Raw genomic sequence first — 57,671 nt, forward strand, 5'->3', positions numbered from 1 at the left:
CGTGCTCCACCTCGGCGTGGTGCGCGGAGCGCCGCACGTGCAGCACCAGACGGCCCTTCGCCGAACGGGAGGGCAGCACCAGGGACAGGCGCCCGACCCGTTCCGGGTCCAACGGGAAGCCGTGCTGGCGGATCTCCACGTCGTGGACCGGGGTCTCCCGGTCGCCGTCGAGCCGCAGCACCTCCCACGTGCGCGCGGCCAGCCGACCGCGCGCGGCGTCCACCACCACCTCACCGCCGTCCGGCTCCAGCTCCACCCGCTTGCCCTCCAGGGTCAGCACCACCCGGTCGGGCGGATCGGTGAACGACAGCACCGCGGCCCCGTCCCCGTCCACGTGCACCCGGCAGGCGGCGGCCGGTTCGGGGCGCGGCGCGGGCACCGACACCGGCGGCGGAGGCAGCTCGTGGCCGGAGAGGTCGGAGAACAGCTCCTCGTGCATCAGCATGACGTTGGCCGGGTCGAAGCGCTCGGATCCGGTCAGCGCGGCGGACGACATTCGCTGGCGCAGCTCGTCGTCGGCCATCAGCTGGGCCAGCCCCTCGGCGATCCCCGGGGCGGACCGGTTGGGCACCAGCAGCCCGTCCTCGCGGTCGCGGATGATCGACGCCGGGCCGTGCGGACAGTCGGTGCTCACCACCGGCAGCCCCGAGCGCATGGCCTCCACGATCGTCATCCCGAACGGCTCCTCACTGGAGGTCACCGCCGCGAACGAACCCTGGGCCCAGGCCTCCTCCACGCGCGGGTGCGCGCCCATCAGCCACACGCGGTCCTGGAGCCCGAGCGAGTCGACCAGCCGGGCCAGCGCCGCACGCCGGTTGCCGCGCCCGTAGATACGCAGCGTCCACTCGGGGAAGTCCTCGCTGACCATGGAGAAGGCCTGCACCAGGAGGTCGTGCCGCTTGCTGGGGGCCAGTCGCCCGGCGGACACGATCGTGCGGCTGTTGTGCCCGTTGGCGGTGAACGCGGGCGCGGGCACCGAGTTCGGGATGGACAGCACCCGCACCCGCGGCATCGGCATCCGCTCCCGGTACGTGCGCGCGTCGGCCTCGGTCACCGTCACGAAGGCGTCCAGGTGGGGATAGGTCTCCTCCATCACCCGGCGCAGCGGCTCGGAGTGCTGGTCGTAGGTCAGGTGCTCCTGTCCTATCTTGACCACCCGGCTCGGAGCGGCCCGGGCGATCACCACGTTCAGCCCCGGACGGGTGCCCACCACCACGTCGGCGTCGGTGGTGGCCAGGTACTCCTCCAGCCGGTCGTCGGTCAGGCGGCTGTGTGTGGGACCGCGCGCGTCCTCCGGCGGGAAGAGCAGCGGCGGTACACCGGCCCGTTCCGATCCCTCGTACAGCGGGCGTCCGTCCGTCCCCGTGCCCCGGTCGCCGTCGTACCCGCGCACGTCCACGAGCGGACGCAGGCGCACCTGCGCGGGTACGGGCAGAACGGGCTCGGCGCGGTGCCGGAACACCGAGACGATCTCGACCTCGTGCCGGGCGGACAGCGCCGCCGCCTGGTTGGCCACGGTGCGCACGGTTCCGCCGATGCCGTACATGTCGTTGATCAGATAGGCGATCTTCACCGAACCCCCGTGTGGTCAGTGCCGACCCGTGCCCCCACGAGACGGCAGCGATGCCCGTCTTCCACACCAGAGCCCCCGCAGAGGCGGCGTGGGAACGTCCAGGGTACGAACGCTCCGCAGAGAGAAATGCCCCTTATGTCTGATAAAACCCTGGTATTTACCCATTTCTGTGGGTGTTTTGCGGAACCTTAACAAGCCGCGAAGACGCCTCGCCCGGCTCCGTGAGCGGCGCTCGTGTAAGGAGGCGCGAGCGCGAGGCGGCGGAAGGCGGGTCGGGAAGGGCGTGGACGGCACCCTCAGTAGGTGCCGGTGTCCTCCCAGTAGGCCCAAGCGGCGCAGGGTGCCCCGTAGGCGTCGTCGATGTGGCTGATCCCCCAGGAGATCTGCGTGGAGGGGCTCTCCCGGAAACCCTCGGGCATGGAGCCGTGCCTGGCCGGGTTGAACCCGGAGATGCCGTGGTCACCGGTCTCGGTGTTGACGAACGTGTGGTCCCAGTGGGAGACGACGCTCCACAGGTTGCTCAGGCACTCCCACTCGTTCCCGGTCCAGCCGCGATCCGCGGCCATGCCCATCGCGAGCGCCTCGTTCTCCAGGGCGTTGGAGTTGCCCTGGCCCCACTCGTACTCCTCGGGTTCCTCCGGCCGGTCGGCGTCCACCCAGGTCTCGTCGCCGCAGCCGGGGCCCTCGACCAGGCACACCATCTGCCGGACCCCGCTGTTGAAGGTCTGGCTGAGTTCGAGCTGGTAGACCGCCACCATGATCGCCGCGGCCAGCACGGTGACCGCCGCCAGCTCGACCAGCGCCGCGCCCCGGTCGTCCCCCGTCCTCCGGGCGGGGCGGAACCGTTGCAGGAACCGTCCGTCCCGGTGCCGCCTCGGCGGCCCGTTGCGCTCACCGGACCGCCCGGGCGGCCCGGTGGGGGAGGGCCGTCGGGTGTCCCCGAGCTCGGGGCGGTGGGGAGTGGGCAACGCCGCCTCCTGGGTGATCTGGGTGGTGGGGGACTTCAGGAGATGGGGATGTCCTCGATGGGATCGAAGTTCGGGATTTCGACCGTCACGGAGTCGATGTCGTCAGGAACCGAGAAGAGAGACCAGTAAGCGATTTTCTCTCCTGGTTTGAGTACATCGATGAGCTCATTGGATTCTTCGCCGGAGCAGAGGCAGTAGCCTTCCCCGTCCATGATGGGTCGGTACCGAGTTCCTTCCTCAGGACTCATGGCTGTCACGCCCGCGAAATTCTGGCCGGAATAAGTGTAAGATCCGTCTCTTAGCCAAGCAAGCGGAACCTGGGATTCTCCGGTGTTCTCGATACTCCATGTCACGGAGAGAAAGACGTCGGCCTCATCCCTTTCGGCCTGGTGGACTTCTGCCACAAGATGGGATGAGAGCGCGTTGCTGCTCTCTGCTGTTCCAAGGGTTTCCAAATTCCCTGTTTGGGGGATTGGTGCTGCTGTACTGACGCCTGTGGACATGAGTAAAGCAGTCGTGGAGGAAACTATCAATATCTTGGTGGACAGAGGTTTTTTCTGCATCATGTATCCGTTACTTTTCGAACGTGACACTGACTCTTCGGTTGCGTTCACGCCCTTCTTCGGTTTCGTTGTCGCCGATTGGGTCAGCTGAGCCGTGGCCTTCGTCCTCGAAGGAGACGTCCTCTCGTGTGACCAGTTCGCTAAGGACGGATTTTACTGACTCTGCGCGGTTCTGAGACAGGGGGATATTTACTGAGTCACTGCCTGTGTTGTCGGCGTAGCCGTCAATATTGACGACCGGGGAGCTTGCATCGTTGATTTCTGTGGCGACCTGTTCGAGGATCTCGTGTGCGTTTGAACTGAGTTCTGCACTGTTGGTTTCGAAGAGAACGTCCGAGGAGAGTATGATGCTCACTTCATCCTCGCTCTCCGTGCGTCCTGTGTTGTCGTCGGTGTTGTCAGAGATCATGGTGAGCGGGATTATTTTTGGCTCTGACAGTCCCGAGTTCTCGACCGTCTCTGGTGATTCAGTGATAGGTATGTCAAGAAGGGGAGGGGTGATGGGTGTGGTGACGGACATCGATGCGACGCCTGAGGGTGGTTCGGGAAAAATGACCCACATGTCAGCGGTGCCGCCGGCAGGAATGTTTTCATTGAGGGCCGAGCAGAAGCATGATCCGTCACTCTGATCAATGCTAATATGCCGTGTCCTGTTCTCTGGGTCCAGGAGAGTTATTCTGTCTGCGGTGTAGGGGTTTTCGGGTCCGCCCAGACTGTCGTCAAAGAAATAGCTTTCTCCTGACTTGTTGGTGACGCCGAAGCGAAGTCTGATTAGCTCGTTCCCCACGCGTTCCAGGGCGTAGACGTCAATCCGGTAATCACTGCCGATAACGGTTGATGAAGTCGTACTGCTTGCGATAATTTCTTGAGGGCTTTTTTCGGTATCGTTCGAAGACGTGGGCGTGGGGTCCGAGGGCGTGTTCGGACTGCTTCGGTCCTCCGATGGAGTTCCTTCGGGGGAGACTACGCAACCAGAGGCAAGGAAAACTGGGGCTATCATTGACGACCCAATGAGAAGTAATTTCGCCCTGTTCGTGTTTTTGGGGGATCTGTGCTCTCTTCTCAATTGCTTTTAGTTTTCCTTGTGATTTCTTTTTCCTTTGACGCCCCCGCAGGGATTTTCTGTTGTTTTCTAGGGAGTTTCGTTGCTGCTGGGGCCGCGAAGAACCTGGTCGACAGCTCCTCGGATTCCGTTGCCTATGCTCTGGTCGAGGTTGAGACTGTAGACCGCGATGGCAATGGCGGCGACAAGCAGGATCACTGCGGCGTACTCGACGATCCCGGCGCCCTTGTCCTTCTCCTTGGAGGTCGGCACGAGGAAGGTGCTCAGCGTCACCCAGAGTTTGGTCAGGCTGTTCACGGGGCTTAACTCCTTGAGGAGGGGGTCTTACGGCACCACATCTTCGCGGCCTGCGAGCAGGTGGGTCCCTGCCCGCGGCCACCGGGGGGAGTACGTGGGCGACGCGTGCTCACGGAGTCCCACTATCCGGCATGAACACCGACGCCATCCCGCCTTCTGACCGGATGTGGCCATCTTCCTTCAGGATGCCCCATGGATCCCGGAACCACACGTTGTCCACAGGGCTGGATGAACGCCCGGGCGGAAGCCGGTGGTCGGGTCGATGCGCGGTCACAGTTCCTCGCCGAGACGGGGTCACGTTTGGTGGTCGGCGGGTCACCATGATGGCACGTGTGCTGCGGGGGCGCCATGGCCGGACGGCGAATACCAGATCACCGTCGGGCTCTCCGGAGCACCGGTGCCGGACGGAACCCGTACTTCCGCGCGAAGGCGCCATAGTGACCGGGCAGGGTGCGGAGAACCAGGGTGCCCATGGGACGCACCGCTTCCTCTCCCCGGGCACGATCACCCGGCCCGCCGCGCCCTCCCCCGGTTTCCGACGGCTTCGGACGGAACCAGGCGCCTTCGGACGGCATCCCCCCAGTCAGGACTCCGTTCCTCGCAGACCCCTCTCCTCCACGAGCCCTCATCCCCGTCCCCACACCCCCCCACAACCCCCGCAACCCCGACCCCCCCGAGACCGAAGACAAGAGGTGGCGTCTTGGACCCCAGCCTGGCCCTTCCCCTGGTGGCAGCTCTGATCGTGGGACTGGTGGTCGGAGGCGTTCCGCTCTCCGCGGTCCTGAGGGGCGCCTCCGCCCTCAGATCGACGCTCCGCCATCCCGCACTCACCCATCAGTCCCCGCCCGACCCGGACGGACTCGAACCGAACGAACTGGCCCTGCTCGCGGGAGGACCGGTCCGCGTCGGGGAGACCGCGGTCATGGACGCCTTCCTGCACGGGCGCATCCGCCAACAGCCCGCCGGCGGGCTCTTCACCCTCGTGGGCCCCTCACGTCCCTACACGCACGAGAAGGACGCCGTTCGCCGGGAGCTGGTGAAGGTCTTCCGCAAACGCGTCGGTGTCAGCGCCCTGGAGATGCTGCGACGTGTCGTCGCGGGCCGGGGCGTGGAGAAGCTGCGCACCGGCCTGGCCGAGTCCGACCTGATCGTCGACTCCCCGCAGCTGCGCCGGGCGCTGCGGCGCCGCGAGAGGGCCCCGAGGACGATCCGGCGGCTGCGCTCCGTCGCGGTCCTGGCCGCCGCCGCGGGCGCGGCCGTGCTCTTCCTGGTGGAGCCGGGCACCGTCGCGCTCGGCCTCCTCGTCGCGGGGCTCAGCGCACTGGCCTCCCTGGTCGCCGCCCAGGTGGTCATGGCGGCGACCGGAGGCCCCACGCTCAGCCCCAACACCCCCATGGGGAACGCGGTGCTGGAGTCGGCCCGCCGGAGGTACGGCGCCTTGGAGACCGGGTCCACCGGGACGGACACCATCGGTACGCACCCCGCCGGCGCGATGGCCCGTGACCACGCGGTCCGGCACACGGCGCTAACGGGCTTTCGTTCGCTGCGCGCGTCCGCCTCCCGCCGACGGGTCGGCGGGGCCCGCTCGGACCAGGAGTCCGCCCAGGTCCAGCAGGACCCGGTCCCCGCCGCCGCCCACGCGGGCGGCGACGGCCCGGGCGGCACCGCGGGCACGGGCGGCGCGGACTCCGGATCCGTCACTCTGGAGAGCCTGTGCCTGTTCGCCGAGCTGTGCCAGGGGACGGGTGGTTCCGACGGCCGTTCGGGCGGCAACGAGGGCTGGGGTGGTGACTTCGGTCACTACGGTGACAGTGGCGACGGCGGATCCGGCGGCAGCGGCTGGGGAGGCGGCGACGGCGGCGGTGGCTGGGGAGGAGGCGGCGACGGCGGATCCGGCGGCAGCGGCTGGGGAGGCGGCGACGGCGGCGGTGGCTGGGGAGGAGGAGGCGACGGCGGTGGTGGCGGTGGCGGGGGCGACTGATCCCCTCCACCCGAACGTCTCGGCCCGCCCCGGAGCCCCACCGCGCTCCGGAGCCAGGCGCCGGGCGGGGTTCTACGCGAACCCCGCCCGGCACTCCCGCACGGGGAAGGCGGCGCCACTGCCTGCCCACAGATTCGGCGCCGCCACCCTTGACCGTCTCCCTGTGCGGGAAGGTGGGGTCAGCCCTGGTCCGGACGCTTGAGGCCGGCCAGTTCCGCCAGCAGCTCGAACGAGCGCAGGCGAGCCTTCTGGTCGTAGATCATCGACGACACCATCAGCTCGTCCACACCCGTGTCAGCGACGAACAGATCGAGCTTGCGACGGACTGTTTCCGGGGAACCCACGAACGAGTAACGAAGCATGTGGTCCAGTCGTTCCTTCTCTCCCGGACGCCATGCGGTGTCCAGGTTCTCCACCGGCGGGCGCAGTCGTCCCCGCGCACCGCGCAGGGTGCCGAGGAATGCCTGCTGCATCGTCGTGAACAGGTGCTGGGCCTCCTCGTCGGTGTCGGCGACGAAGGCGTTCACCCCCGCCATGGCGTACGGCTCCTCCGACTGCTGTGAGGGGCGGAAGGCCTCCCGGTAGGCCTTCAGCGCCTCGTACAGCGCGTCCGGGGCGAAGTGCGAGGCGAACGCGTAGGGCAGGCCGAGCTGTGCGGCCAGCTGGGCGCCGAAGAGGCTGGACCCCAGGATCCACAGCGGCACCCGCAGCCCCTCACCGGGGATGGCGCGTACGGGCTGGCCGGGCTCGGCGGGCTCGAAGTAGGCCTGGAGCTCCTGCACGTCGTTGGGGAACGTCGCCGAGGCGCTGTGGTCGCGGCGCAGCGCCATCATCGTGCGGGGGTCGGTGCCCGGCGCGCGGCCCAGGCCGAGGTCCACCCGTCCCGGGTAGAGCGACTCCAGCGTGCCGAACTGCTCGGCGATCACCAGGGGCGAGTGGTTGGGCAGCATGACACCGCCCGCCCCGATCCGGATGGTCGAGGTCCCCTCGGCGATGAAGCCCAGGGAGACGGAGGTGGCAGCGCTCGCGATGGCCTGCATGTTGTGGTGCTCGGAGAGCCAGAAACGCTTGTAGCCCAGCCGCTCCGCGTGCTGGGCGAGTTCCCTGGCGGAACGCAGCGCGTCACCGGGCGTGGACCCCTCGGCGATGCTGGCGTGGTCGAGCACCGACAGCGCGACGTCGGACATGGTGGCTCTTCCCCCTGTTGCGTGGCGGGTCCGGCTGCGAGGCCGTGACGGGAGGATCCGCTTCCCCGGCCGACCTGCGCGTTCGATATTCGACGAACATCGAATTACGAAGGTACACTTCCGACTGTCCATGAGCCAAATCTCGCCTGGTCCCGGCCGGGCGCCGCATGAGGAGGACCGCCTTGGCTCCCAGGGAGCACGCGCACCCCGCCCTCCACGAGGTGGAACTGGTCACGGTTCTCGCCGCGCTGGCCGAGCCGACCCGGCTGCGGCTCGTGCGGATGCTCGCCGACATGGACGGGGAGCACGCCTGGAAGGACATCGACCTGCCCATCGCCCAGTCGACGCTGAGCCACCACCTGAAGATCCTGCGCAACGCCGGTCTGGTGCAGAACCGCACCGAGGGGACGCGGTGCTTCGTCTCGCTGCGCGACGAGGAACTCGAGGGACGCTTCCCGGGTCTGCTGGAGTCGGTGCTGGCGTGCCGCGACGCCGCGGCCCCGCGTCCCGATGAGGAGAGCGCTTCGGCCCGGTAGCGCCGGAATGATCGGCGGAGCCCGTGCCGTCACCGAGCGCGGAGCGTTGTCCGGTTCCCGTTTCCCGATCGCTTGGTGCCGGTGTGGGTGCCGGTGCCGCTGCCAGAGGAGTGACTCGCGTCCCGGAAGGCTCGTGGGCCGACCCGACACGGGGTACGTCCGGGAATGTACGGTCGGTACAGGTCTACGCAACCATGGGTCGGCGGTCCAGGCAGTGCGCGTTCCCCCGTCCCAGGAGAGTGGAAGGCGCCCCCCATGGCTCCGAACCCGCCAGCCTCCCTTCCGGCGCACGTGCGCCCCCTCACCGCGGGCGATCCCGCCGAGATCAGCGGCCACCGGCTGATCGGCCGCCTCGGCGGCAGCACCATGGGCGTGGTCTACGCCGCCGTGGCCCCGGACGGCGAGGCGGTCGCCCTCAGGGTCGCCCACGCCGAGTGGGTTCCGGCCGCTGACCCCGACCGCAGGATCACGCTCCTGCGCCGGTCCGTCGGGGTGTGCGCCGTGGGCGTCAACGCCAGCGGAACCTTCCACGGGCGGCCGTGGGCCTCGGTCCAGTACCTTCCCGGCCCCGACCTGGCCCGCCGCGTGCACGAGGACGGGCCCCTCCCCGAGCCCGCCCTCCTGGTGCTGGCCGCCGGAACCGCAGAGGCGCTGGCCTCGGTCCACGCCGCGGGCGTACCGCACGGGGACGTCAAACCCGGAAACGTCGTCCTGACCCCGGAAGGCCCCCGGCTCGTGGACCACGGGATCGCCCGCCGGGTGGACGACGCGGACTCCCTGACCACCGCGGGCAGCGTCGGCTGGCTGGCCCCGGAGCGCTACGCGGGCGCGCGGCCCGACACCGCCTCCGACGTCTTCTCCTGGGCCTGCCTGGTGGTGTTCGCCGCGACCGGGCACGCCCCGTTCGGCACGGACGCCGCACCGCCGGAGGCGGCCCGCCGGGCCGGGGAGGAGGCCGTCGACCTCGCCGACGTTCCCGAGGGGCTGCGTCCCCTGCTGGCCCGGGCGCTGTCGACGGACCCCGGGCGGCGCCCCGCGGCGGAGGAGGCCTACCTGGAGTGCCTCCTGTTGGCGGGCGTGGAGGACAGCGCCACCCCCGACGTGTGGGCGGACCGGCTGCGCGCGCTCGTCCGCGCCCACTGGCCGCGCGTGGACGCGGACCGCGGCCAGCCCGCGGAGTGGATCAGCTCCGCCCTGCACATGGCGGAGCGCGAGGCCGAGGCCGCCGAATCGGATGCCTCCCCCCGGTGGAGTCTGCGTGCCCGGAGCCGGGCGGCCGGTGCCGTCAGCGACGGTGGGACCGGCGAGCACGCGACCGGTCGGCGGGCGATCGGCGGAGGGGCGGTCGGCGGGCGCTCGCGTGGGCGCCGCCGCGCGGAAGCCCGGCGCCGGCTTCCCGTTCTGGCGGTCGCCGCCGCCGTGCTCCTGGCCGTGTCCGTCGGCGGCGGCTACCTGCTCCTGAACGCCCTGTCCGCGGAGTCCGGCACCACCACGGCCGACTCCGGCTCCGGGACGGACCCGGCCACCGAGGGGGATCCGCCGGCCGGGCCCCTCAGCGGAACGGAGCTGGTGGCGGCCTCGCTCGACACCCTCCTGGCCGCGGACTCCTTCGAGCTCACCCTGCTCACCCACGCCGGAAACGGGGAGGGCCACGGCCAGCCGCTTCCCGCCGGTACCGGCCCCACCCTCTTCGACCGGGTGCTCTACCAGGCGGGGCCGCCGGAGGCGCTGCGCTGGACCAGTACCGTCAGCGGCGCACGCACCAGCGACCTGCTGATGGTCGACGGCGACCTGCTGCGCGCGGAGAACTCCGCCTGGAACGCGACGCCGACCTGGCACGCGGCCGAGCCGGGGCTGGCGGAGGAGGTGTTCGCGCCCGCTGAGGTGGTCGCACCGCTCGTCCGCGCGGTGGAGGAGGGGACCGTCACCGCGGAGGAGGAGGTGGTCCTCGCCGCGCCCCCGCCCGCCCAGGACGCCTTCGGCCACCTGGGCGGCGAGGCCCCCGACGGCGTGCCCGCGATCCGGGTGGAGGGCACGTTCCCCGCCGGGGGAGGGCCGGGGGAGGCGGACACGGTGTTCGCATTGGTCGCGACCGAGGACGGGGTCCCGTTGAGCTTCGCCACGGAGGGCTCCGGCGGAGGGGTGCTCAACGGGCGACCGGTGTCGGAGGGGGTCCCGGTCTCGTTCCTGGACCCCGCCGCCCCCGAACCGGAGCGGTGGTACACGCGGTACACGTTCGTGGAAATCGGTGGAACCCCCGACCTGGGCGTCCCCGATCCCGGGCAGGTCCGGCCCGCCGCTCCCGCGCCCGACGGCGACTGAGCACGGGAGCCGATCGGGCGGCCTCCCCACACGCCTGTGGCGCTCCTCCCGCCCGGTGGTGTAGGTTCACCCCCGTGTCGCGTGCCACCGACCACAGAGCAGTGGGCCGGTCGGTAGGTATGGAGGCACCTTGACATCCGGGAGCGCACTGTGAGCACACACACCGCGGACCGCGTCTAGCCGTTCCGACGGCGCCGGCCCCAGCCGCGCCCGAACGCGCCCAGACCCCTCGCGACCTCCCCGGAGTCCTCTTCCGGCCCGGCCACGCCCGGGCTCCCTGTCACGTCCGCCCGCCACCCGTGCGCCTGCGCGCCCGGGCCGCCGCGGGTGCCTTCGGGGACGGTCGCGCCCATGACCACCATCCCGAAGGAGACCTGTGACCGAAAACCCGCACGTCCGGACCACCGAGCCCCACGTCAGCGACTTCAACGTCCCCGTCGTGGAGGAGTTCCGCGCCAACGGGGGCCGCGTCGGCGGCGTGTTCGAGGGCGGCGACCTTCTGCTGCTCACCACCGTCGGGGCCCGCTCCGGCCGCGAGCACACCACCCCGCTCGGCTTCGTCCGCGTCGACGGACGCGTACTCGTCCTCGGCTCCGCGGGCGGCTCGGACCGCCACCCGGACTGGTTCCGCAACGTCCTCGCCCACCCCATGGTGCGCGTGGAACTGGGTACCGAGACGTTCGACGCCGTCGCCGTCCCCGCCGAGGGCGCCGAACGCGACCGCCTCTTCGCCGAGTTCGTCCGAACGGACTCCGGATACGCCGACTACCAGGCCGCAACCGCACGGGTCCTGCCGGTGGTCGCCCTGGACCGCGTCCACGCGGACGAACCCGCGGAGGTCGCCAACCTCGCCGACAAGCTCGTGGAGATCCACACCTGGCTGCGCGGCCAGCTCGCGCACGTACGCACCGAGGCCGAGGCCCACCTCGCCGAGCGCACCGCCGGGGCGGACGGGGACGGCCCGCCACCGCTGGGGCTCAGCCTCCAGCTGCGCCAGCACTGCCTGGCCTTCTGCGAGTCCCTGCACTTCCACCACTCCAGTGAGGAGTCCGGCCTCTTCCCGGCACTGGGCCGACAGGCCCCTCACCTGGAGGAGGCGCTGCGGCGGCTGTGGGAGGAGCACCGCACCGTGGACCGCGTCCGCGGTGAGCTGGAGGCGCTCATCTCCGACCTGTCCACGGCCGACCCCGAGCGCTTCCGAGCGGAGCTGGACCGGATGACCCGGGAACTGGAGGCCCACCTGGACTACGAGGAGGCCCAGCTGATCCCGACCCTGGCCGAGATCCCGTTCCCGCCCGCCGGTCCGGCCTAGAGCCCTGCCGCGGCCCCTTCCCCCGGAACGGGGGAAGGGGCCGCCCCCGTCAGCCGCCCAGGATGAGGCCGAGGTTGACCTCGGTGCCCAGGAACATCGACCCCACGATGAGGATGAGCAGGCCCGGAAGCAGGGTCACCGCGGTCACCATCGTCACCCGGGGGTTCATCCGCTGCGCCTTGCGGCGCATGTACTGCGCGTCGGCGCGCCGCATGTCCTGGCTGATGGCGACCAGGGTGTCGCTGAGCGGGGCGCCCAGCTCCTCCGCCTGCTGGATCGCGGTCACGAACTTGCTCAAGGACTCGTTGCGGTTGCGTCGGCGCAGCATCTCGAACGCCTCCCGCCGCGAGGTGCCCAGCTCCATCTGCTGGAGGGCCAGCGCGAACTCGTCGGCGAGCACGCCCGGCATCGACTCCGCGACCCGGGCCACCGCCGCCCGGAACGACATCCCGGCGCTCACCGTCACCGCCAGCACGTCCAGGAAGTCGGGCAGCTGCGACTGCACCTTGTCGCCGCGCTCCTGGCCCTGCACGTACAGGCTCAGGTCGGTCAGCCCCATGAAGGCCAGCACCACCAGCCCGACCAACGGGTTCCCCGAGGCGAACATCAGCAGGCCCAGGGTGCCGTACAGCGCGACCTCGCCGACCTTGCGCCGCAGGTAGCGCTCCAGGGTCAGCCCCTCCGGCCTCCCCGCCGCCTCGATGCGCTCGGCGATGGAGATCAGGCGGCGCTGGCTCAGCGACGCGTGCAGCGATCGGGCGAACGGCCGTCCGATCGCCTCGGTGATCCGGTGCAGCACGAACGTGTCGTCGGACCGGATCCGCGTCGGGCGCGCGGCCGGGTCGGCCACCCGCACCCGGGTCTGCGACATCATCAGGTACAGGCCGTAGCACGCGACCAGCACGACCAGCGCGCTGGCCAGAGCGGCGGTCAGCGGCACCAGCAGGGAGAGGGGGGCGTTCATCGGGGAGCGGTCCTCACAGGTCGAACTTGGTGATGCGGGACACCAGCACGAAGCCGATGGCGAACAGCGCGGCCACCACCAGCAGCACCGCCACCCCCGCCACGGACGTGGTCATGACGCGCATGATGCCCGGCTCGATGGCGTTGATCAGGAACAGGGCGCCCACCGACATGAACCCCAGCGCCCACACGGTGCTCGTGGTCTCGCTGAGGATGGTCTGCACCTCGCGCCGGGTCTCCTTGCGGTTCTCCAGGGTGGTGGAGATGTTGCGCAGCGCCGTGACCAGGGAGCCGCCCGAACGCGAGGCCACCACCAGCGTGGACAGCAGGACCCCCAGTTCACGGGAGGGCATGCGCTCGCGCAGCTCCGCGACGGCCTCCTCGAAGCTGGCGCCCAGCTTCATGGACTCGGCCATGCGGCTCAGCTCCTCGCCCGCGGGTCCGTCCAGCTCGTCGGCGGCCATCGCCACGGCCGTGGGCAGGGCCAGGCCCGCCGAGGTCGCGTTGCCCAGCACCCGGGCCAGGTCCGGCAGCTGGGAGGTGAACTCCTCGCGCCGCTTGGCCTCGGCGCGGTTGAGGTAGGAGAAGAACAGGAACGCCACCCCGGCCGCCGCGAGCAGGCCGAAGAAGGGCGCCAGCACCTGCCAGACCACGACCACCGCCAGCAGCGATCCGCCCAGCAGCGCGAGAACGAACGTGGACAGGCGCACCTCCGCGCCCGACCGGGCGATCCTGCGGTACAGCCGCCCGCCCCACTGGGTGCGGTAGATCGCCGCGTCCAGCCGCGCCATGGGCGTGGACGCCTCGTACTCGGCCTGGTCCAGGGCACTGCGGGCGGCGATCATCCGCCGGTGCTGCGCACTGGCCACGAACTCCCACAGCGCCCACAGCGCCAGGGCCAGCACCGCGGCCAGGCCGCCGAGGATCGCCACGAACTGCCAGGTCACCGGAGCTCCATTCCGATCGGGGGACGCGCCCGCCGGGGCGCGGGGGAGGGCCTCACCAGCCGCTGCGGGGGCGCTCGTCGGTGACCACCCCGAAGGCCGCCGGGATGGCCTCGCCCACGTGGTAGATCCGCCCGGCGATGTGCCGGGGCAGCGGGAAGTGCCGGAACTCGCCCTCCACGGCCCGGTTGGGGCCCATGGGCAGGGCGGAGAACTGCATCACCGGGTCCAGCCGGAACTCCTCGCGCCGCCGTGAGGAGACCACCGCGATCTCGTTGACCCGCCGCGACCCGTCCGGCCACCGGCCCAGGTGGACGATGGCGTCCACCGCGTTGTTGATCTGGTCGCGGATCGCCTCGTAGGGCACGTTGACGTCGCTCAGGGTGGCCAGGGTCTGCAACCGGTGGATGGCGTCGTCGGCCGAGTTGGCGTGCACGGTCACCAGCGACCCGTCGTGGCCGGTGTTCATGGCCTGGAGCATGTCGATGGTCTCCGAGCCGCGCACCTCGCCGACGATGATGCGGTCCGGGCGCATCCGCAGCGCGTTGCGCACCAGGTCGCGGATGGCGATCTCACCCCGGCCCTCGATGTTGGGCGGTCTGGACTCCAGGCGCACCACGTGGTCCTGCATCAGCTGGAGCTCGGCCGAGTCCTCGATGGTGACGATGCGCTCGTCGGAGGGCACGAACGCCGACATCGCGTTGAGGAAGGTCGTCTTTCCGGTACCGGTGCCGCCGGACACCACGATGTTGAAGCGGGCCCGCACCATCGCCGCCAGCAGGATGCCGGTGGGCGAGTCCAGGCTCCCCATCCGCACCAGTTCGTCGATGGGGTAGGGCTTGGGGAAGCGCCGGATGGTCAGCACCGGGCCCGACAGCGACAGGGGCGGGATGATCACGTTGACCCGCTCGCCGGTGGGCAGCCGCGCGTCCACCATCGGGGAGGACTCGTCCACGCGGCGGTTGACCAGCGACACGATGCGGTCGATGGTCTGGTAGAGCTGCTCCTCGCCGTTGAAGGTGGCGTCCACCCGCTGCATCCGGCCGCCGCGTTCGATGAACACGTTGTCGGGGCCGTTCACCATGATCTCGGTGACGGTCTCGTCGGCCAGCAGCGGCTCCAGGACGCCCAGTCCCAGGGCCTCGTCCACGACCCGGCGGATGAGCGCCGAACGCTCCCGGTCGGAGAGCACCGGGCCCTCGCGGGTGAGGATGTGCCCCACGACCTTCTCCAGGCGGACCCGGCGCTGGGCCAGGGTCAGCCTGGTGAGGTCCTCCAGGTTGATCTCCTCCAGCAGGCGCCTGCGCCAGTGCGTGACGCTGCTGCGCTCGGAGCGCCCCTCGACGGCGCGGTCCTCCTCCAGACGGTCCTTCAGACCCATGGCCCCGCTCTCCTTCCCCCGGGGACCGGCGCGACGGGGACACACCCCGTCGCGCGGCGCCCCGACACGACTTCCGCTGCGTTCTCCCCGGGTACCGGGGCGGTGCCCCGGCGCTCACGGCGCACCGCCTCGACCTCACACATCGGGCATCTCCACGCGCCGGGTCAGCGTCAGGTCGAAGCCCGCCGCGGAGAACACGATCGGCAGCGGGTGCGAGACCTCCACGTAGAAGCCCTCGTGCTCGTTGACGCCGCTGGTGACGGTCGCCTCGTCCAGCCACGGCGGCAGCGCCGCGCGGGCGGCGGCCTCCGCGCCCTCCAACCGCTCGGCTCCGGCCACCCGCGCCCCGGCACGGGCCGCGGACTCCAGCCGCTCCACCGCGACGAAGGCCAGGAAGGCCTCGATCGCGATGACCGCGACCAGGAGCAGGATCGGGAAGATCGCGGCGAACTCCAGCAGCGGGCCGCCCCGGTCGCCGTCCCGGCGCGGTCGGCCTCCGAGCAGGAGGCGCCGCGCTCCGCGGCCTCCGGCGCTCCGGCGTTCCCCGGGCGGCGGACGCCGTGGTCTCCGAAGCCCTGCGGGCCGACGGCTCCCCGCCGGTCGGAGCCGCGGGTGCGTGTGTCGAGCGTCCCGGCGGTCCCCGGCCGGCGGACGCCGCCGTTCCCGGCCTTCGGCGCCCTGCTGGGTCCCGGGCAGGGGGTCGTGGTCCTCGACGCTTCGGCGGGTGCGGCCCGGAGCGGTCCGCCCGGCCGGTCGCGCGCTCACGGGGTGACCCCCCGCGGCTCGACCTCGGTGACCACGCGGGCCTCGCCGGTGACGTCCCAGGGCCCCGAGGCCCCGGGCAGGAAGATGGGCATGGCCATGGTCACCCGGGCGTAGCGCGCGCCGTCGCGCTCCACGATCTCCACGGACATCACGTCCGCCCCGTCCCACGGCGGCCGGACGCGCTTGCGGGCCTCCTCGTCCACACGCGCCATGTCGTCGGGGGTCACGGCGGCCTGGCGGGCGGCCTCGGCGGCGCCGTGCGAGGCGTACATGGCGGTGATGCCGAGCAGCAGCACCTGCCACACCAGGGCCAGCGCCAGCATCATGAACGGCACCGCCGCGGCGAACTCCACGATGACCCCGCCGCGGTCGCCGCACCGCCGCCCCCGTCGGAGGCCGGGCTCAGCTCCCGAAGCCACCGCGTCCCCCTCCGCCCCCGTGCGGCCCGGAACCCGGGCGCCCGCCGAAGGGCTGGCCCAGCGGCGGCACGGAGGCCTGCCCGTTGACCGCCGCGCGCGACGGGTTGGCCCCCGACGCGTTGAGGAAGCCGGACACGTCACGGGTGGAGGGTCCGCCGCCGCGTCGCTCGGACAGGGAGGCGAACCCGCCCAGCCCCGCGGGCGGGGTGGCCGAACCCCCGCCTCCGCCGGGCTGCACGGGCGGGTTCAGCAGGTCCAGCTCCGCGGCCAGCCGCGAGAAGGCCCTGCGCAGCCCCTCGTCGGTCACCTTGGTCGGGTCGCCGTTGTTCTCCCCGGGCTCCAGCGCGCGGTAGGCGGCGGGGACCGGTGTGCGCAGCACCCGGGTGCCCAGCAGCTGCTGGAGGAAGTCCGGCTGGATCTCGTTCTTGCGGCTGTGCCGGGTGACCAGCGAGTACACGTCCGTGTGCGAACGCACCTGCAACCGCTCCCACATGCTCATCAGCCGCTGGGCGCCGCGCATCGCGGGCACGTCCGGGGTGACGGTGACGACCGCGCTGTCGGCCAGCTCGACCGCCATGGCGGTGGCCTCGTTCATGGTGGACCCGCAGTCCACCACCACCAGTTCGTAGCGGGACCGGAGCGCGTTCAGCACCCGCCGGGCGGCGCTGGCGCCGACGTCCTCGCCGCGTTCGCCGTGTTCGGGGGCGAGGAGCACGTGCGGACCCCGCGGGTCCACGTACAGGGTCTCCGCGAGCATGCCGGGGGTGATGTTGTCCCCGGCCTCGACCAGGTCGCTGATGGAGCGGCGGTGGCGCAGGTTGAGGAACGCGGGCAGGTCGCCGGTCTGCAGGTCCAGGTCGACCAGGCACACCACCCGCTCGGCGGCGGCCGCGGCCATCGCCAGGTGCACGGCGCACGTGGTGGTGCCCACGCCGCCCTTGGCGCCGCTGATCGCCACGATCCGGCCCCGCACGCCCGACGCGGGCAGGTCCATCGACGCCGACTCCAGGTGGCGGCGCAGCGTGCGCGACCACTCGGCGGCCTTGGTGACCCGGCTCTCCAGCTCGGCGATCCCGCAGTCGTCGGGCATCACCCCGCGCGCACCGGCCTCCATGGCCCCGGTGAACGTGTCGGGGTCCATAGTGGGCGACACCAGCAGGATCGCCACCTGCGGATGGCGGTGGGACAGGTCGCGTACGGCCTCGAACACCGGCGCCGGGCCCAGATCCTGGTGGATGAGGACCACGTCGATCTCCGGGAACTCCCCGGCGGCGTCGATCAGCGCCGTCGTGGTGGCCCTGAAGGCCACCAGGGAAGCGCTGCCCAGCTCCTCGAAACGCGCGGCGAGCACCATCTCCGACTCCGAGGTCGGCATACCCGCCAGGACACGGAAGTTCAACGCTTACCCCCCATGCGGCGCGCGCCGGTCGTCGGCCGCCCCGCCCTCGTCCGGTGTCGTGCTCTCGTCGGCCGTTCCCCCGGCGACGAGGTCGTCGAAGTCCCCGCTGCAGAACTCGGACTCCTCCGGGGTGCCGCCGCCGTCGGCGCTCACCAGGGCCAGCCTGAGCCCGCTGGAGAAGTCCTCGGCGTAGGCGAGCCGGAGCGCCGCCTGCGGGTCCAGGCGGAAGGTCACCGGGACCACCCCGGCGACGCCGCCGCCCTCCTCCTCCTGGGTGCGCAGCTCACCGATGTCGAGGACCTCCACCTCGGTGATGACCCGCACCGCGCACGCCTCGCCGTGGTCGCGCGCCGGGAAGGTGCCGTAGATGTCCACGAACGACCCGCGCCGCACCTTGCCCGCCACGCCGGTCTCGGCGTTGACCATGATGGCGATCTCCCGCTCCCCGGCGGTGAGGGTGGGCTGGGGCTGCACCATGCCCCGCTGGAGGTAGACGCCCGCCCCCAGGTGGGAGGCGGCGACGAGCTGCTGATCGGCCGGGGTCTCCACCTGGGACAGGTCGGTGAGGAAGACCTCCGGGTCGAAGTACATGCTGGGCACCTCGACCCGCTCCACGGACTCCTCGCCGATGGGCTGGTAGGCGTCCACGGCCTCGGTCAGCCGCAGGACGGTCGCGAACTCGCCGAGGCGCTCCTGCTGGCTGTTGAGGTAGGTGAACACGGAGGCGAACACGGCGACGGCGCCGATAGCGGCAACGACCATGAGCAGGACGCCGCGTCGCTGACGGGGGTTCATAGGGGTGGCTTTTCCGTTTCCAGTGTCGTCGCGGGCCGTCCGCTCGCCTCGGGGGCGCGGTGCCGGTCCCTAACGGGAGTAGGTCCGGGGCGCGTCGGGGCGCGGGGCGCGGCCCGCGAACGGCGGACCCTGCGGTCGGTCGGTGGAGGGCGGGGGAGGCGGACCCGGCACGCGCCCCCCTTCCACGGGGGGAGGGGCCTGGCCGGGTCCGGCGGTGCCGCCGGGGGAGGAGGTGTCGGTTCCGCCCGAGGCGCCGGGCGGGCGGGTGGTGCCGCCGGAGAGGGGCCCGGCGGCTCCTGTCGAGGAGCCCGGAACCGCCGGGGGGCCCTGCCCGCCGGAGGGCCGGGGGCCGGACCGGGGAGCGGACTGCTGCGCGGGGGTCCGTGCGGCGGTGGCCGAGCAGAAGGGGCAGGTGCGTGCCGACATGGGCTCGCCGCACCAGGAGCAGGAGGCGGCGCGGATGGAACTGGCGGCGTAGGCCAGGGCCTGCGGGTGGGCGCTCAGCGCCACGAACTCCACGTACTTGGCGGTTCCCCAGTACAGGGGGCCGAGCGGCTGGGCGGGCAGGGTGCGGGTGGCCACGGGCTGGATGGCCTGCGGGAGGTGGTCGTCGAAGACCCCGGTGATGCCGGGGTCGGGGGTGGAGCACAGCAGCTGGACCGGTTGCACGGGCCGGAAGGGGAGCGTGCGGGAGACGTCGGACGCGCGCATGCGTCCCACCCGGTGGGTGGGCGCGCAGTAGGCGAGGAAGGACACGGACGGGGCGTAGGAGCCCATGTGCTGGCGCATCGAGGTCGGGATGGTGGTCAGGCCGGAGACGGTCCTGAGCCAGGCACCCGCCAGCAGGTGCCGGGGCAGTTCGTCGCACAGCGCGGCGACCATCCCCGGCGGCAGGTAGGGGGCGAGGTAGGCGAGCTGGTCGGCGACCAGGGACAGGGCCAGGGGCGACAGGTCGACGCCGATCCCGGCGATGTGGTCGGTACGCATCGCGCCGCGGGCGAAGTTGACCGCGCGCTCGGCGTCCGCGGAGTGCCACGCGGGGTAGAGCGCCACGACCTTGCGGCCCGCCTCGACCTGCTCCCTGGCGAAGGCGACGAACGCTGCGCTGCGCTCGCCGATGCCCTCACCGCGCATCGCGAACCGGTGGGCCCCGGCCTCACCCACATGACCCGTGCTGGGGATGTCCGCCAACAGGGTGACGGTCGTCGCCGACCGAGGTAGGGCTCTGGACACTGGGCAAGCTCCATCGGTTCTGCGCGCTGGGGCGAGATGGCTGAGCGGCCTTGCGAAGGGTGGCACTCGGACGCATCGTAACGAATGTGTGGCTGAGCGCGGGAGGCCTCGCGTTTGTCGCCCCGGAACGCGGGGTGTGCGGTGGTGGAGTGGTCGGGGTGCGGGGGGTCGGCGGGGGTGACACGGGTGGCGCGGACTCCGCGCTGGCCGAAGGGGATCGGATCGTGTCCGTGTGCACCGCCTCTTTCCTGGGCAGACGTGTTTCGTGCTGGCCGCATGTGGCCAACGCGTGGACAGATCGGTATGCGACCGTTTTCGGGTCGTATGGGTTCTGTGTTGGTCCGTGGGGGTTGGGATGCCTCCCGGTGACGTTTGGTGTCTCTCATCCTTTCTTCTCCAAGGATGCCCTTCCTCTCCCTGCCCCACCAGTCCCCTTCGCGGCCTGTGGACAACCCTCTCGGCGCATGGACGCTCCCTCCGGGGGCGAGGAAGGCGGTCGGGGTGTCGCGCCGGTCACGTACGGGATTGGACCCGCCCCACGCGGGAACGAAACAGGAAGGCTTCGCGTCATATCTTGAGAAGCCACGTCCTCACCGAGGAGACCGAACGATGCGCAAGGCAAACCGCGCCGCGGCGGGAGCCGCCGCCTGGCAGGTCGTCCGCAACACCGACAGCGACATGTCCGTCTGGCAGCGGGCCGGAGCCGTCCCGCGGATGATCGGCGCCAAGGTGCGTGGACGCTACCCCGAGCTGAGCAGCGGCAAACTGCTCGGGATGCTCGTGCTGGTGGCCTACATCCTCTCTCCCGTCGACTTCGTCCCCGAACTGTTCGTTCCGCTGCTCGGCCTGGCCGACGACGTCGCCGTCGCCGTGTGGCTGACCACCATGGCGCTCGGCGAGAGCGAGCGCTTCGTGCTCTGGGAGCGCCGGAACCAGGCGCAGCAGGCCTTCCACGAGGCCAACCAGCCGGGCGGACACGACCACGGCATGCGCGGCGGCCCGGAGGGACCGGAACGGGGACACGGCGTCTCCGGCCACGACGGCCACCGCTCCTCCACCGACGGCGCACGCCCCTGAACGGCACCGTCCCGGTCAGCGCCGTCGCTGGCCGGGACCGCCGCCCTCCGTTGACGGCCCCGGATCGCACCCGGACCGCACACGGGCCCCGCGCGCACCGCGCGGGGCCCGTGGCGTCGGATCCGGTCGAACCGCAGGGCGTCGGGGGTCGCACCGCCGAGCGCACGACCGGATCCCGCTTCCGTCACCAGCTGGACTTGGTCACCCCGGGCAGCTCGCCCCGGTGGGCCATCTCCCGGAAGCGGATCCGCGAGAGTCCGAACTTGCGCAGGTGTCCTCGTGGCCGCCCGTCCACGGCGTCGCGGTTGCGCAGCCGGGTGGCGCTGGCGTCGCGGGGCTGCCGGTTCAGCTCGGCCACCGCCGCCGCGCGCTCCCGCTCACCGGTGCGCGGGCTGCGGATGATCCGCTTGAGTTCGGCCCTGCGCTCGGCGTAGCGGGCCACCACGCGCCTGCGCTGCTGGTCGCGGGCGATCTTGCTCTTCTTGGCCATCAGACCCTCCCGCCGCGGGCGCGGATCTGGGCGACCACCCGCTCGATGCCTCGGGCATCGATCACCTTCATGCCCTTGGTGCTCACGCGCAGCTTCACGTAACGCCCCTCACTGGGCAGCCAGTACTTCTTCGTCTGGATGTTGGGGTCGAACCGGCGCTTGGTGCGCCGGTGGGAGTGCGAGACCGAGTTTCCGAAGGCCGGAGCCTTCCCGGTCACCTGACAGACACGGGACACGGCGGTCCCTCCTCTCGTTCGCGGCCCGCGGACTCGCGGACCGTTCGGGCTCCCCGGTGTCCGGGGCCCTCCCGTCATGGCGCCGTCCCTCTACAGGGCGTCGGCGAAGGGGTCGGACCGCAGCGGCTGTCCCGCCTCGTCCTCGGTCATCAGGCACGAGTCCAGCAGGGCCACCAGGCGTCGGGCGTCCAGGTCCACACCCGTGAACGCCAGGTGCTGGCCGCGGTCGCCGAGCACCGGGTCCCAGTCCAGGAGCGCCGAGACCCGGCGGGTCTCGGAGACCATCTCCACCGCGGCCTCGGGCAGCGCGTCCAGCCAGGGGCCGCCGCTCTCCAGCAGCAGGGCGTCGTTGTAGGCGTCCCACACCAGCAGCGTGTCCGGGCGGCTGGCCAGCCAGATCCGGCCCCGGCCGCGCAGGCCCGCGGACACGATCCGCTCCAGCGCCTCGTGCAGCCGCACGGGGTGCAGGGGGCGCCTGCGGCTCCAGGTCACCGTGCTCACCCGCCCGTCCGCGCGGTCGGCGTAGTACGCCCAGGCCGGGTTGAGCCGGTGCGCTGCCGCCTCGGGGTCGAACCGGCCGTGCGTCAGGTCCGCCAGCCCGCCGCCCGCGGGGACGACCACGGCGGCCGGGTTGAGGTGCTCCACCAGGGCGCGGGCCTCGTCGAGGTGGCGGGTTCCGTGCACGGCGACCGCCGTCGGGTACTCGACCTGGTGGGCGAGCACCTCGGCCACCGTGCGCTCGTCCTCCACCGCGATGTCCAGGTCCCGGTCGCTCAGGTCGTCGTGCCCGGACAGGTCCGGCAGCAGGCGGTCGGCGTCCACCGCCGCGATGACCGCGGCCAGCCTCAGCTCCTCCCGGGCCGCGACGACCTCGGCCACCTGCCGGGGTTCGACCCCGTCCCAGGTCTCCACCACGCACAGGGTGTGCTCACCCCGCTCGGCCAGCCGCAGCAGCGTGGGCACGAGGTCCTCGCGCAGCGTGCAGGACGCGCACAGGTGGTCCAGGTCGACACGGCTGTGGTCCACGGCGCCCCAGCGGTCACGGATGACGCGGTGGACGATCCCCTCGGCGATCCCGTCGAGGTCGTGGTGCACGGCCACGGACCCCGGGACCTCCGCCAGCAGGTCGTCCACGCTTCGTCCGCGCGCGTGGCGGTGCAGGCCGCAGACCACGGCCACGCGCATGGGGGTTGTCGGCTCCATCGGGAGACACCCTCCTTTCAAAGAAAACGATAATCATTATCGTATAGCACCCGCGTAGCGCCCGGAGGGGAAGGCCGCTTGCCATAATCACGATGGATGTAGTACTTTGCTTGAAGTGGTTGGAAGCGATCCCCTGGAGGCACCGTGAACATCGATCTCGTCGGTCTGGCCGTGCTCTGCGACGACCCGCGCGCCAGCGCCGCGTGGTTCGCCGAGCACTTCGGCTTCAACGTCAACATCGACCTCGGCTGGTACCTGAACACCCAGCACGAGGACCACCCCAAGCTGTCGATCGACTTCGTGCTGCGCGACCATCCGTCCACGCACGAGGTCCTGCGCTCGGGGAGGGCGGAGTCGCTGGTCGCCTTCCTGGTCCCGGACGTGGACGCCGAGGAGAAGCGGCTGCGGGAGGCGGGGGTGGAGGTGATCATGCCGCTGGTCAGCGAGCCCTGGGGGCAGCGCCGCTTCCAGGTCTCGGGTCCGGAGGGCCTCTACGTCGAGATCCTCCAGATGGTGGCCCCCGACCCGCAGTGGATGAGGGACAACGGCTTCACCGAGGAGTGACGCCGGGGGCGGCCCGGCCGTGCCGGAGGGGGTGCGGGGGCCGCCGCACACGACGCTGGCCGGGACGGAAGGGATTCCGTCCCGGCCAGCGTCGCCTGCTCTCCGGAGGGCCGTGCCCTCCGGCGGGCTCAGAAGTGCTCGGCGAGCGGGCCCAGCACCGGAAGCCACTCCCTGACGTCCACCTCGGAGACGAGACCCTGGACGCGGAAGGGGTCCTTCTCGGTCAGGGCGAGGGCCTCCTCGCGGGAGCCGGCGCGAAAGAGCAGGAGGGCGCCGGGCGCGTCCTCGGCGCCGAAGGGGCCGGAGCAGAGGTTGGCGTCCTGCGCGGCCAGGTACTCGCGGTGCGCGGGGCGGTGCTCGTCGCGCGCCGCCGCGCTGTCGGGGGCGTAGGTGTAGGTGACGGCGAAGATCGCCATGGTTTCCCTCCCAGGGTTGTGGCGGCTGGTGCCGCGATCGCCGTCACTGTGCCACAGGCGCAGGTGGGAGGGTGCGGCCGGGTCGGGCGCCCCTGCCGTCCCGGGGATGTCCTCGGGCTGGTCCGAGGGGCTCGCCGCGGTTCGGGGACGACTCAGGGGCCCTCGGTGACGCGGGACAGGGCGTAGGCCCACACGCCCTGGACGGTGACCGCTCCCAGCCAGACCGCCGCCGCGAGCACGGCCGCGGTCACCGCGCCCGCGAGCGCGTACGTCACCACGGTCACGGTCCGGCGCGTGCTCCGGTGCCCGGCTCCCCGGTAGGTCATCGGCTCTCCTCCGCGTACTCGGGGCGGTCCGGCCCGGTCCGCTCCGGCCGCGCGTGCCGGGGGCCGCGCCCCGCGGGCCGCGGCTCCTGCGACGCCGCGCGATCCCCCGCCGCCTCCGGCGCGCCCGCTCCTCCCGGGTCCCCGGGTCCCTCCCGCGACGCGGCGAGCATCGCGGTGAAAGCGTCGTGCTCCCCGGCCAGCGTCCACCGCAGCAGGACGTTCAGGCTGGGGTCGGCCCGCCCCTCCCGGTCGGTGACGGCCGAGGTCAGGAACACCCGCGCCTCCCCGAAGTCGGCCTCGGCGTCCCGCAGCAGGTTCCCCAACCCCAGGGTCCGCTCCGCCCACACGCGCGGGTCGGTCTCCCCGGGCGCGATGGCCGTGCCCCGCACCAGGTCGCCGCGCGTGACCACCACCGCGAGGCGGGCCTGGCGCAGTCCCCGCCCGCCCCGGCGCCGGGCCAGCATCCGGTACTGGCGCCGGATCTCGTCGCGCACCGCCCCGTAGGCCAGCTCCGGGTCGCGGGTGTGCGACCGTTCCCCGGCCAGCCGGGCCCTCTCCCGCGTGGTCAGCGAACGCCACACCGACTCGATCCCCAACGGGTCCACCGCCAGCACGAACGTCGTCGCCCGGCCCAGGTAGGCCAGCTCCTCGACGGTCGCCGACCGGTTGAACCGCTCGCCCGCCGCGTCGAACAGCTGCATGAGCAGCGTCCTGCCGCTCGCCCCCACCCGCACCGTCAGTCCCCGCACCTCGCGGCCCGGGGGAGTGGGCGCGGTCCGGGACCCGGCCGCGAGCACCCGCTCGCCCTCCCGCAGCCGCCGCACCGTCTCCTCGCCCACCGGCTCCACGTACGCCCCCGGCGCCCGGCGCGCGGCCTGGGCCAGCGCCAGGTTCATGCCGGTCACGAGCCGCGTCTTGCCCGCGCCCGTGCCCCCGAACAGCGGCAGCACGAACTCCCTGGCCTCGCCCGGACGGTGCTCCAGCCCCCGGTCGCAGTGCGGACACCGCGCCTCCAGGTCGGCCGACCCCAGCAGGAGCAGCGTGGGCAGGCGCGCTCCGCACAGGCACTCCCGGCGCCACAGCCCCCGCCCGCCGGGGCGGATGGCGCCGTGCCGCCGACCGCAGCGCGCGCACAGGTAGGCCGGGTAACCCAGCCGCAGGAAGCATCCCGGGCACACCATGCGGATCCGGCGCACCAGCAGCAGTCCCGAGTCCGCGAGCCGCAGCGCTCCGACGGCGGTCCACGCCGCGGCCAGGTAGAGGCCCACCACCAGGGCGTGGACCAGGAACTGCGGCAGCAGGAACACGCTCCAGGGCGCCGCGGCCCCCCAGCTGTGCGCCACCACCGCGCGCAGGTCCCACCAGGCCGGACCGCCGTGGTAGGCCAGGTGCGCGGGGTCGTCGCGGGTGCCGGGCAGCGGCTCGTCCGGGTGGTCGCCCGCCCACAGCACCTCGCGCACGCGGCGCAGGTAGGAGAGCACCAGCACGCACCACCCGACGAGGAGGGCGGCGCCTCCCCCGAGCACCACGGCACTCACCAGTCCCGCGAGCAGCCACCACCGCAGCAGGTAGACGACCACCAGGCCCAGGCCCGCACCGGCGGCGACCAGGAGCGCCACCCCCATCTGCGCGCCGCCGTCGTCGCGCCGCGACCGCGCCGCACGCCCCGCGGCCGCCGTCCGCCTGAGCGCCGACCACCCCGTGAGCGCGCCCCTCCCTCCGGAGGCCGCCCGCCTCGGCGCCGACCGCCCCTCGGACGCCGCCCTCCTCATGACCGCCGCTCGCCCGACCGCGAACCCAGCCCCAGGAACCCGCGCCCGCGCGGTTCTCGCGAACGCTGCGCCCACGCGTCGAAACCGGCCGCCGACTCGCGCGGCAGCTGTCTGCGCATCCTCGCCAGGTGGCGCCGCCTCCACCCGGCCACGGCCGGTGCGAGCACCGACGCGTCCAGGTGCCCGGCCCGCCCGTGCCCGGCCAGGATCCGGTGCCTCGTCGCCCGGTAGACCAGGGCGGCCGTGGCCGTGTCCGGCCGGTCGTCGGCCAGCCGGGCCGACACCGCCTCGCCGTAGGCCTCGAACACCTGCGCCGGGCAGTCCCGCAGGGCCTCGGCCAGCAGCGAGCACTGACACCACCCCAGCAGCACGCGCACCACCAGCCGCCAGGCCACCTCCTCCACCGCCGGATGGGTTCCCCGCACGGCCGCGTACACGGCGGCGAGCCGGTCGTGCGCCCGGTCCTCCCCGGCCGCGCGCAGCGCGACCAGGGACGGGCGGACCTCCGACCACTCCACGACGACCCGTCGGCCGGAATCGGGGAGCCGGGCCCGCAACCAGTGCCGGGACACCTCGTCCACCAGCTCCCGCCACGTCCGCTCCTGGCCCGCCTCGGGGGGCGCCGCCATCGCCTCGGCCACCCAGCCGCCCACCCCCGGCGCCACCAGGACCCCGGGACGCAGCACCCTCAGGACCAGCAGGGCGGCCCGCGGCCCGTGCCCGGGGCCCCACACGTCGGTGAGCAGGTCCTCGTCCAGGTCGTGCGCGGCGAGCCCGGCGGCGCCCGCCGCCCGGCCCTCCCTGCGTACGGACACCAGGTACGACAGCAGCCCCGGAAGGTCGTTGCGGGGGTCGGTGGCCAGCAGCCTCAGTTCGCGCAGCAGGGCGCTGGACCCGTCGCGGTCGTTGGCGAACAGGGCGCCCACCGGCCCGGCCGCCAGGGCCGACAACCTCTCGCGGGGCAGCGCGGCCAGGCGCGAGGCCGCGCCCCGGCGCACCCCGGGGTGGGCGGCGACCAGGGCGCGCGCCTCCGGGGAGGGCAGGTGCGAGGCGGCCAGCAGCGGGGCGAGCACCCCGCCGCCGTACCGCTCCATGCTCTCCTCGGAGGGCAGCAGACCGCTGGCCCGGGCCCAGCGCAGCAGCACCACCGCCCGGTCGGGGGCGAGTTCGCCGCACTCGCCCTCCAGCAGGGCGGTGACCCGTTCCCGCGCCGCGCCGCGCACCGACTCCGTGCGCATCGGCGTCACCGCGGGGGCGCCCCCGCCCGCGGCGATGTCGTCCAGGGAACGGCGCAACATCACGTGTTCGAGCCGCTCGGTGGTCCCGTCCGCGCCGCCCAGCCGGTGCGCCACCCGCTGCAACCCGGCCAGGTCGGCCGGGTCGAGGGCTCCCGACGACGGCTCCGTGAGCAGAGCGGAGCCCCCGGACGCTCCGTCGCGGTTCCTTCCGGACACTCCGCCCCGCCCCCCGCCGGGAGCCGCGTTCCCCTCACCGCCGGGTGCCCCGCCGCGGCTTCCCGCGGGCGTCCCGCCCGTACCGCCGACGAACGCCCGGTCCAGCACGCCGCCGACCGGCCCGCGGGCGGCCCCGCCCGGGGACCGACCGGACCCCGCGCCCACCAGGTTCCGGTCCGGCCCCCGATCGCTGACCTCCATCCCGACGCGGCCCTCCTCCGACGCCGCGGCGTCGGCGTCCAGGATCCGGTGGACCAGCGCAGCCGCGTCCTCGGGGGCGAGCCACTCCACCGCCTCGGACAGCCACTCGCGCACCTCCCGCAGGTCCTCGCGCGCGGAAGCGTCCGCGTCCAGCAGGGACGCCGCGGCCAGCACCGGGAGCCAGTCCGCCAGCGCGCCCTCGCGGCCCGAGGCGTACGGCCGCGCCCTGTGCCACAACACGGCCGCCCGGCGCGTGCCCAGCCGGACCAGGCGGTCGGCCACGGCCCGCGCACGGGGGTCGGGTTCGGGGAGCGCGTCCGGCGGGTCCTCCTCCGGGTCGTACACCGTGAACCTGTCGCGCCACAGCGCGGTGTCGGAGCCGGGCGCGACGCCGACGACCTGCACGAGCGCCTCGTCGGGGTCGCCGCAGTAGGTCGCGAACGACAGCAGCCGCGCCCGACGCGGCGGAAGCAGGTGGCTCAGGGCCGCCACCCAGTGCGCCACGGACGTGCTGTCGGCCACCAGCACCAGCGGGCGGGAGTCGTCCACGGCGTCGTCGGCGGCGAGCAGCAGCCGCGTCACCACCTCCGCCGAACGTCCCCGCACCCACGCGTCGGTGCGCGGGCGGTCCAGCGGGCCGGGGCCCATCTCCGGCTCCGACAGCTCCGGCAGCTCGGACAGGCCGGGATCGCCGACCGGCTCCTCCGCCCAGAAGTCGGCCTCCCACAGCTCCGCGGGCAGCGGGCCGGACTCCTCGGGCCCCGCGGCCACCAGGCTGTGCGCGAAGTAGTTGCCCGGCCTCCCGGACGGGTCGTCGCCGCTGGAGACCACGCGGCTCACCACCGGCACCCCGCCCACGTCGGGGGAGTAGCACAGGTTGACCGGATGCTCGTCGACGCGCTCGCGGGACCGCGGCGGCTCGTACACGGTGAACCTCTCGACCTCCCTGAGCACCCGGGGGTCCACCCCGGGGGTCGCCGCGTTGAACTGGTACCCGGCGTAACCGGACAGGCCGTGCTCGCACGAGGTGTAGTACAGCTGCGCGAAGCCCATCGGCGCACCCCTTCGGTCTGGTCGTCGCGGGGGGTCTGGTTCTGGGTCGGTGGTGGTTCACAGGGGCCCGGACATCCCGGCCCGGCGGGTCCGCCGGGCCGGGCTCAGGACCAGGACGCCTCGCGCGAGGGGATGACCCCGAACTCGCTGAGCATCCACAGGAACGGGTCGGCGACCCGGTAGGGGCGCACCCCGCCGCGCACACGGTTGCCCGCGTCGGGGACGCCGCCCAGGGCCGACACCCCGAAGTAGCGGGCGTTGCGGTAGTGGTTGCGCACGTGGCCGTCCACCCCGCCGCCGTCCCACCGGTGCAGCAGCTGCTGGATCTGGGCGTGCACGTCCTGGCTGTCGGACTCGTCGAAGAACGGCGCGGTGGGCTGCGGCCGGTGCAGCGGTGAGCCCTCGTCCAGCTCGCCGTGCAGCGCGTCGATCTTGGTCAGGCACACCGCCATGGGCACCTGGATCAGCCTGTTGACGGCCCCGGGGCGGCTCATCAGCAGGTCGGTGACGCGTCCCAGCATGTCCAGCGGTCGGCTCCTCGCCCTGTCCGGGGCGGGCGGTCGCCCGCCCGCGGCGGCCAGCTGCCGGGTGCCCTCCATCCGGAGCGGGTCCAGCAGGAGGATGATCCCGTCGGCGCTGTTGAGGTAGCGCAGGTTCGCCTCCACGCTCGCCTCGGAGGTCAGGTCCTCCCCGGCGGTGTCGAAGAACGACAGCAGCGTGTGCTGCGGCCGCCTGCCGCCCAGCCCCCGGCGCTGGGTGGTGAACCGGAACACCAGCGGTTCGCGGGTGACCCCGGTGCGCCGGGTGGCGCCGAGCAGCCGCGCCTCCTCGTAGAGCGGGGTCTCGTAGTCGGCGTGGAACCGGTGCCGGGTCTGGTCGTCCGAACCCCCCACCGACGCGTCGAACCGGGAGCCCACGCGGTTCATCAGCTCGTGGATGAGCACCGTCATGAACACCGTCTTGCCCGCGTCGCGCGCCCCGACCAGGGCGATCATCCGGCTGCGGATCCGTCCGAAGTTCACGGGGAGCTGGGCGTGGCAGGTGGCGCACACCTGTCTGCCGGTGGTCGACGCGCACTCCGGGCACACCGCCCGGGCGCTGCGCCCGTCGGCCTCGAAGACCGGCGGCAGCCGTTCGCGCCGCCCCAGCTGGGCGCGGATCGCGGCGTCCTCCACCGGCGCGCACACCCGCCCGTCCGGTCCCGGGCGCCCCGTGCACCGGAAGCGGATGCGGCGCTCGGCGAACCGCGAGTAGCAGTAGGGGCACACCAGGAGGCGGCCCTCGACGGGGATCAGCGAGCGCACGGCGTCCAGGCTCCTCAGCACCTCAACTCCCTCACCGGGGGCTGGCGCAGCCGCACCCCCGTCCCGTCGTCGTCCGCCGGGAAGCACATCAGCCAGCCCTGGCCGGTGCCCCGCGGAGGCCGTACGCGCACCGAGACCCACTCGCCCGCCGACAGGTACTGGGCGGGCAGGACCGCCAGCACAGTCCCCTGGTCGGCGGTGTGCGGCTGGACCGGGCCGTCGGCGTACACCACGACCACCTCGGGCATGGTGCAGTCCTCCTCCGCGACCAGGTGCACCACCCGGTCCCGGCGCAGCAGGCCCGCCGGCTCCACGCGGTAGTCGAGCACCGCCCGGCCGGGAACGGTGACGGTCGCCGCGGAGCTCACCGCCTCCCCGCCCTCGAAGGGGACGACGGCGCGCACGTCCACCCGCACCGACTCGGGGCCCATGAGCGTCTCGAAGCCCCCGTCGGAGGAGTACTGGCGGCGGGTGCAGCGCAGCTGGCCGCCGGTCCAGGTCTCCGTGCCGCGCTCCTCGGGGCGCCAGGAGATGATCGCCGCACAGGCGTCCTCGGGCCAGGTCCACCCGAGCCGGACCGAGGTGTCGAACCGTTCCGCGCGCAGCCCCTCCACGGGCGGGGCCGCGGTCACCCGCACGGAGACGCCCACGACCGCCTGGTCGCCCGCCACCGTCACCGCCAAGACGTGGTTGGTGCCCGAGTCCAGGGTGAAGGCCACCCGCTCCCGTTCCTCCCGAGGGGCCTGTGCCTGGTGCGCGCCCTGCTCCTCGGCCGCGCTCATGCGGTTCCCGGGTACCGCCGTGGCGGCCGACCCGCGGTTCCACGGGGCCGCTCCGGCCGCTGGCGTCCCGGGAACCTCCTGAGTACCAGCGTGTGCGGTTGACCTGCGGTTCCCGGCTGTTCCGGGGGTTCCCGGCACACCGGTGGGCGCTGGCGTTCCAGGGGCGTTGTGCGTGACGCCGGTGGTCGCCGCCGGCCCGGGGTTTCCGGTTGTCCCTGTTCCGAGGCTCCCCGGTGTGCTGGTGACCGTTTCCGCGTCAGGAGACCCCGCGGTGTCGGGAGGCGCTGACATCCCGCGGTTCCCCACTGCCTCGGGAGCCCCGGCCTTCGCATGTCCTCCGTGCGTGCCGCCGGGCGTGTCCGGACCTTCCGCCACCCGGTCGCCGGGAGCCCCCGGACTCTCCGGTCTCCCGGGTCCGGAGTGCGCGGCCGTACCGCCGTGCCCGGCCCCGTGGGACGCCGCGTCCGTGAGCAGGCCCGCGGCGGCGCGGCCCTCGGCGCGGTCGTGGAGGGCGACGCCCTGCTGGGGCACCGCCGGTCCGCCCCCCGGCCGGTCGCCCGCGGCCGCGCGGTGCGACGGCGGGTTCGCCGTGCGGGTCCCGTCGTCATGGAGGTCGGCGCCGGTCCGCCCCGCGGAGCCGAACACGCGGGCGCCCTCGCCCTCCCCGCCCGCGGGCGGGGAGGGCAGCACCACGCGCGGCAGGTCGGCGCCGTCGGCCGCGGGCGCCGCCTGGGCGTTCACGGAGCGCCCGCGTCCGTCGCGGGCGTCCTCCCCGGTGCGCGCGGGAGCGCCGAGGGTACCGTCCCCCACCCCGGCGGCCGCCGGTGCCGGGGACTCCGCGGCGGGGGAGAGCCTGGCGTGCCTTCCGACACTGCGGATGCGCTCACCGGGCCCCCCGGCGGGGTCGGGAGCACGGTCCCCCGCAGTGCCTCCGGGCGCCTCGGAACCGCTGGAGGGCGCGTGCGGGGTGCGAGTGTCCTGGCCGGGAACGGTCCGGGTCCGCCCCGAGGTCCGCTCACCGGGGGCCAGGATCCGGACTCCCTCTCCCTCCTCGTCCGCGAAGCCTCCGCGCCGGGCGTCCGTGCCGTGGTCGGCGCCCCGGTTCCGGGCGGGGCCCCTCTCGCCCGGACCCAGGACGCGGACGCCCTCGGCCTCCCCGTGCCCGTCCTCCTCGAAGGGCACTGCGCTCGGGTGGTCCGTTGCGTGGAACGCCCCCTCAGGGGAGCGGGTCCCGCCCTCCTCGGAGGGCACTGTGCTCGGGTGGTCCGTTGCGTGGAACTCCCCCTCAGGGGAGGGCGCCCCGGTCTCTTCGAAAGGCGTGGTGCGCGGGTGGCCCGTGTCGCGGAACGCGCCCTCACGGGGGCGGGCCCTGCCCTCCTCGGGCGCCGCGGCGCCGGTGCGCGGCGCGTGCGGGGTGCGGGCGTTCTGGACGGGGGCGGTGCGGGTGTGGCCCGTGCTTCTCTCCCCGGGCCCGAGCACGCGCACGCCCTCCCTCTCCTCGCCGGGCGTCCCCCCGCGCGCGGGGTCCGCGTGGCCGTTCGCCGACCCCGGGGGCGGCCCCGAGGCGCGGCCCGCGCCTGCGCGAACACCCGTTCCGCTTCTCCTGTCGGTCCCCCTGCCCTCGGGGGACCCCTCGTCGTCGGCCACCGGGGTCTGGGCCACCTCACGGCCGTAGGACTCCAGGTCGTCGGGGCCCAGCACCGTGCCCAGGGGCCACTCGGGCGGCTCCTCCCCGACCCGCAGCACGACCCTCCCCCGGGAGGGCCGTGTCCACGAGGCCCGGAAGTCCGCGCCGCCGTCCGGCACCACGGACAGGTCCCGCACCGCTTCCGGGCACGGGCCCGGGCTGGCCCGGCGCACGAGCCCCGCCGACCCCCGCGCGTGCCCGTTCGAGGTCACGTAGACCGCGCGGATCCGGTAGTGGTACTCCACGTCCATCTCGACGTCGGTGTCGCAGAACCCCGACCCGTCCGTCTCCACGCGCACGCCGTCGCCCGCGCCGCGCGGCGGCGCCCCCACACCGCGCAGCACCTCCACGCGCACCGCCTCCGCCGGGGCCTGCCAGGAGCCGGACACCGACCGCTCCCCGGCGCGCACCCGCAGCGAGGAGACCTCCGGCGCGATCATCACCGGCGCGGACGACGCCTCCTCGGACACCCCGAGGCCGTCGCGCACCGCCACCACCGCGTAGCGCGCCTCCGCTCCCACGGGTGCTCCGGTGTCGGTGACCTCGTTTCCCGACGACTCGCCCACCAGAGCCTCGCGGGCGCTCCCGTCCCGCCCGGTGCGCCGCGTCACCCGGTAGGTGACCGACTCATCCGGAGCGGGGCCGGGCTGCCAGGAGACCACCACGTTCCGGCCGTCGACCCGGGCCTCCACACCGCGCGGCGGCGGCGTCGCCACCTCGCCGAGCCGGGCGGCGAGCGCCTCGTCGTCGGCCGCGGCGTCCGCCGCCGCGGCCAGGGCCCGGGCGGCCTCCTCCCGGTCGCCCGCGCGCAGCGCCCGCTCCGCCTGCGCGGTCAACTCCTCCACCTGCTGCATCCGCGCGCGCAGGCGCTCGTGCAGGTCGTGGTCCTCGGGCAGGTCCTCGGCGGCCTCCTGCGCCTGGCGCAGCCGGTTGTCCGCGAGCAGGTCGTGCACGTCGCGCTCCGCCCGGGCGGGCGCGTCGGCGCCGGAGGCGGACCGCCGCACGGCCGCGGACAGCAGCAGCGCCTCCTCCTCGGCCAGCCCCCGGCCGACCCAGTGCCGGGCCAGCCCGGACTCGTTCAGGGCCTCCGGGCGCTCCCGCAGGTCGCCGACGATCTCCCCCAGCACGAGGGCGTCGGCCCGGTCGCCCTCGGCGCGCAGGATCTCCAGCACGTTCTCGGCCGCCGCCCTGCCCTCGGACTCCGGTTCCAGCCGTACGCGCTGGACCGCCTCGTCGAGGGCGGCCTTGTCCAGGGCGGTGCCGTCGTGGAGCCGGAAGCCGTCCAGCACGGTGAACCCCTCGGCCAGGCGCTGCTCCCCGAAGACCTCCATGGCGGAGAAGGGCACGCCCCGGACGCGCAGGTGCCCGCGCAGGGCGCGCAGGGTGTCCTCGGACGGGGCGTCGTCCAGTTCGGGGAGCCGGTCCACGACGCGCACGTCGTGTTCGAGCAGGACGCGCTCGGCGTCGGCCTCGGTGACGCCCACCGGCGCGATCATCGACCGGAGGGTGTCGCGGTCCAGGAGGGAGGTGGTCAGACCCCCGGCGATCTCGGACCACGCGCTCAGGACCCGTTGGGCCTCGTCGGCGCGGACCTGCCGGAAGTGGGCGTGCGTGAGCGCGCCCTCGCCCTCCAGCCGCTCGTGCTCGGCGATGAGGTCGTCCAGCACCTCCCTCAGGGAGCGGCGGCTGCTCCGGAGCGCGCGCCAGTGGGCGCACACCTCGTTGACGTGCTCGGTGAACGCGGCCGGATCGGCGCACAACCGCAGCTCCAGGCGGGGTTCGACACCGTAGCGCGTGAACAGGTCCGCGGGCAGCCCGTGGGCGCGCGCGGCCACCAGCACCTCGTCCTCGTAGCGTGTGCGTTCCTGTGCGTCCCAGGGCATCGTGCGATCCCGCTCCCCTCGTGTGGTCGTGGTCGTACGGTCCGGTGAGGGGGGTGGGCGGCGGGCCCCGGAGGCGGTGCCGGTCAGTTCACGCGGCTCCTCTGGGGCCGGAGGCGGTGATCGCTACCGCCGCGCCGGTCCCGGTCGCTTCGTGTCCCTGCATCGGCTCCGCCTTTCACGGCCGGGGATTTCCCGTGTTCTCCCTGTGCGGCCGTTTCGGGTCACGAGCATACCCCTCATGCGGGCGTTGACGGGGAGAACACGGGCCTTTTGGTTTCGCGCGTGTCCGTGGGTGTTTTCCGTGCGCGCAGAACCGGTTCGAACTGCGCATACTGCAACATCAGCCAAGAAAAACACCCCTTTTCTCTTTTCATGAGAAAAGGGGTGTTTCATGCGGGGAAAGGCGCCATCGCGGGATATCCCGCGCCGCTTCGCGCTTTTCCCGCGCTGCCCGCGCGGGGCGCGCTCAGGACTCCAGCGCCTCGTCCATTCTCGCGGCCAGGTCATCGGTGAGCAGGTCGATGTAGGTGCTGGTGATGTGCCCGGAGTCGCGGTAGACCATCACGTTGCCGATCACCGCCGGGCACCCGCCGTCCACGCAGAACCGGTCGGTGAGGTCGACCCAGTGCACGTCGCCCCCGGACTCGCGGGCCGCGATCTCCTGCGGGTCGGCGTCCTGGAGCGCGTCCCGCTCGGACCGCTCGCACGGTGAGGGGTCCTCCAGGTTGGCCGCCACGCACTCCACCACGTCCCGGCGGGCGCGCGGGGTGTCGCGCAGCGCCACGACCTCGCCGCTGACCCGTGCCACCTCCTCCCACAGGCGGCCCATGCCCTCGGCCACCACGACCAGGTCCTCCTCCGGGGTGGTCTCCTCGGCCGGGTCGCTCGCGGTGGAGGAGCTGGTGAACACCAGGTCCGGCCGCAGCTCCTCCAGCTCGCCGATCACCGCGCGGTTCCAGTCGCTGCACGCCGTGTACGGGCCGCCGTCGGGGCCCTTCATCACCGTGTCGGTGAAGGCGCACGAGGACTTGGTGTACAGGTGCAGCCGCCAGCCCCGCTCCTCGGCCATCCCCTCCAGCGCGGTGACCCACTGGGCGCTGTGCGAGTCCCCGAGCACGGCCACGTCCCGGGTGGCGTCCTCGGGGCCGTACACGCACGGGTCGGAGGGGTCGGTCTCGGAGTGCGAGGCCTGGCAGTCGTCGTCGTACAGCGTGGGCACGTCGTCCTCCGCGTTGACGGGGGAGGGGTAGAGCGGCCCCGCGTCGGCGGTCTGGCCGAGGGCGGCGGGACCGGTGTGCACCGCCGGGTCGAAGGTCACCGACCGCTCCTGGTCGGCCCGCACGTACACCGCGCCGCTCACCGCGGCCACCGTCACCACGCCCGCCGTGGCCACGGCCAGGGCGGAGCGGCCGCGGCGGACCAGGCCGCGGTCGCGCACGGGGTCCTCCACCCACACCTTGGTCGCCCACGCCAGCAGCACGGACGCGGCCGCGACCGCCAGGGTCTCCACCGCGCCCAGGCTCTCCTGCCCGAGCAGCACCAGCGAGAAGACGATCAGCGGCCAGTGCCACAGGTACAGCGAGTACGACACGTCGCCGATCCACCGGGCGGGCGCGGTGCCCAGCAGCCGGGACGCCGACAGCCTCACGGGGGAGTCCTCGGCGGCGATCACCGCCGCGCTGCCCAGGACCGGCAGGACCGCCGCCCAGCCGGGGAAGGGCGTGGCGTCGTCGTAGGCCACCGCGGAACCGACGATGGCGGCCAGGCCGAGCCAGCCCAGGGGCGCGCGCCAGCGCTGGGGCAGGCCGCCGTGCGCCAGTCCGATCGCGAGCAGGCCGCCGACGGCCAGCTCCCAGGCGCGGGTCGTCGGCAGGAAGTACGCCGAGGCCGCCTCCCGCGAGGTCAGCAGCACCGAGCAGGCCAGGGACAGCACCAGCACCGCGCCCAGCAGGACGGTGAGGGTCCCGGCGGAGGCCCGCCAGCGTCGCCGGGCCAGGGACCACACCACGAACAGGAGCGGCCACACCAGGTAGAACTGCTCCTCCACCGACAGCGACCAGAAGTGCTGGACGGGGCTGGGCGGGTCGTCCGCGGCCAGGTAGTCCACCGCCTGCTGGGCCAGGTAGAGGTTCTCCACGTAGGCGGCCGACGCCACCAGCTGCCAGGCGGTGTCCACCAGGCGGGTGACGGGCAGCAGGAAGAGCGCGACCGCGCCGGTGACCAGGAGCACGGTCGTCGCGGCGGGCAGGAGGCGCCGGATGCGGCGCACGTAGAAGCCGCCGATCGACACCTTGCCGTGCTCGGTGGCCTCGCGGTACAGCAGCGACGTGATGAGGAAGCCGGAGATCACGAAGAACACGTCGACGCCGACGTAACCGCCCGGTAGCAGGGCGGGGTTGAGGTGGTAGACGAGGACCAGGAGGACGGCGACGGCGCGCAGGCCCTGGACCTCGGGCCGGAAACGGCGTCCGGTCCGGGCGGGTGCTGAGAACATGGGCTGGCTCCGAGAGCGGGCTCGGCGACGAGGGTGGGTCCGGGGGGTGAGTCGCGGGGGATGATCGCATTCTGTGCCGTTTCGAGGACCCGAGGCGACCCCGGAGCCGACACGGTGGCAGGTGTTCGTCCAACAGGGGTGCGGGGGACACGTTCCCTTGGTCGGGTGTTCGCCTGGCGCGTCGGCGGGGCGGTGGTTTTCCGGGGGCTCGCGGGGCCGTGGCCTCCGGCGCTGTGAGCGCCTCGTAGGCGTGCCGGGAGGTGGCTCGGGAGGGCGGGGCTCACACGGGGTGTCGTGGCTCGTGGTCTCCGGTGGTGCGGCGCTTCCCGGTGGGGTACCGGGGAACGCTCACAAGGGCGGGACTCATGGGGCTCACAGGGCTTACGGGGCGCGGGGGATCGGTGGGAACGCACGGTTCGGGACCCGGATCACGGGGCCCGCCCGGTGGACGTGACGTGCTCGGAAGGCGTGTGCACCGGTTCGTGACGCGTCCGCTCCGGATCTGGGGCAGACTGTCGGATGTCGCCGGAAGGGATCGCGCCGGTCCGCCCAGGGCCGTGCCGCGCCGCGGAGCCCCGTTCGCCCGAGCGGATCCGGCCTGTGCGACCGCGCCGCGAGAGGAGGCACACCGTCACCCCCGTCACCCCCCTGACCCGCGCGCACCTCGTGGCGGCCGCCACGGTCGTGGTCGTGGTGCCCTGTGTCCTGTACCCCCTGATCGGTCTGTGGACCCTGCTGTGGATCCCGGTCGTGCTGGTGCTGGGCGCCCTCGTCCCGCACTCCGGTGACGCCTCGGCCGCCGTGGCGGCTCCGGACGCCGCCGAGGCGACCGCCGACGCCTCTTCCGCGCGGGCCCACGGCGGACAGGACGGAACGCTCCGCGCCTTCGGTGAACGCGGCGGCACCCGGATCCGCCCGGTCGCGCTGCCCAGCGCCGCGCGGGACTACGACCTGGTCTTCTCCGCCGTGGTCCACTGGCGGTGGGAGGGCCACGTGGACCTGAGCCTGCGCAACCCTGTCGCCCCCGCCGTCCTGGCGGTGGTCACCCGCGCGTCCGGGCTGGCCCGCGGCGTCCGACCCGGCGACCACGGGACGGCCGAGTGCGAGCTGGCCGCCCGGCTCGCGGTGGAGACGGCGGTCACCGGAGCCGGGGTCGTGGTGTGGGCGGAGGAGGTGAGCCTGCGCCTGCCGGAGGAGGACGCCGAACGGCTGCGCCGCATGGCCGCCCTCCGCAAGGACCGCGAGCTGCGCGAGGCCGTCCGCGACGCCGAGGAGGAGTTGGAGGAGCTCCCGCCCTCCCGGGTCGGCCAGGCGCCTCCCCCGCATCTGACCGCCTCGCCCTCCCCGCGCCCGAAGGTCCCCCCGGCGCCGGCCGTGGACGGGGGCCTCGACGCCTTCGGCGGTCCCGACCCGCTGGACGATCCGCTCGGCCTCGGCGGGGACGACGGGCCCGACCCGTCCCCGGGCCCGGGCAGCGACGTCGACGAAGAGGGGTACGAGAGCTACTGGTGGCCCGCCGAGGAGGGCCCCGAGTCGGCTGAACGCGACGTGCAGGTGGCCATCCTGCGCGGGCTGGCCGACTCCTTCGAGGACGCCGAGGAGCGCGCGAAGTTCGTCCATGAGCAGGTGATCGTCCTGGAGCGGGGCGGCTTCGACGATCTGGCGCTGCGCATCCGGGAGGAGTACCCCGAGCCGGACGGGCGGGAGGCGCCGGACACCGAGGAGCCCCGGTGAACGCCGGGGCCCCGATCACCCGGATCGGAGCCCCCGTGCGGAACCCTGGCGGACGGTGACGGGGCCGGTCCCGACCGCCGCCGACCTCCCGGTCACCGGACCGGCGACCGGCCCCGTGCCGCCTTTCCCGCGAACCTCCCTCAGGCGGAGGACCCGGACTTCCTGCGCCTGGTGAACACGAAGGCCGCCACACCGGCCCCGATCGCCACCACCGCCGCGCCGACCAGCCCCCACAGGCTCGCGCCGGTCACGGCCAGACCGCCGTCCGACCCGGCCGCCTGCTCGGGTGAGGGGGACGCGGAGGGCTCCTCGCCGGGCGTCTCCTCCGCGACGGGAGCCTCGGTCGGCCGCTCCTCCTCGGGGGCCTCGGGCTCCTCACCGCCAGGGGTCGGCTCGGGCTCTCCCGGCTCCCCGGGGGTCTCGCCCCCGCCGGGCCCGCACGGGGTCAGCTCCGCAGAGAAGTCGCCGTTGTGCAGCTCACCGTTGCCGACGACGCCCGCGGACAGGGAGCCGTGCTCGAAGGAGGCGGCGACGACGTTGCCCTCGATGTTGCTCGGCGACAGCCAGCTCACCTTCGCGTCGGGGGCGAAGACGGTGCCCTCCAGGGTCCGGCTGTCGGGGGTGAAGGTGACGGAGGCGGCGTCCCCGAAGTTGAACAGGACGTAGCGGGCCTCCTCCAGCCCGATCCCGGCCATGTTGGGGGTGCGCCACTCGAAACGTCCGCCCACGCCCGAGGTGTCGACGTTGACCAGGAGCGGCGCGTCCGGTCCGGGCTTGTCCTCGAAGGTGATGACCTCCAGGGCGGCCAGGTCCTCGGCGGCGACGTTCCACACGTTCTGGGCGCCTTGGGCCAGCGGCAGGGTGACGTTGGCGCCCTGCTCGAAGGGCGGCAGGGCCTCGGAGCCCTCGCCCGTCCGCAGTGGGACCACCCCGCCCTCGCACGCGGCGAGTCCGGCCGAGCGCTCGCGGTAGGCGGGGAACAGCCCCGCGACGTCGAGGGCCGCGCCGGTGACGGACTCCCGCGGCTGGCGGACGGTGAGCGAGATCCTCGGTGTGCTCTCACGGCCCTCGGGACCGGCGACCACGGTGTTGACCTGGGCGCCGTTGTGGTCCGTCGTGCTGATGTCGGCGTCCGCGGCCGCGCCGACCTTGACGTACCCGCTCTGGAGCACCTTGAGGTCGCCCTCGCTGGCGCCGAAGTCCACCCGGCCGTTCACCAGGAGGGCGGTGGGGTGCTCGTCCCCCTCGGCGGTGTGCGAACCGGCTGTGTGGGCGGCCACGTTGTAGTCGCCGAACACGAGGTCGCCGCCGACCGCGACGGCTCCCTCGGACTCGTTGCCCGCCAGGACCGCGTCGCCTTCGGTGACCACGAGGAAGCCCTGGTTGCCGGACACGGGGTTGACGGCGGTCTCCGCCAGCGCGGGGGCGGCGGGCAGCAGCCCGAAGGCCAGGAGGGCGGAGGTGGAGGCGCAGGCCCCTCTCAGGAGCAGTGAGGGGGTCTGGGGACTTCTCGGCATCTCGGATGTTCCGTTCCGGAGTCTTCGTACTGGTGGGGAATGCGGACTGGTGGGAAGGGGGCGGACGGGCGGGGCGCGGGAGGACGGGGAAGCGTTTCCCCGGGGTGCGCCGGACGGGGACGACCGCGGCCGTCGCGACCGCGGGCCCCGTCGTGCCCTCTGCCCCCGGGCGGGCGCCGGGAACGCGGACCGGGACCACGGAACGTGTTGGGAGCGCTCCCGGGCATGGCTCGCACGGTGTCCTCCTCATTCCACGCGCGACACGTGCCGCCGGTTGCCACGCCGTCGCCGTTGTTCCGCTTCCGTGTCCTGTGCGGTGCCGCCGTCGCTGACGGGAACCGGGCCGGTCAGAGGCCGCGGGGCCTCGGGTCGGTGTCGGCCAGGCGGGTGAGGAGTTCTCCCAGCAGGATGCGCTCGCCGTCGCTGAAGTCCGCCCGCGACCGGTCCAGGACCGAGCGCAGGGCGATCGCCCGCCGCGCGGGTTCGCGGTCCCGGTCGGCTCCGGGGCCGGTACCGGCCGCCACGCCGCCGTCGGCGCCGGGAGCGGACGTGATCGCCGTGAGGACCGCCTCGCGCGTCCTGACGGACAGCGACAGGTCGGGCCGGTCGGAGCCCGCCCTGATCAGGCTGAGGGTGACGCCCATGCCCGCGGCGTGCACCATGTCCGCCGCCTGTTCGACACCGACGACGAGCCGACCGGCCTCCGCGACCCGGTGCACCAGCGTGAGCAGGATGCGCCGGGCCTCCCGTGTGGTCTCACCGCTTCCGCCCGGCGCGGGGTCGCCGTACATCAGCAGGTAGTGGGCCGGGTTCTCCACACCGAACCCGACGTGCAGGTCCCAGCCGTTGCGCAGGTCCTCCACCGGGTCGGACGAGGCGGGCTGGGCCGTCTTGCGCGCCAGGTAGCGGGTGAAACCGTCCGCGGCCACGGCGTTGAGCAGACCGTTCATGTCACCGAACAGGCGGTAGATCGTCGGGGGCTGCACCTCGGCCGCGGTGCTGACGGCTCGCGTGGTGACCGCGGTACGCCCGTGGTTCCTGAGAAGGTCTGCGGCGGCCTCGATGACCTTCTGCCGGTTGTCGCTGCGAGAAGCCATGTATCGATGATAACGGGATTCTGATAGCGCCTTTGTGTTATCGTCGATTAAGTACTAGCGTTATCAGCGTTATCAAGGATGGGCGCAAGGCCGCCCCGACGGGAGGACGATCATGAGCAGCACCGAACAGCGTGTGGCGCTGGTGACCGGCGGGTCGCGCGGTATCGGACGGGCGATGGCCGAACGCCTCGCCGCCGACGGCCAGGACGTCGCGATCGTGTACGCGGGCAACACCGCCGCGGCGGAGGCCGCCGTCGCCGCGGTCACCGGCGCGGGCGGCGGCGCCGTCGCGCTCCGGGCCGACGTCGCCGACGAGGACGCCGTGCGCGCGGCCTTCGACGCGGTCGAGGAGCGGTTCGGTGGCGTGGACGTCGTGGTCAACTCCGCCGGGATCATGCTCCTGGACACCGTGGCCGACTTCGATCTGGCCGACCTCGACCGCATGCACCGGACCAACGTCCGGGGCACCTTCGTCGTCAACCAGCAGGCGGCCAGGAGGGTCCGCCGGGGCGGAGCGATCATCAACGTCTCCACCTCGGTCGGCAAGCTCGCCCTGCCGACCTACGCGGCCTACGCCGCCTCCAAGGGCGCCGTGGACGCGATCAGCCCGGTACTGGCCAAGGAGCTGCGGGGCCGGGACGTCACGGTGAACGCCGTCGCACCCGGGCCCACCGCCACGGACCTGTTCCTGGCGGACAAGAGCGAGGAGCAGGTGGAGCGGCTGGCCGGGATGAACCCCTTCGGGCGCCTCGGCGCCCCCGAGGACATCGCCGAGGTGGTCTCCTTCCTCGCCGGGCCCGGCCGCTGGGTCAACGGCCAGACCCTCTACGCCAACGGCGGCATGGTCTGAGCCCGACGAGGCGTCCGGAGGCCGGCGGGGCAGCCTTCGGGGGAGCGGGGCCGGTTGCCGCCCGGTGGCGGACCTCCCAGCGGTGGACGGGGCGCCTCACGACGAACCGGGGGAGCGGAGCACGGCGTTAACCCCGGTGAGGACAGGCAGCCCCGCGTGTGGCGAGCACGCGACGACGGAACGGAAGAGACCATGGCCGCAGACACGGAGAAGCCCGCGACCGCGCCCGCACCCGCTTCCCCGAGCGCCCTGCTGACCCCTCTGGGCGCTGCCGTCGGCGCGGGGCTCCTCACGGGGTTCCTGACCTCCTACGCGCAGGGACTGCTTCCCCACGGCCTGGCCCCGCTGGCGAACTCGGCCGGGAGCTGGAGCCTGGTCGCCTTCCTTCTCGGCATGCTCTCACCGCGCCCCTGGGTCTCGGCGATCGCGGGCGCGCTGTCGCTGGCGGCGATGGTCCTCGGCTACGACATCGCCTCCGTCCTGCGCGGATTCGCCGCCTCCTCGGGGGCGACGGCCTTCTGGCTGGCCGCCGCCGCCCTGGTGGGGCCGGTCCTCGGCTGGGGCGGCAGCACGCTGCGCACGCGGTCCCGCCTCGCCCCGCTGGCGGCGGGCGCCATGGGCGGAGTGCTCGTCGGCGAGGGGGCGTACGGCCTCCTCTACATCGCGGACACCACGTCCCCGGTCTACTGGTCCTGCTCCATCGCCGTGGGCGCCGCGTTCCTCGGGTGGGCCGCGGTCCGGCGGTGCCCCGCCCCGCGCCCGCGCTCCCTCGCGCTCGCCGGGGGGACCGCGGCCGTGGTGGCGACGGCCTTCGTCGTGGTCTACTCCGGCGAACTGATCCCGTGGTTCACCGGCTGACGTCCCCGCGCTTCCACGCAAAACCCGCGTCTTCCACGCAGACCCAGCGTCTTCCCCGCAGCCCCACGCCCTCCACGCGCATTCCACGCCCGGACGGCCCCGCGCCCGGGCCGGACGGTGCCCGCCCGGCAGCTGGTCCGGCGGGGGCGCCTCCCGCCCGGCGCCCCTACCCCGGCTCCGCGGTCCGCGACCCCGGGCCCCCCGGATGGCGTACCGGGTCGGTGCCGGGGGCCGAGTCCGAACCGTGCTCGATGACGCGCAGCATGTCCCGGATCTCCCGGAGCAGCGACACCGGCACCGTCCCGAGCCGGACGCCCTGTTCCGCGAGCCCCTCGGCCTCGTTGAGCGTGCGCCAGGCCTCCAGGAGGTCGCGGCGGGTCATGATCCCGGCCAGCAGCTTCATCGCCCGCAGCTGCCCCGAACGGTGCTGGAGGCCCCGGTAGCCGTCCACCGCGACCCTGGCCAGCTCCTCGGCCTCGGGCAGCCGCTCGGCCTGTTGCAGCGACTCCGCCGCCAAGCGGTGCGCGCGGGCGTGCCACCACTTGTCCCCCAGTTCCCGGAAGCCCTCGGCGGCCCGCAGCATCTCCTCCTTGCCCCGCTCCCGGTCCACGGCCATCCGGGCCTGTCCCAGGACCAGGCACGTGCGCCAGCGCCCCCAGTCGTCGCCGATCTCGACGAAGGCCCGCTCGGCGTCGCGCAGCCGCGCGATCTGGTCCGCGACCTGCCAGGTGTCGCGCGGCCTCTCCCGTCGGCGCAGCAGCCCTCGCGCGGGCCGCACCTCGGCGCAGCGTTCGGCGTACTCCATCCCCCCGTCGGCGAACAGACCGGCCACCCTGGCCCGCTGCCTGCCCGGCCACCCGGGGTCGCGCGCGGTCAGGCGGCGGCGGTCGCGCTCCCGCGCGGGGCTGAGCAGCAGCTCGCACTCCCAGGCCTCCCGGTTGAGCTCGTTGGTCGGCAACCGGCCCAGTGAACGCAGGTAGCGGGCGTGGTACCAGTCCCCGTTCGGCGCCCGGGAGAGCCGTTCCCTCTCGTCCTCCAACAGGAACCAGGCGTTGAGCGTGAACCCGCGCAGCCGCAGTACCTCCCCCTTCTGCAACCGGACCCTGGCCCACTGCTCCTGGGAGTCCTGGGAGCCCACGAGCAGGTCCTGCGCGCGGGTGAGCGCCTCGTAGGCCCGTTCCGGGTAGCCCTGGAAGCGGTCCACCTCGGCCAGGTTGCACAGGGCGCGCACCTGCCACCAGCGGTCACCGTACTCGGAGAAGATCCGCACGGCCTCCTCGATCTCGGCCCGGCCGTCGTCCAGGTCGCCCCGGCGGTACAGGTTCACCCCGATCGCCCGGTGCGCCCGCGCCTTCCAGCGCGGATCGGCTTCCGCCCCCAGCTGCTCCAGGATGTAGAGCGCGGTCAGGGCGCGCTCGTACCCGGTGTCGTGGTCGCCGTGGCCGCTGGCCACCTCGGCCCGGTCGAGCAGGGCGACCCCGTAGGCGAGCGGTTCGCCCATCTCCAGGGCCAGCGCGGTCGCCTGCTGGGTGGCCTCGCGCACCGCCTCCCACTGGGTGCGCCCGGTCCGGCACAGCACGGCGAAGGCCCGGCGCAGCCGCCACCCGTACCCGATGGCCCGCTCGCGCCGCCGCTCCCGCTCGGTGGTCCGCCCGCGCGGCGGGCCGTCCTCGGCGGTCGCGCGCGGCTGCGTCCAGTGGAAGCAGACCTCGAAGCCCCGCAGTTCGGTCTCCAGCCACGCCATGGGGTCGGCCGGGCCCCTCGGTCCGATCGGGACCGGGGCGCCCCCGCCGTGTCGCCCGGCGTCGCCGCCGGGCAGGGACGCGCCGAAGCTCCACTCGTGCGGCGCGGCCCGGCGCGCTGCCGCCTCCGCGATCCGGTCGAAGGCGCGCAGCAGCCGTTCCACCGCGTTCCTCAGCTCCTCGCGCGACCAGTCCGGCAGCTCCTCCTCCGGTACGCCCAGGATCCGGGGACCCGCCGTCAGCAGGGTCTCGCGGACGTGGTCGTGCAGCTGGAACCGGTCGAACCCTCCCGCCTCGTACAGGTACGTCACCAGGTACCGGTGGCTCATCCGCAGCAGCAGCGGTTTGGCCTCGTCCTCGGAGACGTCCAGCAGGGCCGCGGCCGCCCACGCGGTGAAGGTGGTCAGCCCGGCTCCGGCCAGGCGGCTCAGCAGCAGCCGCTCCCGCGGCTCGCACTGCTGGAGGCTGAACGCGAGGGACTGGGCGATGGCCTGCGGCCCGGGCACGGTCAGCCGCAGGGCCGGGTCGCTCATGTGGCGCATCAGGTCGGCGGCGCCCGGCCCCCGTTCCTGGGTGACCTGCGTGCTCACCAGGCAGATCGCCAGCGGGAACCCGTGGCACGCGGAGACGAGGCCGGGCAGCGCGGCGCGGTCGGCCTCCGACAGGGGTCGGGGCGAGTCGCGCACCAGCCTGCCGAGGAGTTCCATGCCCTCCTCGTGTGGAAGGGGGTCCAGGTGCCTGCGCAGCATGGGCTGCGCCGCGTCGGGGAAGTCGTTGCGGCTGGTGACCAGGACCGCGCACCCCCGGCCGCCGGGCAGCAGCGGCTCCACCTGGGCGTAGTCCTTGGCGTTGTCGAGGACGACCAGGAGTCTGCGCTGCTCGGTCGCGGTCCGCCACAGCACGCCCAGTTCCTCCAGGGAGGCCCCGTCGGGCGGGCGGCCCCCGATCTCGGTGATCATCTGGACGAGGACGTCCTCGGGCCGACGGGGTTCGCGGCGCGCCGGGGCGATCGGGTCGGCGCCCTCGGACCCGCCCGTGCGGGAGCGGTGTCCCGGAGCGGACCGGCCGAGCGCGGAGGGACGCGTCTCGGGCGGGGCCTCGTGCGCCGCGCTGCCGTAGAGCTCGAACTCCAGCTTGCCGTCGGGGAAGCGGTCACCCACCCTGTCGACGACCTGCGCGGCGAGCTGGCTCTTGCCGGTGCCTCCCTCACCGGTGATCGCGATGGCCAGCGGGCCTCGGGAGTCGCGCCTCCCGGCCCTCCACGCGGGTCGGCCGACCAGGCGGCGCGCGCCCCGGCGGGGGAAGCGGGCGAACTCCTCCAGCAGTTCGTCCATGAGGGCGGTGTGGCCGGTGAAGTGGTCGACGGGCGGAGGCAGCCGTCGGCGCAGCGCGGGCTTCTCCTCGGGCCGCTGGGACTGGTCGAGCCGGTCGAGCAGCGCCTGCGCGGAGGCGGCCACCCCCATGCCCACGAGGGAGAGCACCACGACCAGCAGGCCGCCGTTCTCCGGGACGAGGTCCGGGAGCCCCTGGAGCGCCGTGCCCAGGCCGACGAAGATCACCAGGCCCGTGGCCAGCCCGCTCCGGATCGGGCGCCGCCCGCGCGGGGGCGCGGTGACGACCTCCTTGCGGGAACCCTCGTCCACGCTGTTCCTGCCCTTCCCGAAGACGCCGGCCAGAAGACGCCGAAACTCCGTGTGCGCCGGGCCCGCGGGTCCTCCCGCCCGGTAGGAGACCGATCCTCGCGGTGTCCGGAGGCCGGTGTCCAGACGGGTACGGGCCTCCCCCGTCCGCGTTCACCCGTCCGTTGCCCTCGCGCCATGCGCAGTGCACCCGCCGCCGTCGCGTCCGGGTGCGCGCGCCCGGACGCCGCCGAGGAGGCGTGCGCGCTCCGGGCCGTGGCAGTGGCCGGTTACGTCAGCGGGGCGGGCGGCGGAGGCGGGGCGGGTGTCCGCCCGGGAGGGCTCGAAGGTGCCCTGAGCAGGGAGGACCGTTTCGGGAGGGCGGCCGGGGGTACATGGGGCGAACATGCACGCATAACTCACAAACGGCAATAAATCGGACAGGCGGTCGGGGTGTCCGCGACACGGCCGACGGCGCGGGCCGCCGCCGGAAGGCGGGGACCCCGGGGCCTGGCCGGACCGTTTCGGAAGGGTGCGCAGAAGGTGAAACGGAGTACTCAGGACAGCGGAGGAAGCACGGGCCGGTCCACCAAGGGCGGAGGCGGCAAGACGCAGGGGGACGTCGCGCCCACCGAACGGGAGGCGGTGGCGGGGCCCGCCAGGGCCAAGCGGTCGGCGGCCGCGCCCAAGGCCCCCGAACCCGAAGCCACTGAGCCTCAGGCCCCCGAGCCCGAAGCCGCCGAGTCCCGGGCTCCCGGGTCGGGCGTCGAACGCACCGGCCGCGTCCCGGGGGCCGAGCGCCCGGTCCGCGCCCCCGGGTTCGAGGACCCGGACGTGCTCCTCGACGTCCCGGTGGTCAAGGTCGACGAGATCGGGCTGGAGGTCGAGAACCTGCGGGCCTCCGTCTCCCTCCAGGCCGAGGTGCTGGACCTGCTCAAGCTCAAGGTGGGCGCGGACGTCGAGCTCGGCCGCGTCAGCCTCACCCTCAAGGGGGTCGAGGCCCAGGCCCTGCTCAAGGTCCATCTCGACAACGTCCGGGACATCATCACGCGGGTCCTGCAGACCATCGACGCCAACCCGCAGATCCTGGAGCACGTGACCCGGGGGTTGGAGTCCTCGCTCGACCAGGTGGCGGGCGGTGCGGGGCAGGCCGTGGGAGCCCTGGGCAGGGGCGCGGGCGGCGCGGTGGAAGACGTGGGCCGGGGTGCCGGGAGCGCCGTGGAGGGCGTGGCCCGCGGAGCCGGGAACGCGGTGGAGGACGCGGCCCGGGGTGCCGGGGAGGCCGCGCGGAGCGTCGGCCGGGGAGCGGGGAAGGCCGTGGAGGAGGTCGGGGACGTCGCGGACGTCGTGGAGGACTCCGACGACACGGCGGAGAAGTAGGACGGTGGAGAAACCGGGCGGTGGAGGAGCCGAGCGCCGGGGGCCGTGGCAGCCGTGCCCGGGCGGCCTGAAGCGGCCTGGAGCGCACCATCCGGAGGCCGGGAGGTGGGAGGCCGTGGACGACCGGACCGGACCCGAGTACGACGTGGAGATCAGCGCTTCCGTGTCCGCGGACGAACTGACCTTCGATGAGGTGCCGGAGGTCAGGGCCCGGACCCGGGGGGAGCCGGACCACGAGGGCATCTCCGGCAGCGAACGCTCGGGACTTCCCCACGGCGTCCGCTCCGGAGCGGTGTACACGGACATCCGCGTCGACTACCGGCTCGCGAGCCGGATTCGGCTCACCGAGGAAGCACCGCCGGACCCCGACGCCGAGCGGGAGTGACCGTCCGTGGGGACCCCGTTCTCCGCGACCCCGCCGGTGCGGGCGCGGGGGTGTTCCGGCGGGCCTGTGGCTGTGACCCGAACCCGGCCGGCCCGGGCGGCGGGCCGGGATGGGGCGCGGCCTCGGTGAGCGTGTGTCCGTCCTCAGAGGCGTCTGGTTTCCGGTCTGGTGTGAATCGGTTTTTTCTGATTGCCACATAAAGGTGTCCGGCGGGCTCGCGTGCCTTCGGGCAGCTTGCGGTGGTGCCCGTATTTCTGTTGGTATTAAACTCGGTTTTGGCCTGTATTTATATCCCTGGGGTTTGTGGGGCGCCGTGGAAACTTGGTAAATTCCTTGTGGTTGAAGCGGGTTGTGAACGTTTCTTCTGCATTCTTTTTCGGTCGTAGTTGAAATGTGTAGGCACCATCCGTAATGCGTCGTTCCCTGACCCGTGCGACGGCGGCTTGTGCGGCTTACGCCCTGGTCCTCGTGCTGGGGCTGGTCGCTCCCGCCACAGCCGACGAGGAGGCCCCCGCCACCACCGGCGGCGCAGCAGTCCCCGGAGGGCGCGCCGCCTCGGGGGAGCGGAGCGGTGAGCCTCGCGGGACCGCCCCGGACGCGGAGGGAACCAGCGGCCCGACCGGGCCCGGGACCGCGTCCGCGACCGGCGGCCCCCCTGCCCCGGCGCGCTCCCACGGTGAGCGGACCGAGGTCGGGAGCTCCGCGTGGACCTACGTGGACCGGGCCTTTCCCGACCGGCCCCACGGCGGCGCCGAAACCGCCAGTGCGGGCACCGGGCGCCTCGAATGGGACCGCGTCTACACCCGCAGGGTCCTGTTCCGGTTCCCCGTGACCATCGCACCCGGGACCGTCGTGGACGCCGCCGTGCTGCGCGCCGAGGTGGTCTGGTCCTACGACTGCGACAGCGACTCCTTCGTGCAACTGCACCGGGTCGACCCCTTCGACGACGGGACCACCTGGAACGACCAGCCGCGGGTGCGCGCCCTGCTCGACACCCGAAGGATCAGGGGCGGGCGGTCCGCCTGCCCCGTGACCGGCGGCGTGGAGTTCGACCTGACCGAGGCCTACCAGCGGGCCGTGGACAGCGGAGAATCCCACGTCCACCTCCGCCTCGGGGAACGCGACGAGTCCGGAACCACGGCCTGGCGCCGCTTCGGCGTCGAGGACGCCCCGCCGGTGCTGGTGGTCGACCACAGCGCACCGCCGGCCCCGGACGCGACCGCCGATCCGAACGCCCTTCGGGGCGACCCCGAGGAGGGCGCGGCGGACGCCGGGGCCCCCGGTGGGCGCGCCGCCGTCGATGGCGGGGGATCCCCGGACCCCGCGCCGCCCCGGTTCGCGGAGGAGCCCGGCCTTGTCGGCGTCACCGCCCACGGGGCCCGCGGAGACCACGACGTCCGCGCCCCAGGCCCTGTCTCCGCTGGCCGTCTCCCGAGCGGGGGTGAACGGCTCCGTTCCCGGCGGGGGAGACGGACCGGCCGCCCCACCGCTGAGGACGGCCAGCGGCGACGGGACGGGGACACGCCGCCCCGGGTTCGAGGGCCTCCAGTCGCCACCCGGTCGGAGACCGTTGTCCGGTTCACCGACCGCGAGGAACCGGTTGACGGACGACGGCACCCGCCTTTCCCGGTGCGTCATCAGTTGGGCGCGAGAACGCACCGGCGGCAGCCCGAGGGGGTCGGGCGGGCCGCTCCCGGAGCACCGTGAGGTGGGCGGAGCCCGGAAGCGGCCACGGAGCCACGCCACCGCCGCACCGCGGCCACAGGGCACGGTGGCCGTTCGCGGTGAGGGCACGGTTCCGTGCCGGTGGGAGAGGCGTCCGTCGCCGATACCGGACGCGTCCGCGGCAGGGCCCGGCAGGGGGCTCTGCCACCGGAGGCCGCAGCGGCCCGGAACCTCCTGTGTGCATGGGCACCACCCAGGAGGCCGCCGGGCCGCCGCCCGGCCTTGCCGAAGAGAAGGAGTTCGGCGGAGAACTCCGGATGAATTCGGCGCGGAGGACCAGAAGAGCGCCTGTACATTCTTTGGAGCCGATAATGACGAGGCCGGAGAAGAGCGTTTTCCGGTACTGGCGAGCCGACTCCCCGCGGGAACGGAGGGTTTCTCGAGCCTGAGGAGGCCGCGGCGATGCTGTCGGAGCTGCGCGGCCTCGCCGGAAGCACGGACCTGGCACGCGGACGCTGCTTGTCGGCGAGGGGTCGGATCAACCGGCCTTCCAGCACCCCGGATCAGGCCGGTACGTGTTCGGACTCGGTGCGCGCTCCCGTTTCCGAATGGGGCCGGGCCCTGACGGGTTCTTCGCGGAGGACGAGGAAACCGACCCCCTGGTGGAGCTCTTCCGGTCATCGAGGTTCGCCCAGGAGGAGGTGGGGGAGGGTGAAGTGCGGCTTCACCGCGCTCGACCATGACGGACACCTCACCGTGCCCTGGCCGTAGCTCCTGGGCCAGAGTGGGAGACGCCCTCCCCAGGTCCTCCTGGTCCGTGAAGCCGCGCTGACGGCGGAGGACGTGCGTTACATCGTCAATCCGCTCATCACCGTCTGCCAAGCGGCGGTCGACACGGACGCCCGCGTCCACTGGTGCTGAGCGCTCCACCGCACCGGAGTGGCTCCACCCATTCGGGTTCGTGTCCAACCGGTGATCGTCATGGAGTAAGCGGAGGCGGGAGAGAGACGCGGACCGATGCGCGTCTCGATACACTCCCGGCAACGCGAAAGGCCCTGACCTCTGCGCTTGCGCGCTGGTCAGGGCCTTTCGGCTCTGGGGTGAGTGACGGGACTTGAACCCGCGACTTCTTGGACCACAACCAAGTGCTCTACCGGCTGAGCTACACCCACCACGTGCGCCGGGCCTCTCGGCCCCGCGTACGTATGAAAGCTTAGCGGACTCCGGGGAGTGCTTCGATCAGTTTTCCGTCGCGTCGTCCCCGGGAGCCGCCTCGCGCGCCTGCGCGCCGGTGCCCCCGGCCACCACCTCGGCGGCGATGGCGCGGGCGGTGGCCGAGTTCGGGCCGGGCTCGGGCACGAAGGCCGCGGCGCGGTAGTAGCGCAGCTCGTGGATGCTCTCGGTGATGTCGGCGAGCGCCCGGTGCCCGCCGTTCTTCTCCGGGCTCGCGTAGTACACGCGCGGGTACCAGCGGCGCAGCAGCTCCTTGATCGAGGACACGTCGACCATCCGGTAGTGCAGGAACTCGTCGATGCGCTTCATGTCGCGGGCCAGGAAGGTGCGGTCGGTGGCGATCGAGTTGCCGCACAGCGGAGCCTTGCGCGGCTCGGTCACGTACTGGCGGATGTGCTCCAGGACGAGGTCCTCCGCCTCCTGCAGGCTCACGCCCTTGTCCAGCTCCTCCAGCAGGCCGGAGGTCGTGTGCATGTCGCGGACGAAGTCCCCCATGCGGTCCAGTGCGGCCTGCGGCGGTCTGATCACGACGTCCACGCCCTCGTCGAGGATGTTGAGCTCGCCGTCGGTGATCAGGCAGGCCACCTCGATCAGCGCGTCGCGCTCGAAGTCCAGGCCCGTCATCTCGCAGTCAATCCACACCAAACTGTCATTCATACCGGTCAGCTTAGGGGTTGTGGGGAGTCGCGGGGGATGACGAAGGGGGCGGCCGGACCGTGTCCGACCGCCCCCTCGAGCCCGGGTCAGTCCCAGATCCAGGGGTCCGAGACGCCGGGCGGCTCACCGACGCCGAAGACGGCGTACATCCAGTCCCACACGCCCCAGAACTGGAGGTAGCCCAGGACCATGAGGACGAGCAGGATGAGCAGGAAGGTGAAGCAGCCGCAGCCGCATCCCCTGCACCCTCCCCGCTTCTTCTTGGGCTTCTGCGGGCGGTGCTGCTGGTAGGGCTGTCCCGGCCCGGGTGGCTGCCCCGGACCCGGCTGGCCCCACTGCGGGCCTCCGGGGTGTCCGCCCATCGGCGGCTGCCCGCCCGGGGTGTTGGCCATGGGGCCGACGGCCGGCGGGTATCCGGGCGGCGGGCCCGGCCGGTTGCTCCGCTGGCCGGGCGGCGGACCGCCGGGGGGCATGCCCTGCGGCGGACGCCCCGGAGTGTTCGGGCCGCCCATGTGCTGCGGGGGCGGGTATCCGGGCGGACCGAAACCACCCTGCTGGGGCGGCGGGGGCTGGCGGTAACCGGCCTGGGGTCCCGACGGCGGGTGCTGCGGTCCCGACTGGCGCTGGGGCGAGAACATGCCCTGCTGCGGTCCGGAGGGGGCCGCGGGCGGAGCGGAGTGCCCCTGCTGGGGGCCCGAGGGCGGCTGCTGCGCGGCGGGTGGGAATCCCGGGGGCTGCTGGGCACCGGGGAACGGCTGGGCGGAGGGCTGCGGCCCCGAGGGCTGCCGGCCCGGGGCCTGCTGCTCGGAGGAGTGCTGACCGGGCTGGCCGGGCTGATCGGGCTGACCGGTCGGGGACCACGGGGCTCCCGGCTGCGCACCGACCGCCGGACCGGCGGCGGCAGCGGCGCCCGGGCCCTGTGCGCCAGGAGGCTGCTCCTCGGGGCGACGCCGGGCCTCCTCCTCGCGGCGCTTGGCCTCCTCCTGGAGTTCGGCCTCCCTGCGGACCCGCTCCTCCTCGCGCCGCTTGGCCGCCTCCTCCTCGGAGTGGCGGCGCTGCTCCTTGCGCTCCTCGGACAGGTCGGACCAGCCCTCCTTGAGGCTGCCCAGGAACTTGTTGAACTTGCCGCCCTTCTTGTTCCCCTCGTCCGCGCCCCCCGAGAAGGCGGGGTCGCCCGGGTCGAACACGGCGGTTCCGGAGGGTTCGCCGCCCGAGGGGTTGAACACCGGGGTACCGGCGGTCCCGCCCCCTGCGGCCCCGCCTCCGGAGAAGGCCGGGTCGCCCGGGTCGAACACGGCGGTGCGCGGGGCCTCACCCGGGGTTCCCGCCGACCCGGGGGCACCGGGAGTACCGGAAGCACCGGGGCCGCCCGGGTCGAACACCGCGGTGCGCGGCGCCTCACCGCCCAGGTCGTCGTCGGTCAGGTTGGACGTGGGGATCTCGTCGTCGGTGAGGTCGGCGGTGGGCAGCTCGTCCTCATCGCGCCGGGGAAGGTCGGCCGGGTCGACCCGCACGGTCGCCCCGTCGCCCGCCCCGTACCCGTCGCCCGCCCCGGGGCCGCCGCCGCGGCCCGGGAGGTCGGCCGGGTCGACCCGCATCGTGGAGTTCGTGCCGCTCAGGTCGGCGGTGGGCTCCTCGTCATCGTCGCCGCCCCGCGCCCAGGACGGGTTGATGCGCATGGTGCTGGGCTCGTCGTCGATGGGGGCGCCGGGGGGCGGCGAGGCGGGGGAGGAGGAAGAAGAGGGGGAGGAGGAACCCTGTGCCCAGGACGGGTTGATCCGCATCGTGCTGGGTTCGTCGTCGATCGGGGGCTGGGGGGACGGCGGGGTGGTGTCCTGCTGGGGGGATCCCTGTGCCCAGGAGGGGTTGATGCGCATGGTGCTGGGTTCGTCGTCGATCGGTGCCGCCGGCTGCGCCTGGGAGGGGCCCAGCCGCACCGTTCCGGGATCCTCCTCGTCGGAGGCGGGGGCGCCCTGTCCGGACCCACCCTGTCCGGATCCGCCCAGGTGGGTGGTCTCGGCCTCCTCGTCGCCAGGATCGCCACCGCCCTGGAGCTCGCTCAGGGAACGGGTATGCCGTGTCCACTCGCTGCCGTTCCACCATCTGAGCGTCTGCGCGTCGCCCTGCGGGTCCGCGTACCAACCCGGCTCGATAGATCCACCCATGGGCGACAGACTAAAGGGTTGCGGAACGGCGATGAACCAGTGGTGTCCGATTACCGGTGGTCAGGACACCTGGACCATTTTTCTCCTGCCGTGGCGTACTCACCTCATCGCGGAGGGGCGCGGGTCGGCGGGAGCGCGCGGACCGCTCGGCGGCGGGACGAGGCCGGTGGCCAGCAGCCGTGCGGTGTCCAGTCCCCCGGGTCCCTTGGCGCAGGAGCCGGGGACCTGGTCGTGGCCGAAGTGCCCTCCTCTGGCCCACGCCCGCGCCACCCGCGCCGCGCGTGCGGCCTCGGCGGAGTGCGGCGCCGTCGCGGCGTGTGCCGCAGCGCTCCTCGGCCCCGGTGCCCGCGCTTCCCCGCTCCTCTTCTCCGTGCTCCCCGCGTCCACGGTCCCCGCCACCGATCCCGCGGGGTCCGCGCGCCAGACCCGCTCCACCCCCCAGGAGTCCAGCCACGTCAGGATCGGGGACAGCCCGCGCATCGGGCCGTCGGTGAAGGGGGTCTCCCACAAGGACACCACCGCCACCACCAGACACACCCGCCCCTCGTGGCCGTGGTCGTGGTACAGCGCGTACCGGCGCGTGCCGCCCAGGGGCAGGCGTCCGCGGCAGGTCGCGGCCAGGGTCTGGACCACGTCGCCGGTCAGCGGATTCCACACCAGGTGCGCCTCGCGCTCCTCGTTCACCAGCCGCCGCGCCTCCTCGCGCGCGGACCAGCCTCCGGGGTCGGACCCCGTCACCGTCCACACGGCGCGCGGGGCGCCGATTCCGGGGGGTGTCCGGGTGCTCGTCCCACCGCCGAACCTCTCGGCGCCGGGCATCCACGCCTCCGTCATGGCCTTCCCCCAACCGGTCGTCGTGTGCCGGGCCTCCGGTACCGCGGGGGCACCCCCCGACTCCTCCCTGAGTACGCCAACGCAACGGAGAAGTCCAGAGCCCCTCACTCAGAGGACAGGGACTTGTCACCGCCCGTCGGCGTCCCGTGGGAAGGGGCCGGATCCGCGTGTGGGGGAGGGCGGGAAGAGGGAGGCGTCCGGGCCCGCGGCCCGGACGCCGTTCTGGCTAATCCGTGGTCTCCTCGGAGTCCTCGGAGATGCGCAGGGAGAACGCCTGGAGGAAGATCTCACCGATCTCGGTCGGGTCCTCGGTCATGTAGGCGGCGCCGCCGGTGGCGGCGGCGATCTCCTGGAGCGGCTCCAGGTTCTGCACGTCGGGTCCGAACGCGATCGTGATGATCGGGATCGGCCGCGACGGGCTCGCCAGGGACTCGATCTGGGACATCAGCTCGTCCAGCCCCAGCCCGCCGGGGTTGTCGTTGTCGCCGTCGGTCAGCATGAGGATGACGTTGGTCCGGTCCGGCTGGTAGGTGCGCGACATCTCCTGGTAGGCCGCCAGGTAGGTCTCGTACAGCGCCGTGTCCCCCTGAGGCAGGGGCTGGAGCGAGGCCAGCGCGCCCGCCAGGACGTCTCGGTGCGCGGTGCCGTCGTCGGCGGCCGCCTGGAGTTCGCGGACCGGCGCGATCTCCTGGTAGTGCAGTTCGTTGTTGACGTTGGTGGAGAACTCCCACAGGCCCAGCTCGGAACTGGGCGTGAACATCTCCAGGCCCTGTGTGGCGGCGGCGCTGGTCACCTGCATGCGGGTCATCCCGGTCCCGGGCACCTCGGCCAGCATCGAGCCGGAGATGTCCACGATCGCGAGTACCCGGGAGTCCATCTTGAGCTGGTTCCAGGTGCGGATCAGCCCGGTGATCGAGTCCGCCGCGGGCGTGGGCAGTTCGGTGGGCGGCTCGGCGGCGAAGCCGGCCTCCCCGGTGAGCACGGAGGCGTCGATCTGTCCCTCGGGGCCGCGGAACCCCTCCGCGAGCAGCCGGGTCCGCGCGTCCTCCCCGCGCACCGCCGCGCGGAACTCCTCGGCGGCGCGGGTGACGGCGCTCTCCTCGCTGCGCACGACGTAGGGGTAGTCGAGGTAGTAGGTGCCGCCCTCCATGTAGCCGACCTGGGCGGGGGCGTCCCCGTGCGCGGCGTTGTAGCGCCACACGGCCTGCTCCGACATCACCATCATGGGCGGGGCCTCGGCGCCGCCGCCGCTGAGGGCGAGGAAGGCGGCCTCCTCATCCGAGGACGCGCCCCGGTGCAGGCCCTGCAGGGCCGCGGTCATCCGCGCGTTGAACGTGGCGGTGTCCGGGCTGGCCTCCTCCAGCGCTCCGTGCAGGAGGTAGAGGGTGCCCAGCCCCGTGGCGTTGCGGGCGGGGTCGACCACGCGGACGGTGCGCTCCGCCTCCTGGCCCGGGGCGGTGGTGGGCACGACCTCCGCCCAGTTGCTCGGGGAGTCCTCGTCGGCGAACTCGGTGAGTTCGGCGAGGACCAGCGGCGAACGGGCCACGGAGGTGCCGGTCTCGGTGATGACGGCGTCGCCCGCCTGGCTCTGGACCAGGCGCGGCCACAGGGAGGAGTCCGGGATCCACACGTCGGAATCGGTGTCGCCCATGGTGGCGCCCGCGCCGGTGATGCCGAAGGCGACGTTGGCGGAGTCGACCTGGCGCACCTGCACCCGTACGCAGCTCCCGTCCACCTGGTGCTCCTCCGCGTTGAAGTCGGAGGCGACGTCGGTCAGGGCCGGGGCGAGTTCGGGGCTGACCGCGACGTCCAGCGCGATGTCGGAGCCGCCGCAGCCGTCGGACCGGCCGAACACGTAGACGCCCACCGCGGCGAGGCCGACCACGATTACCAGCGCGGCGGCCAGGGCGGCGAAGGCACCGCCGCGGCCGGGACGGCGCCTGGACCGGCCGGAGGTCTCTTCTGCGTATCTTCCGCGGTGACGTCCCACAGCTTTCCTCACGGGTGGTGTACGGACGGGGCGTACAGGGGGGTGTTACTGGTGGGAAACGGTACTCAACAGTCCAGACCGGGTGAATACCGACCGTGCCGCTCTCACGTTGGCGCCGCCGGGGGCCCACCGGTGTGAACCCGGACACAGTGCCGGTCACCTCAGGGATCCCGTCCGTTCCTCCCGCGTTCTCCTCCCCGTGCGAGGCGGAACGAAATTCGTTTCCGATACCCAATCGAGACCGCGCCGGTCGGAAAACGGCACCGGTCGTCAGCTGTCGCAGTCGGGCACGCAAAGACGCCGCGAGATGGAGCTGAGGAAGATGTCGCCGATCTCGTCGGGGTCGTCGGTGACGAACAGCGAACCGCTGGTGGCGGCCGCGATCTGCCGCAGCTCCTCCTCCGCGACCTGCTGCTCACGCGACCCGAAGGCGATGATGAACATGCTGACCGGCCGCTCGGGGTCGAAGCGGTCCTGGAGCGCCGCCACCAGGTCCGCGTGCGTGATGTCGCTGGACCCCTCGTCCTGACCGGCGGTGAGCAGGATGACGCTGTTGATCTTGTCCTCGTCGTAGTCGTCCTGCACCCGGTCGTAGGCGGCCAGGATGTTGTCGTACAGGCGCGAACCGCCGCCGCGGACCGCGATCTCCTCGGCCACCCCGATGAGTTCCCGGCGACGGGTGGCGGTGTCGCCCTGCTCCGTCCCGCCCAGGGGGTGCATGTCCGCGGCCTCCACGCGGCCGCTCGCGTTCTCGTCCGACATCAGCCACAGACCCATGTCGGTCTCGTCGGGGAACAGCGACAGGCCCATGAGCGCCGCCTGCTGGGCGACCTCCATCCGGGTCGGGCCCCCGTCGAGGTCCTCCGCCATGTTCGCGGAGGTGTCGGCGAGCACCAGGGTGCGGCTGGGCATCGACAGCCGGTTCCAGTCGGTGACCGAGGCCAGCAGGGCGTCCCCGGTCAGGTCGTCGTGGGTGGGCGGCTCCTCGGCGGTCACACCGAACCCGTCGGGGTCCGCACCGGCCGCGCCGGACAGGGTGCCGTCGGGGTCGCGGAAACCGAGCTCCCGGAGCCGGGCGCGGTAGGAGTCCTGGCGCAGCACCTCGTGCAGGTCGGCGGCCGCGGACCGCAGCGAGGCCGTGTCGGTGGTGGTGACGTAGGGGTAGTCGAGGCTGACGGTGCCCTCGGTGGGGTAGTGGGCCTCCAGCGGCGGCGCGGACCCGGCGCGGTCGGCGTTGTAGGACACCACGGCCTGTTCCGGGACGGCGATCAGCGGGTCGACGCGGCCTTCGCCGCCCTCGCC

General features: G+C 73.3%; 44 protein-coding genes and 1 tRNA gene (2 of these 45 cut by a window edge). 12 read left to right on the forward strand and 33 right to left on the reverse strand.

Annotation, left to right across the window (positions count from 1 at the left end; translation table 11 throughout):
- The 5 genes from EV372_RS16980 to EV372_RS17000 form a co-directional block, all read right to left on the reverse strand.
- On the reverse strand, positions 1–1,573 hold the 5' portion of the coding sequence (locus tag EV372_RS16980) for a glycosyltransferase family 4 protein (protein ID WP_130396762.1). It extends 854 nt beyond the left edge of the window; 1,573 of the gene's 2,427 nt are visible here — the first part of the coding sequence; its start codon is at positions 1,571–1,573; its stop codon lies off the left edge, out of view.
- A gap of 296 nt (positions 1,574–1,869) precedes the next feature.
- Positions 1,870–2,541, reverse strand: coding sequence for an aggregation-promoting factor C-terminal-like domain-containing protein (locus EV372_RS16985; RefSeq protein WP_130396763.1), 672 nt, complete (start codon positions 2,539–2,541; stop codon positions 1,870–1,872).
- A gap of 35 nt (positions 2,542–2,576) precedes the next feature.
- Positions 2,577–3,155: a hypothetical protein gene (locus EV372_RS29460; protein ID WP_486483989.1), complete on the reverse strand. Its 579-nt coding sequence runs from the start codon at positions 3,153–3,155 to the stop codon at positions 2,577–2,579.
- Positions 3,115–4,170 carry an OmpA family protein gene (locus EV372_RS29115; RefSeq protein WP_486483990.1) on the reverse strand — a complete coding sequence of 352 codons (1,056 nt, stop codon included), beginning with the start codon at positions 4,168–4,170 and terminating at the stop codon, positions 3,115–3,117. The genes EV372_RS29460 and EV372_RS29115 overlap by 41 nt, the downstream gene beginning before the upstream one ends.
- A gap of 66 nt (positions 4,171–4,236) precedes the next feature.
- Complete coding sequence (locus EV372_RS17000; protein WP_071621459.1) at positions 4,237–4,464, reverse strand: hypothetical protein; 228 nt, start codon at positions 4,462–4,464, stop codon at positions 4,237–4,239.
- 700 nt (positions 4,465–5,164) lie between these two features.
- Here EV372_RS17000 and EV372_RS17005 point away from each other — a divergent pair.
- Positions 5,165–6,445, forward strand: coding sequence for a TIGR04222 domain-containing membrane protein (locus EV372_RS17005; RefSeq protein ID WP_130396764.1), 1,281 nt, complete (start codon positions 5,165–5,167; stop codon positions 6,443–6,445).
- Positions 6,446–6,624: 179 nt separating this feature from the next.
- On the opposite strand, the gene EV372_RS17010 is transcribed toward EV372_RS17005, so the two are convergent.
- Positions 6,625–7,632 carry an LLM class flavin-dependent oxidoreductase gene (locus EV372_RS17010; protein WP_130396765.1) on the reverse strand — a complete coding sequence of 336 codons (1,008 nt, stop codon included), beginning with the start codon at positions 7,630–7,632 and terminating at the stop codon, positions 6,625–6,627.
- A gap of 182 nt (positions 7,633–7,814) precedes the next feature.
- Here EV372_RS17010 and EV372_RS17015 point away from each other — a divergent pair, with 182 nt between their 5' ends.
- The 3 genes from EV372_RS17015 to EV372_RS17025 all read left to right on the forward strand — a co-directional run bounded on the left by EV372_RS17015 (position 7,815) and on the right by EV372_RS17025 (position 11,802).
- Positions 7,815–8,168 carry an ArsR/SmtB family transcription factor gene (locus EV372_RS17015; protein ID WP_197044271.1) on the forward strand — a complete coding sequence of 118 codons (354 nt, stop codon included), beginning with the start codon at positions 7,815–7,817 and terminating at the stop codon, positions 8,166–8,168.
- 255 nt (positions 8,169–8,423) lie between these two features.
- Entirely contained in the window at positions 8,424–10,490 is a 2,067-nt protein-coding gene (locus EV372_RS17020; RefSeq protein WP_130396767.1) for a serine/threonine-protein kinase, read from the forward strand.
- Positions 10,491–10,866: 376 nt separating this feature from the next.
- Positions 10,867–11,802 (forward strand): nitroreductase/quinone reductase family protein, encoded by a 936-nt coding sequence (locus EV372_RS17025; RefSeq protein ID WP_130396768.1) that lies wholly within the window; start codon positions 10,867–10,869, stop codon positions 11,800–11,802.
- Positions 11,803–11,851: 49 nt separating this feature from the next.
- Here the strand turns inward: EV372_RS17025 and EV372_RS17030 are convergent, their stop codons facing one another.
- The 8 genes from EV372_RS17030 to EV372_RS17065 form a co-directional block, all read right to left on the reverse strand.
- The gene (locus EV372_RS17030) at positions 11,852–12,766 is read right to left on the reverse strand and encodes a type II secretion system F family protein (protein ID WP_130396769.1); all 915 of its coding nucleotides are present in this window, start codon (positions 12,764–12,766) and stop codon (positions 11,852–11,854) included.
- Positions 12,767–12,779: 13 nt separating this feature from the next.
- The gene (locus EV372_RS17035) at positions 12,780–13,712 is read right to left on the reverse strand and encodes a type II secretion system F family protein (protein ID WP_130396770.1); all 933 of its coding nucleotides are present in this window, start codon (positions 13,710–13,712) and stop codon (positions 12,780–12,782) included.
- Positions 13,713–13,764: 52 nt separating this feature from the next.
- Entirely contained in the window at positions 13,765–15,090 is a 1,326-nt protein-coding gene (locus EV372_RS17040; protein WP_130396771.1) for a TadA family conjugal transfer-associated ATPase, read from the reverse strand.
- A 135-nt stretch (positions 15,091–15,225) separates the two neighbouring features.
- Positions 15,226–15,594, reverse strand: coding sequence for a TadE/TadG family type IV pilus assembly protein (locus EV372_RS17045; protein WP_130398968.1), 369 nt, complete (start codon positions 15,592–15,594; stop codon positions 15,226–15,228).
- 257 nt (positions 15,595–15,851) lie between these two features.
- Complete coding sequence (locus EV372_RS17050; protein ID WP_130398969.1) at positions 15,852–16,208, reverse strand: pilus assembly protein; 357 nt, start codon at positions 16,206–16,208, stop codon at positions 15,852–15,854.
- Between the two features lie 49 nt (positions 16,209–16,257).
- Positions 16,258–17,673 (reverse strand): AAA family ATPase, encoded by a 1,416-nt coding sequence (locus EV372_RS17055; RefSeq protein WP_130396772.1) that lies wholly within the window; start codon positions 17,671–17,673, stop codon positions 16,258–16,260.
- Positions 17,674–17,676: 3 nt separating this feature from the next.
- Positions 17,677–18,468 carry a Flp pilus assembly protein CpaB gene (gene cpaB, locus EV372_RS17060; protein ID WP_130396773.1) on the reverse strand — a complete coding sequence of 264 codons (792 nt, stop codon included), beginning with the start codon at positions 18,466–18,468 and terminating at the stop codon, positions 17,677–17,679.
- A gap of 69 nt (positions 18,469–18,537) precedes the next feature.
- On the reverse strand, positions 18,538–19,659 hold the full coding sequence (locus EV372_RS17065; RefSeq protein ID WP_130396774.1) for a hypothetical protein: 1,122 nt from the start codon (positions 19,657–19,659) through the stop codon (positions 18,538–18,540).
- A 651-nt stretch (positions 19,660–20,310) separates the two neighbouring features.
- On the opposite strand from EV372_RS17065, the gene EV372_RS17070 reads away from it, so the two are divergent.
- The gene (locus tag EV372_RS17070; protein ID WP_130396775.1) at positions 20,311–20,778 is read left to right on the forward strand and encodes a DUF1232 domain-containing protein; all 468 of its coding nucleotides are present in this window, start codon (positions 20,311–20,313) and stop codon (positions 20,776–20,778) included.
- Between the two features lie 184 nt (positions 20,779–20,962).
- Here EV372_RS17070 and rpsN read toward each other — a convergent pair whose 3' ends face one another.
- The 3 genes from rpsN to EV372_RS17085 form a co-directional block, all read right to left on the reverse strand.
- Positions 20,963–21,268: a 30S ribosomal protein S14 gene (gene rpsN, locus EV372_RS17075; protein WP_130396776.1), complete on the reverse strand. Its 306-nt coding sequence runs from the start codon at positions 21,266–21,268 to the stop codon at positions 20,963–20,965.
- Positions 21,268–21,504 carry a 50S ribosomal protein L28 gene (rpmB, locus tag EV372_RS17080; protein ID WP_130396777.1) on the reverse strand — a complete coding sequence of 79 codons (237 nt, stop codon included), beginning with the start codon at positions 21,502–21,504 and terminating at the stop codon, positions 21,268–21,270. The genes rpsN and rpmB overlap by 1 nt, the downstream gene beginning before the upstream one ends.
- A gap of 90 nt (positions 21,505–21,594) precedes the next feature.
- Positions 21,595–22,689 (reverse strand): GTP-binding protein, encoded by a 1,095-nt coding sequence (locus EV372_RS17085; protein ID WP_130398970.1) that lies wholly within the window; start codon positions 22,687–22,689, stop codon positions 21,595–21,597.
- A gap of 162 nt (positions 22,690–22,851) precedes the next feature.
- On the opposite strand from EV372_RS17085, the gene EV372_RS17090 reads away from it, so the two are divergent.
- Positions 22,852–23,271, forward strand: a complete 420-nt coding sequence (locus EV372_RS17090; protein ID WP_130396778.1) for a VOC family protein — start codon at positions 22,852–22,854, stop codon at positions 23,269–23,271.
- Positions 23,272–23,399: 128 nt separating this feature from the next.
- Here the strand turns inward: EV372_RS17090 and EV372_RS17095 are convergent, their stop codons facing one another.
- The 7 genes from EV372_RS17095 to EV372_RS17120 all read right to left on the reverse strand — a co-directional run bounded on the left by EV372_RS17095 (position 23,400) and on the right by EV372_RS17120 (position 36,643).
- Complete coding sequence (locus EV372_RS17095) at positions 23,400–23,687, reverse strand: YciI family protein (protein WP_130396779.1); 288 nt, start codon at positions 23,685–23,687, stop codon at positions 23,400–23,402.
- Between the two features lie 152 nt (positions 23,688–23,839).
- Complete coding sequence (locus EV372_RS29120) at positions 23,840–24,013, reverse strand: hypothetical protein (protein WP_156095247.1); 174 nt, start codon at positions 24,011–24,013, stop codon at positions 23,840–23,842.
- Complete coding sequence (locus tag EV372_RS17100; RefSeq protein ID WP_165436001.1) at positions 24,010–25,638, reverse strand: TRAFAC clade GTPase domain-containing protein; 1,629 nt, start codon at positions 25,636–25,638, stop codon at positions 24,010–24,012. The genes EV372_RS29120 and EV372_RS17100 overlap by 4 nt, the downstream gene beginning before the upstream one ends.
- Positions 25,639–25,781: 143 nt before the next feature.
- Positions 25,782–28,493 carry a GTPase-associated protein 1-related protein gene (locus tag EV372_RS17105; protein WP_130396780.1) on the reverse strand — a complete coding sequence of 904 codons (2,712 nt, stop codon included), beginning with the start codon at positions 28,491–28,493 and terminating at the stop codon, positions 25,782–25,784.
- Positions 28,494–28,597: 104 nt separating this feature from the next.
- The gene (locus tag EV372_RS17110; protein WP_197044272.1) at positions 28,598–29,818 is read right to left on the reverse strand and encodes a TRAFAC clade GTPase domain-containing protein; all 1,221 of its coding nucleotides are present in this window, start codon (positions 29,816–29,818) and stop codon (positions 28,598–28,600) included.
- Positions 29,812–34,149 (reverse strand): SaeA-related protein, encoded by a 4,338-nt coding sequence (locus EV372_RS17115; protein ID WP_130396781.1) that lies wholly within the window; start codon positions 34,147–34,149, stop codon positions 29,812–29,814. Before EV372_RS17115 ends, EV372_RS17110 begins: the two co-directional genes overlap by 7 nt.
- A 466-nt stretch (positions 34,150–34,615) precedes the next feature.
- On the reverse strand, positions 34,616–36,643 hold the full coding sequence (locus EV372_RS17120) for an SGNH hydrolase domain-containing protein (protein ID WP_130396782.1): 2,028 nt from the start codon (positions 36,641–36,643) through the stop codon (positions 34,616–34,618).
- 600 nt (positions 36,644–37,243) lie between these two features.
- Here EV372_RS17120 and EV372_RS17125 point away from each other — a divergent pair.
- Positions 37,244–38,377 (forward strand): hypothetical protein, encoded by a 1,134-nt coding sequence (locus EV372_RS17125; RefSeq protein ID WP_130396783.1) that lies wholly within the window; start codon positions 37,244–37,246, stop codon positions 38,375–38,377.
- A 140-nt stretch (positions 38,378–38,517) separates the two neighbouring features.
- Here EV372_RS17125 and EV372_RS17130 read toward each other — a convergent pair whose 3' ends face one another.
- The gene (locus EV372_RS17130; RefSeq protein WP_130396784.1) at positions 38,518–39,894 is read right to left on the reverse strand and encodes a choice-of-anchor A family protein; all 1,377 of its coding nucleotides are present in this window, start codon (positions 39,892–39,894) and stop codon (positions 38,518–38,520) included.
- A 347-nt stretch (positions 39,895–40,241) separates the two neighbouring features.
- On the reverse strand, positions 40,242–40,991 hold the full coding sequence (locus EV372_RS17135) for a TetR/AcrR family transcriptional regulator (protein WP_130396785.1): 750 nt from the start codon (positions 40,989–40,991) through the stop codon (positions 40,242–40,244).
- Positions 40,992–41,103: 112 nt separating this feature from the next.
- On the opposite strand from EV372_RS17135, the gene EV372_RS17140 reads away from it, so the two are divergent.
- Together EV372_RS17140 and EV372_RS17145 are read left to right on the forward strand one after the other, a co-directional pair.
- Positions 41,104–41,841: an SDR family oxidoreductase gene (locus tag EV372_RS17140; protein ID WP_130396786.1), complete on the forward strand. Its 738-nt coding sequence runs from the start codon at positions 41,104–41,106 to the stop codon at positions 41,839–41,841.
- 192 nt (positions 41,842–42,033) lie between these two features.
- On the forward strand, positions 42,034–42,699 hold the full coding sequence (locus EV372_RS17145; RefSeq protein ID WP_130396787.1) for a DUF6518 family protein: 666 nt from the start codon (positions 42,034–42,036) through the stop codon (positions 42,697–42,699).
- A 166-nt stretch (positions 42,700–42,865) separates the two neighbouring features.
- Here the strand turns inward: EV372_RS17145 and EV372_RS17150 are convergent, their stop codons facing one another.
- Positions 42,866–46,084: a tetratricopeptide repeat protein gene (locus tag EV372_RS17150; protein WP_130396788.1), complete on the reverse strand. Its 3,219-nt coding sequence runs from the start codon at positions 46,082–46,084 to the stop codon at positions 42,866–42,868.
- A gap of 519 nt (positions 46,085–46,603) precedes the next feature.
- On the opposite strand from EV372_RS17150, the gene EV372_RS17155 reads away from it, so the two are divergent.
- The 3 genes from EV372_RS17155 to EV372_RS17165 all read left to right on the forward strand — a co-directional run bounded on the left by EV372_RS17155 (position 46,604) and on the right by EV372_RS17165 (position 49,532).
- The gene (locus EV372_RS17155) at positions 46,604–47,440 is read left to right on the forward strand and encodes a hypothetical protein (protein ID WP_253796993.1); all 837 of its coding nucleotides are present in this window, start codon (positions 46,604–46,606) and stop codon (positions 47,438–47,440) included.
- Between the two features lie 115 nt (positions 47,441–47,555).
- Positions 47,556–47,825: a hypothetical protein gene (locus EV372_RS17160; RefSeq protein ID WP_130396789.1), complete on the forward strand. Its 270-nt coding sequence runs from the start codon at positions 47,556–47,558 to the stop codon at positions 47,823–47,825.
- 411 nt (positions 47,826–48,236) lie between these two features.
- A complete protein-coding gene (locus EV372_RS17165) occupies positions 48,237–49,532 on the forward strand; it encodes a DNRLRE domain-containing protein (RefSeq protein WP_130396790.1) in 1,296 nt (431 codons plus the stop codon).
- Positions 49,533–50,586: 1,054 nt separating this feature from the next.
- Here the strand turns inward: EV372_RS17165 and EV372_RS17170 are convergent.
- The 6 genes from EV372_RS17170 to EV372_RS17195 all read right to left on the reverse strand — a co-directional run.
- A tRNA-His gene (locus EV372_RS17170) sits at positions 50,587–50,662 on the reverse strand.
- Positions 50,663–50,729: 67 nt separating this feature from the next.
- A complete protein-coding gene (orn, locus tag EV372_RS17175) occupies positions 50,730–51,380 on the reverse strand; it encodes an oligoribonuclease (RefSeq protein ID WP_130396791.1) in 651 nt (216 codons plus the stop codon).
- 86 nt (positions 51,381–51,466) lie between these two features.
- Positions 51,467–53,545 carry a DUF2510 domain-containing protein gene (locus EV372_RS17180; RefSeq protein WP_130396792.1) on the reverse strand — a complete coding sequence of 693 codons (2,079 nt, stop codon included), beginning with the start codon at positions 53,543–53,545 and terminating at the stop codon, positions 51,467–51,469.
- 99 nt (positions 53,546–53,644) lie between these two features.
- On the reverse strand, positions 53,645–54,379 hold the full coding sequence (locus EV372_RS17185; protein WP_130396793.1) for a hypothetical protein: 735 nt from the start codon (positions 54,377–54,379) through the stop codon (positions 53,645–53,647).
- Between the two features lie 226 nt (positions 54,380–54,605).
- Positions 54,606–56,369: a substrate-binding and VWA domain-containing protein gene (locus EV372_RS17190; RefSeq protein ID WP_130396794.1), complete on the reverse strand. Its 1,764-nt coding sequence runs from the start codon at positions 56,367–56,369 to the stop codon at positions 54,606–54,608.
- Between the two features lie 270 nt (positions 56,370–56,639).
- Positions 56,640–57,671, reverse strand: the 3' portion of a protein-coding gene (locus EV372_RS17195) for a substrate-binding domain-containing protein (RefSeq protein ID WP_130396795.1). Its footprint extends 735 nt past the window's final position; 1,032 of the gene's 1,767 nt are visible here — the last part of the coding sequence; its start codon lies off the right edge, out of view — the gene reads right to left on this strand; the stop codon is at positions 56,640–56,642.

The sequence above is a fragment of the Nocardiopsis sp. CNZ308 genome, assembly GCF_004217075.1.

Coding starts and splice junctions, on each gene's coding strand:
- EV372_RS17130 (WP_130396784.1), bottom strand. CDS start 39,894: ATGCCGAGAAGTCCCCAGACCCCCTCACTGCTCCTGAGAGGGGCCTGC.
- EV372_RS17085 (WP_130398970.1), bottom strand. CDS start 22,689: ATGCGCGTGGCCGTGGTCTGCGGCCTGCACCGCCACGCGCGCGGACGA.
- orn (WP_130396791.1), bottom strand. CDS start 51,380: ATGAATGACAGTTTGGTGTGGATTGACTGCGAGATGACGGGCCTGGAC.
- EV372_RS17145 (WP_130396787.1), top strand. CDS start 42,034: ATGGCCGCAGACACGGAGAAGCCCGCGACCGCGCCCGCACCCGCTTCC.
- EV372_RS17185 (WP_130396793.1), bottom strand. CDS start 54,379: ATGACGGAGGCGTGGATGCCCGGCGCCGAGAGGTTCGGCGGTGGGACG.
- rpsN (WP_130396776.1), bottom strand. CDS start 21,268: ATGGCCAAGAAGAGCAAGATCGCCCGCGACCAGCAGCGCAGGCGCGTG.
- EV372_RS17020 (WP_130396767.1), top strand. CDS start 8,424: ATGGCTCCGAACCCGCCAGCCTCCCTTCCGGCGCACGTGCGCCCCCTC.
- EV372_RS17100 (WP_165436001.1), bottom strand. CDS start 25,638: ATGGGGGTGGCGCTCCTGGTCGCCGCCGGTGCGGGCCTGGGCCTGGTG.
- EV372_RS17180 (WP_130396792.1), bottom strand. CDS start 53,545: ATGGGTGGATCTATCGAGCCGGGTTGGTACGCGGACCCGCAGGGCGAC.
- EV372_RS17140 (WP_130396786.1), top strand. CDS start 41,104: ATGAGCAGCACCGAACAGCGTGTGGCGCTGGTGACCGGCGGGTCGCGC.
- EV372_RS17040 (WP_130396771.1), bottom strand. CDS start 15,090: ATGGGTCTGAAGGACCGTCTGGAGGAGGACCGCGCCGTCGAGGGGCGC.
- EV372_RS17115 (WP_130396781.1), bottom strand. CDS start 34,149: ATGCCCTGGGACGCACAGGAACGCACACGCTACGAGGACGAGGTGCTG.
- EV372_RS17105 (WP_130396780.1), bottom strand. CDS start 28,493: ATGGGCTTCGCGCAGCTGTACTACACCTCGTGCGAGCACGGCCTGTCC.
- EV372_RS29120 (WP_156095247.1), bottom strand. CDS start 24,013: ATGACCTACCGGGGAGCCGGGCACCGGAGCACGCGCCGGACCGTGACC.
- EV372_RS17165 (WP_130396790.1), top strand. CDS start 48,237: ATGCGTCGTTCCCTGACCCGTGCGACGGCGGCTTGTGCGGCTTACGCC.
- EV372_RS17095 (WP_130396779.1), bottom strand. CDS start 23,687: ATGGCGATCTTCGCCGTCACCTACACCTACGCCCCCGACAGCGCGGCG.
- EV372_RS17135 (WP_130396785.1), bottom strand. CDS start 40,991: ATGGCTTCTCGCAGCGACAACCGGCAGAAGGTCATCGAGGCCGCCGCA.
- EV372_RS17010 (WP_130396765.1), bottom strand. CDS start 7,632: ATGTCCGACGTCGCGCTGTCGGTGCTCGACCACGCCAGCATCGCCGAG.
- EV372_RS17070 (WP_130396775.1), top strand. CDS start 20,311: ATGCGCAAGGCAAACCGCGCCGCGGCGGGAGCCGCCGCCTGGCAGGTC.
- cpaB (WP_130396773.1), bottom strand. CDS start 18,468: ATGAACCCCCGTCAGCGACGCGGCGTCCTGCTCATGGTCGTTGCCGCT.
- EV372_RS17120 (WP_130396782.1), bottom strand. CDS start 36,643: ATGTTCTCAGCACCCGCCCGGACCGGACGCCGTTTCCGGCCCGAGGTC.
- EV372_RS17030 (WP_130396769.1), bottom strand. CDS start 12,766: ATGAACGCCCCCCTCTCCCTGCTGGTGCCGCTGACCGCCGCTCTGGCC.